The sequence below is a fragment of the Streptomyces pacificus genome (assembly GCF_011766325.1).
In the GTDB taxonomy this organism is placed as follows: Bacteria; Actinomycetota; Actinomycetes; order Streptomycetales; family Streptomycetaceae; genus Streptomyces; species Streptomyces pacificus.
In genome coordinates this window covers 112255-169925 of sequence record NZ_BLLG01000007.1, presented here as the reverse complement: position 1 = coordinate 169925, position 57671 = coordinate 112255, and the positions used below count along the sequence as shown (strand labels likewise).

Here is a 57671-nt window from a genome sequence, read left to right as displayed (position 1 = left end):
CGTGGTCGGGGCTTCATCGCTACTGCCGCCATGTGGCCGAACTAGGGCCGCGCGTACAGGGCTCCACAGCTCGGGTGTCCCCGGCGTGGGACCTTCCTCGGAAGGCTCGGCTACCAGGGACATGGTGGGGACGCGGAGCACCAGGGCGAGGGCCCGCAGCGTCTCCATTCGCGCCGTGTCCCGCTCCCCTTGCTCCAGCTTCCGAATGGTGGAGATAGAGACACCGGACGATTCGGCCAACTCGTTTTGCGTAAGCCCACTTAGCTTGCGGGCTTGCTTGACTTTCTTCCCCACGTCAGTCATGGAGCCAGGGTACGGCTACCGGCAGCGTGGCGTAACGGAGAGCGAAAACGGAACAAGCCCCGCCGTACCCCCGGATCGGGAAGCATCGCGGGGCTTTGGTCACGCTGCCCGGAGTCGGGGGCGCGGCGCACAGGGGTCGCGAACCGCAGGCCTTCGGGCCGGTCTTGGTCGGGGGTGCGATCCGTGCCCCCACACCTGACCCTGCCCCGTGACTCTGCACTCGGCCAGAGGGTGCCGCGCGCCACGTGTCCGGCTGACCTGCGACGACTCACGCTCCGCAACGTTGGTCCTGACGAAACTTGACATACGGCGTGTTCTGCGTATCAGCCCTGGTCAGCGACCCACGGAAGCGACAGGAGAGCCGATTTTCGCGAAGTCGGGCTGTGCCACCGTGCGCCAATGACGCTCCGTCACGGGTAGCGGCGTTGGAGGTGGGTCATGAGGACGACGCGGTGGTGCAGGAATGGAACGTCGGCGCCGGGCCGTGGAGCCAGCCTGCGCCGTCCGCCAGCAGGTGCGAGGACGCCATCGCTACCGGCCGCTCAGGGGCTGATGTTGTCGCGGCACGAGCGGGCCTCGATCTCCTCGTCGCTCGGCTTGTGCTTGCTGATCCAGGCTGTGTCTGCTGCGGTGAGAGCGGGCAGGGACGTCTCCACGTCCCTGATCCAGGTGCTGGTGCCGACATACTCCTTCAGCCAGTCCTTGAGCTTTCGGCAGTCCTCCCGGTGTCCCTTCGGCAGGCCGATCCCGTAATCCTGCGGTACCCCGATGGTCACGTCGGGGACGACGCGCAGCCCGTCGTCCTCGTACCGCTGGGCGAAGCCGTAGAGGATCGTCTGATCGGTGGAGACCGCCTGCACCCCGTGGTCGAGGAGTTGCTCGATGCAGTCCGAGGCGTCGGTGAGGACGACCGGTTCGGCGTGGACGGTGTTCTTGATGTCCTCTAGCGCTTCTTTCGAGGTGGTGCCTTCCCAGGTGCAGATTCTCGTGCCGCTGAGATCGGAGAGCTGTTGCACGTCGCCGCTGTCAGGACCGACGAGAAACCCCTGCCTGGTCTTGAGATAGGGCCCCACGAAGTCGATCAGCTTCATCTTCTCCGACGTGATGGAGAACGAGGCGATGACCATGTCGGCCTTTCCTTGCCGGAGTTGGGTGACCCTGCCGCCCGAGGTGACATCCATGGGTTCGCTGAAGGGGACGGGGTCGAGTTCCTCCTTGACGTGCTGGAAGACGAGGAAATCCAGTCCGGAGCGGTCGTAGTTCTTGGAGTACGACATGCCTGGCAGGTCGTTGTGTGTGGCGACCGTGATACGCGACCTGCCGAGGAACTCCGGTTCGGGTTCCTCAGAGGAGCACGAGGCAAGGCCCAGCAGCAGGGCCAGGACAGCGGCTGACCGGCCGATCCGGCCGGGCAGCCGGAGGGACGAGCGTGGCTTCGGGAACGTAGCGGGCACGGGATCCTCTCAGTCGTGCAGAGCGGCTTCGGCCACGGACACATTCATCTGGCACCCCTCGTTGGTCCGCAGGGCGATCTGCACTTCGATCTGGCCTTGGAGACCGCCGAGCGGGAAGTCGACCGTCCGGCCGCTGCGCACCTCCTCGACTCGGGTGCTGGCACGGTCACGGAGCTGAGCGGCGTAGCGGCTCTCAGGTTCGCAGAACCCCTGGTCCCCTTTGGCGTCGGAGATCGTAAGCTTCAGCCGCAGGTGGGCGCGATCGGTGGGGCCCGTGACGACGAGACTCAGTTCGGAACCCGACGTGACCTCGCCGCGCGGTGTGAGACTGGTGCGGCCGGTGATGTCTATCTCGCCGTGATCGGAGAGATAGTCCATGCCGACCGTGGCGGCGACCGCGAGCATCACGGCCGCGGCCGACATGAGCACGCGCCAGTGCCGGGCCAGCCTGTCGCTCTTGGGGTGGGCCAGCCGTCCGAGTGCCAGAACGAGCGAACCGGCGATCGCGAGATACACGTAGACGAACTGGTGCGGCGGACCGTCGGGGGCGCTGATCAGGGCGTAGCTTCCGAGCAGAAGGACGAGCAGGAACGGCGGCCAGTTCCAGCCGCCCCAGTGCTTCGCCCTGTCGGCGAACTCGACGACGTCACCGACGAAGATGCTGAGGAACAGCTTGCCGACGAAGCCGATCGCCTGTGAGCTGTCCCCGTGGGTCTGAGCGCTGTACTTTCCCGCCGGGTCGCCGCTCACCTTCCGTCGCTGTCCTTCTCCGACGTGGTGTTGAAGTTGAAGGTGGCCTCGGCCACCTCGCCGATCGCCTGCGAGTTGTTCCCGTAAGTTGCGACATGGAACTGGGCGCCTGCGGGGCGTGCCTTGATGATCCGGCTCATCAGGGATTGGGCGCTCAGATCGTTGTCGTCGCTCAGCCACTGGCCGATCACTCTTTCCAGGACCTCGCGTTCGTCCGGGGAGAGGGCCTCGATCGCCCGGACGGCGTCGCTGTCCTGCTCGGTGGGCAGTTCGTCGGCGCCTCGTTGTAGTGCCTTGTCCAGTAGCTGCCGCCCCCGCTCGACCACGCCGTCCGTGAGTCTGGTCTGTGCGGAATCGACCAGGGCGCCGGCCATAGATGCCGCGGCCGCGCTGATGAAAGGTGCGATCACAGCCGCGGTCGATAACAGATCGGACATGCGTTCCTCCAGTTTCTCCGCCGGGGTCGGGCCGGACGCCACCTGACCATGCCTTTATGAACAGTGTCAATGGCCTTGGAAGTGGCTCTGTCGCGAGTTCCGTGATCCCCGGGGTGTTGATCTTCAGCGGTAGAGGATTACCCGCTTGCGGAGGAGGTCGGTTTTGGCCCGACCGTACATCTGTCGCTTGAGCATTCTGACCCGGTTGACGTGGCCTTCGATCGGGACGGAGTTCCGGTGCAGGCGGAGGCCGGCCATGACGGCGTCCCAGTCCTTGCGCAGTCCGGTGGCGAATCCCCGCAGTTCAGGATGGGTGCTGTTCTCGGGGTCCGTTATCCACGTCTCGAGTTTCTCTGGGTGTGTTTCCGCTTGAGTGACGTGTCTTCAAGATCCGTCGCTTGATGCAGTTGCGGCTCGTTGCGGTTGCTGGCGATCAACTGGCGGGAAGAGGCTGCTCGATGAGTGGCGATGCCGTACTGCAGCAGCTGGATGAGCGATTGGCGGCGTACCGGGCCGAGGCAGAACCGCTGCTGCCGCCCTCCCGCGGCAAGCACCGCGCCACCCCTACCCCCACGCCGGAACCGGCGGCGCCCGCGGCGTCTTCGCGTCCCCGGCGGTCGCTGCCGGAGCACAAGAGCCCGTACGCCCGCGAGGCCGCCGAACAGCAACCGTTCACGGACACCATCAGCCCCGTACGCCCCTGCGTGCCCGCCGCGCCCCGCAAGCGGCCGGACGACCCGAAGCGGCGGGCGCAGGCCGAACGGCTCTGGGCGCTCGACATGGCCGCGCGCGGTATCGACGTGAGGCCGAATGTGATTCACGGCGTGCACGTCGGCGCCGGTACCCGCGCGGTCCGGGTGGCGGTGGGAGCGTGAGCGCCGTTGTCTGCTGCCTCTGCGAGCGGCTGACCCTCGCGCCGGTCGCGGTGCGCTACGTCGAGCGGGCGAGCGGCCCCGGGTGGACGCTGTACGCCTGCCCCGACTGCGCGCCCCACCTCGCCCCCCGGTCCCCTGTCCGCGGAGATTGCCCGCCGGCACGATGCCGGCGATCTTCCCGGCGGGCAGGGCCCGCCACCGGGAGCCGATCTTCTTGAAGTGGCCGCGTAGCAGGGCGGCGAGCCGGATCAGGGGGGCACTCGACAGCGGCAGGCGCGGCGGTGCAGACAAGGCCGTCAGGGCCCTCGACGGGATGGCTGTTCTTCTTCACACCAAACTCAACTCTCGACTTTCGCCGTTCTGATCGACTGGCAGTCGATCAGAACGGCGAAAGTCGGGCTCGCCACCAGGGCGAACGAGGCCTGACGCGGCACTAGCCGCATGAACCGCTGGCGCAGCAGGAGCAGCTTGTGACCTTGACGTCGTCGATGACCGGGCCGTAGGCCGTGGGCCCGGACGTGCTGGCGAACGTCAGCTTCGTGGACATGCCGTTGGCCACGAACGTGAACTGCCGTGTCACGTAGCCCATGTTCGCGAGTGTCTTGCCGGCCGTGTTGAAGGTGAAGTCCTGGAAGTTCTGCCCGTCGATGTGGACTTCGCCTGTCTTCACGGTCGGCAGCCCCGCTGGGTTGCCGGCCAGCGAGTACGTCACGGTGTACTTCGTCCCGGGCTCCGTCGTGAACGTCTGGGACAACGTGCCTGCGGTGCCACCGTTGAGGTCTACCGACTGGTCGCCCTCCGCGGCCTGCCAGAAGCCGTCGTCGACCAGGTCGACGCTCCCGCTCTCGACCTGCCACAGACCCATCGTCTGGCCTGCGACGAAGGTCGAGAAGGAGTTCAGCGGGACGGTGGGGGTTTCGAAGCTGCCGTTGGTGAAGGCTGTGGTGGCGGCCTGGGCTGCCATCGTGCGGGCCGAGTGGGCGCTGTGAGCGGGGGATGCCGCAGCGGTACCGACGCCTGCAAGCAGAGCGGCCGCGGCGAGTGCGGCGCAGAGACGCTTGGACAGCATGGGAGCCTTCCGATAGGGGGGCGAAGTGACTGGACGGACAGAAACTCCCACGGTCATCCGCATATGACACGGGCAGACACACGGGCATCCGGGTGAGTAGTCACCAGCCATCGAGCCATGCGTCCGATACGCGGCAGTTGCGGGAGCGTGCACGGTGATGCCGGTCTCCAGGGCGGGCGCCAAGCCGTTGAACCTTCCCGGTCGCAGCAGGCGCCATCCGCCCCACCGACGCACCCCACGCACCCCACGCACCCCACGCAGACACAGACGACCGGTCGGCCGGTGTCTCCGCACAGGCATGCGCAGGCGGGAGCCGGGGCGCCGCCGGGCCGCTATGCCGCCGCCGTCAGCCGCTCGCGCGGAACCATCCGCACATGCCGATGGCCGCGGCGGAGGTCCAGCTTCAGGCGCAAGCCGCCGGCCCGGAGCAGGATCAGGCCGATCACGACCGCCGCGATCACCGCCACCGCGCCGCCCGTCGCCATGCCGACCCGTACGCCGTAGTGGTCGGTGAGCCAGCCGACGACCGGCGCACCCAGCGGCGTACCGCCGACGAAGACCATCATGTAGAGGCTCATGACCCGGCCCCGCATCGCCGGGTCCGTGGCCAGCTGGACCGACGAGTTCGCCGTCACGTTCACCGTCAGGCCGACCATGCCGATGGCGACGAGCAGCGCCGCGAAGAGCCAGAAGGACGGCGAGAGCGCGGCGGCGATCTCCAGCACCCCGAGCAGCGCGGCCGCGCCGAGGAGCATCCGCAGCCGCGAGGAGCCGCGGCGGGCCGCGAGCAGGGCCCCGGCCAGGGATCCCGCCGCTATCAGCGTGTTGAGCAGCCCGTACGTACCCGCGCCTGCGTGGAAGACCTTGTCGGCGAAGGCCGTCAGCCAGATGGGGAAGTTGAAGGCGAAGGTGCCGACGAAGCCGACGAGCACGATCGGCCAGATCAGCTCGGGCCGGCCCGCGACGTACGTCAGGCCCTCCCTCAGCTGCCCCTTGCCGCGCGGCACCGGCTCGGTCCGATGCAGTTCGGCGGGGCGCATCAGCAGCAGCCCGATGATCGGCGCGAGGAACGACAGGCCGTTGAGCAGGAAGGCCCAGCCACTGCCCACGGCGGTGATCAGCACACCCGCGACCGCGGGCCCGACCAGCCGCGCGGACTGGAAGTTCGCGGAGTTCAGGCTGACGGCGTTGCGCAGCTGCCCCGGCCCGACCATCTCGGAGACGAAGGACTGGCGGGTCGGGTTGTCGACGACCGTGACCATCCCGAGCAGGAAGGCGACCAGGTAGACATGCCACACCCGGACCTCGCCGGAGAGCGTGAGGACGGCGAGCGTGAGTCCGCAGAGGCCGAGCGCGCCCTGGCTGAAGAGCAGCAGCAGGCGCTTGGGGCAGCGGTCGGCGATGACCCCGCCGTACAGGCCGAAGAGGAGCATCGGCAGGAACTGCAGGGCCGTGGTGATGCCGACGGCGGCGGCCGAGCCGGTGAGGGTGAGGACGAGCCAGTCCTGGGTGATGCGGGCCATCCAGGTGCCCGTGTTGGAGACGATCGCGCCGGTGAAGAAAAGCCGGTAGTTGCGGATCCTGAGCGAGGAGAACGTCCCCCGGCCCGCCGGCCCGTCTGCCGGGGCCGTGCCGCTCGTGTGGTCGTCGTCGTGGGGCTTCGGTGCGGGTGCGGAGTCTGCTCCGGGTCCCGGACTCAAGAAAGGTCGCCTCCTCGGGCTGGTCGTTACAGGTGCGCGAGCTTCTCCAGCACGGGAGCGGCCGCGCGCAGCTTGGCCCACTCCTCCTCGTCCAAACCCTCGGCGAGCGAGGACAGCCAGGCGTTCCGCTTGCGGCGGGACTCCTCGAGCATGGCCTCGGCCCGCTCGGTCTGGCTGACCACCTTCTGCCGGCGGTCCTCGGGATGCGGCTCGAGCCGGACCAGTCCCTTGGACTCCAGCAGTGCCACGATGCGGGTCATCGACGGCGGCTGGACGTGCTCCTTGCGGGCCAGCTCACCCGGGGTGGCCGAGCCGCAGCGGGCCAGGGTGCCGAGCACCGACATCTCGGTGGGGCTCAGCGATTCGTCGACGCGCTGGTGCTTCAGGCGCCGGCCCAGCCTCATGACGGCCGAGCGCAGTGAGTTCACGGCGGCGATGTCGTCGCCGTGGGACAGGTCAGGCATAGTCCTTAGCTTAACTCATTACCCATCCTAATAACCACCGCGTTACAGCCCTGCCGCATGTCTCACCCAAACGAGTGAGAAGACCTCGGAAAGTGACGCACCGATCAGTTCCGGCCAACCATGCTGGTTGACATGGCAACAACTGCAACGACCGAATCGAGCACATCGAACGCATCGGCAGTGCTGAGCCTGCGGATGGACGGCGAACTGCTCGACCGGCTCCGGGAGCATGCCGCCAGACGCGGAACGAGCGTCCAGGACTATGTGGTCCGGACCCTTGTACGGAACGACTTCGACGAGCGCTTCAAGGCGGCCGTCGACGAAACGGACGAGTTCTACGGCCAGGCATCGGACCGGCCCGGGCCGAGCGGGGACCCCGCCCGACCGGGACGCGGTGCTGCCCCCGGGCGGGCAGCAGCAGCGAGCACAGGCACGCGAGGACGCCCGCGATAAGGTCGGCCACGTTTCGTCAGCTCCTTGCAGCGGCGGCGCAGGAGCGCGGGGCGTGCTGGCCGCCGAGCTCTCCTGTGGTGTCAGGCGGGCAGGCGCCAGCTTGGGCCGTCGGGGGCGCCGAGCCAGACGTGTTGCGCGTCCGGGGTGACGGTGAGACCGAATTCGGTGGGGTCGGGGGAGCCGGCGGCGGGCCACGGGGCGAGTGCCTGCTCGACGGCGTCCCACAGCAGCACCGGGCCGCCCTGCCGTACGGTCCACCCCTCGCCGTCCGGGGCGAGAACGGCGAACGCGTCGTTGCCGGCGTCGAGCACGTACGTGTTCACCGTGCCGTCGTCGGTGGGCATGGAGAAATAGCGGGCGTGCGGCAACGCGAGCTGAGCGACGAACCCGCTGTCGGGCACGGTCAGAACCTCGGGGCCGTAACGGGTGTCGCGGGTGGTGCCTTCGTCCCGTGCCGGGAGCATTCCGAGGCTTTCCGGTGCGTCCTGCTGTCGAGCGATCATGAAACTCGGGTCCCTGGACAGGAACCGGCCGTGCGCGGTGTGCTCGTCCTCGACGGTCAGTCGTACGAGGCCGAGAGACCGCATCCAGCCGCGGAGCGTTGCGACGATCAGCCCGCCGGGGCGGGTCTGCCGCACCCATGCCGCGGGGATGCTGCGCACGCCCATGGTGGCGATGGTGCGCTCGGCCGACGGGCAGCCGGGGGCGCCGTTGAGTCCGTCGCCGATCAGCAGGCGGGGGCGGTAGCCGCAGCGGGCGAGGTTCGCACGGGCGCGTGCACCGACGTGCGGGTCGGTCTCGACTGAGGTGACGCGGTCGTCGCCGAGGTAGTGGCATGTGAGCGAGGTCGAGTAGCCGGTGCCCGTCCCGTACTCCGTCACCGTGTGGTCGTCCTCGATTCGCAGGTCTTCCAGCATTCGTACGACCAGTGAGGGAAGGGTCGAGGATGAGGTCGGGTGCGCGTTGCTGATGGGCTGCGGGTCGGCCCAGTCGATTTCGCGGCCGTCGAACTGCGTGATCAACGTCTCGTCGGCGTACGCCAGCCGTAGCCACTCGTCGAGGCCGACGAGTTCGGGCGTGATGGGCGCCCACGTGGTGAGCCCCGGCGCGTCGGTCTCGGCGTAGAACCGGGGGACCAGCTCATGCCGGGGGACGGCCTCGACGGCGGCACGCCAGCCGGGCGAGTGGAGCCAGCCTGCGGCGGCGAGCTGGTCGGCGAGTTGCTGCCGCAGCTTGGCCGCGACGCCGTCGACATCAGGTTCGGTCATGGGTACCTCGTTCCAGTAGGTCAGCGAGGGCCGCGGTCATGGGCAGGCCGGTCGGCGGTTCCAACCATGCCCACTGTCCCGACGGGTTGCATTCGATGAACGTCCACTCGCCGGATGCGGACAGGGTGAAGTCGAACGCGCCGAAGACGAGACCGAAATGCATCAGGTACGAGCGGATCGCGCGCGCAACGGCCGGTGGCGTCGTGATCGGCGTGTACGTGTGGGCGCTGTAGTCGGTGCGCCAGTCGAGCAGGTCGCAGTCAATGCGTACCGCGAATATCTGCTCGCCGATCACGGTCACGCGAACGTCGGCGGCCTTGTCCATGCGCGCCTGGAACAGGTGCATGGTGCCGGAGACGCTGTCGTCGATCTCATCGGCGGTGACCTCGGCGACGGGTAGGGTCTGCGCCTTGCCGTCGACGAGGTAAAGCGGCACGGACAGCGGTTTGAAGATGACCGGGCCCTGATCCTTGATGAATGCGCGGGCGTCGTCGGGCTGGTTCGTGATGAGCGAGGGCGGCAGGGTGAAGCCGGACGCTGCCGCGGCAGCGAGGCCGGCGGGCTTGTACTCGGCGTCGCCGATGCGGTTGGGGTGGTTGACGTACAGGCAGTCGGGCAAGGAGGCCAGTACTCCGCCGAGTCCGTAGCGGGCTTGCGCGACGGCGAAGCGGGCGTCTTGCGGGTCGAGGTGCGGGAAGGCGAACCCGGACGGGCGCCGGTAGTACAGCGCCCGTACCTCGCCCAGTTCAGCGATACGGGTCGGGGTTGCCACGCTTCCGCCCCACCGTGCCGTGTCGCCGCCGATGTAGGCGGAGCACGACAGGGTTGCGGGGAAGTCTCCGGAGTCGAGCCGCACGACCGGGACACCCCGGCCGTGCAACTCGGCGATCACGAGATCCGCGGTCGGGTCGTCAAGGTTGGTGACGACCAGTACCGGACGGGGATCGGTTGTCACTGGTCGGTGTCGTTCCCCGTGTCGCTGTCGGGCGAGTCGCTGTTGCGGTCACCTTGCCCGTCGTGCCGGTGGGCGGGTTGGTGCCCGACGAGGTGCCGTGCCCCGGCGCCATCACGACCGTGCCCGCGGCGTCGAGGTAACGGGCGGTCTGTGTGCGGGCGTGGTCCGGTCGCCGTCGGGTCGCGCTGCGGGCGTGGTGCGTCAGTTCGCTCACTGCGCTTGCCTCCTCTGGTGGTCGCTGGCGTACCGCAGGAGAAGCGCCACGGACTTGCCGAGCAGCCGGAGGTTCGCCTCCGGGTTGCCGCCCCGGTCGGCGGCGACCCGCTGCGCGTGCTCGACCGTGCTCTGCGCGATGCCCTTCGCCCGGCTGTCCGCCAGGGCTTCCGCGTACCGTCCGGCCGGCTCGGCCAGGAGGCCGATGTAGCCGCGGAGGCGCTTGCGCAGCTCATCGGCGGTGGGGCCGGTGGGAGTGCCGTAGTCGGCCAGGGTCACGGCGAGGTTGCTGTCGCGGGCCATGTCGACCGCGGTGGGAACCTTCCGGCCGGTGCTCACCGTTCGGCCTCGCCGTCCTGATTCGTTGCCGCTCCGCGCTCCTCCGGCGTCTCGCAGCGAGCGAGGAATGCCTCCCAGCCGTGGGAGGCGATCGCCAGAGTGCGGGCGGACAGCGAGTCACCGCCGGGGAAACGGGAGGGGAGCGCCGGAGGAGTCGGCGCGCCCTCGGCCTGGGGGCTGTTGTTCATCGTCATCTCGTGGCCTCGGTGATGGCGCCGCGCCCGTGGCTGTCGGGGGTGAAGGGCGCGGGCGCGGCTGCTGATGGTCGGCTGGAGTCGAGCCGGGGCCGCGGGTCGGTGGAGTCGCCTGCGGCTGACAGCCAGTCAACGCCCGGTGCCTGGCGGGAGGGCAGCGTTGATGCGGGACCCGCGTACGGGTATGCGCAGAGTGGGTACGGTCCCATGTCGATACCCGGCCAAACGCGTAGCGTGGGGGAGAAGCCGTTGAACTGGAAGGTACCGGCAGTCCGTGAGGCGTCCCGAAACGGTGACTACGGCAGGGTCATCGAGCTGGCTCGCAAACACGTCCGGATGTCGCAGAGGCAGTTGGGCGAGGCGTGCGGGCTGTCTCAGTCGGCGGTGTCACGGCTGGAGAAGAAGGGGCCCGGCTCCTACGGGACGGAAGTCCTGTCCGCGGTCGCGGCACACCTGGCGATCCCGCCCCATATGGTCGGCCTCGCAGGCCGGCAGCACGTATTTCGAGATGGACATGGACAGGTGGAGCGACGCGGATTCCTGGGCGGCGTGGCAGCGGCCGCGGCGGCTCCGTTCCTTGGCGCACTGCCCGACCCCGGATCAGCCGGTGGCCAGGCCGCTGCGCTCAGGCTCACCACATCGACGTTCCGCAGACTCGACAGCTCGACCCCGTCCCGGGACCTGAACGAATCTGTGCAGACCCACATCCGGCTCGTCCAGACCGTGAGTCGCGATGCCGGGTCGGGTGAGGCCCGGTCCCGGCTGGCATCGATCGGGAGCGAGGCTGCGAGCCTGGCCGGGTGGCTGGCCTGGGACATGGGTGACCACGGATCGGCACGCTCCTGGTACGGGTCGGCCATCCGGGCCGCACGGTCGGCCGGTGACCCGCTGCTGACCGCCTATCAGGCCGGGAGCCTCGCCCAGTTCGAGGCGCACGCGGGCAACGGTGCACAGGCTTTGAACCTCGCGCAGAACGCGCGCCGCTGCTTAGGGCATGATCGTCCGGTGGTCGCAGACGCGTGGCTGTCGTCGGTGGAAGCTCTCGCCCATGCCGCCGAAGGAGACCGACGAGGGGCCGACCGGGCTCTTATCCGCAGCCGTGCCATGGCCGAGAAGCTGTCTCCGTCCGATTCGCCGCCGTGGCCATGGGTGTTCCCCTTCGACTCGGCCAAGGTCGCGGCGGCCCGGGTCACCTGCGGGGCGCGGCTCGGGCTCGCCGACTGGGTACTCGCCGACGACACCCAGGCCCTCGGCACCGGCAGCGCGAAACAGCGCGCTCTCGTGGTCCTGGACGTGGCAGCCGGTCATCTGGCGGGGGGCCGGGTCGAAGCAGCCTTCGCCCTCGCCTCACGGGCGGTGGACACCGGGCTGCAATACCGGTCCGGGCGGATCATCGAGCGGGCCCGCAGGGTGCGCCGCTCCCTGTCGCTGACGTCTCCGCCCAAGGTGGTGCGGGACTTCGACGAACGGCTGCACGACGTCTACCTGTAGGAGGGGAACCATGCGCATCGGGATCACAGGACACCGGGGGCTGAACCACGAGGTGGGCGCGGCTGTACGCGGGCTGCTCGAAGCGGCCGTCCGCGAGCAGGACGCGGAGGACCTGATCGGGGTGTCCTGTATCGCGGACGGGCCCGATGCCTGGTTCGCCGAGCTGGTGCTCGCGCACGGGGGGCGTCTTGAAGTCGTCGTTCCCGCAGCCGAGTACCGGGAGAGCCTGCCGGAGGCTCATCGGCCTCTGTACGACGAGTTGATGTCCCGGGCCTCCGAGGTCCACGAGACCGGCATGACCGCCTCCGACCCGGCCGCGCACATGGCGGGCAGTGAGATCGTCGTCGGTCTCGTGGACCAGCTCTTCGCGGTGTGGGACGGCAAGCCCGCCCGGGGTTACGGCGGCACAGCCGATGTCGTCGCCCACGCTGAACGATCCGGCGTTGCCCTGCAGATCATGTGGCCGGAGGGGGCCAGTCGTTGAGGATCCCGAGGTCGGGAGTTCAACAGCTGTTTCCGCCCGGCACTCCGATGCATGCCAACCGGCACGGCGCGCCCGGCGACCGGCGACCGGCGACCGGGACCGGCCGGGCGAACCGGGTGGCCGGGCGGCGCCGGATGCGTCCGGATGGGGTCCGGCCGCCGGCCTCGCCGCTCGCTCCGGGACCGTGACCGTGACCGCCGCCGCCGAGGGCGGACCCTCAGGTGAGGCCCAGCGCCGGCATCGCGTAGGAGAAGACGAAGACCGCGGAGACCACGTACATCGGGATCGGCACCTCGCGGCCGCGGCCCGCGGCCAGCCGCAGCACGCTGAAGGCGATGAAGCCGATGCCGATGCCGTTGGTGATCGAGTAGGTGAACGGCATCATCACCATCGCCAGAAACGCCGGAACGGCGATGGTGAAGTCGCTCCAGTCGATGTCCTTGATCGACCCCGCGAGGATCAGGAAGCCGACCGCGAGCAGCGCGGGCGTCGCCGCCTGGGACGGGACCATCGTCGCCAGCGGCGTCAGGAACAGCGCCGCCGCGAAGAGACCGCCCGTGACGACCGACGCGAGGCCGGTGCGCGCGCCCTCGCCGACGCCCGCCGTGGACTCGACGAAACAGGTGTTGGCGGAGGAGGAGGTGGCACCGCCGGCGGCGACGGCGATGCCGTCGACGATCAGCACCCTGTTGATGCCGGGGAACTCGCCCTTGTCGTCCATCAGCTTCGCCTCGTCGCCGACGCCGAGGATGGTGCCCATCGCGTCGAAGAAGCACGACAGCAGCACGGTGAAGACGAACAGCGCGCCGGTGAGCAGGCCGACCTTCTCGAACCCGCCGAACAGGCTGACCTGCCCGACGAGCCCGAAGTCCGGCGTGGCGAGGGGGTTGCCCGGCCACTCCGGCACGGTCAGGCCCCACGCCCGGCCGGGGAGCCGGGCGATCAGCTGGATGACGACGGCCACCACGGTCATCGCGATGATGGAGAGCAGGATGGCGCCGGGCACCTTGCGGATGATCAGCGCCAGAGTGAGCAGCGTACCGAGGACGAACACCAGGACCGGCCAGCCGGAGAGGTGGCCGGTGAGCCCGAGCTGGAGGGGGACGACGGTGTTGGCGGCGTCCGGGATGCGGGAGACGAAGCCGGAGTCGACGAGGCCGATCAGCATGATGAACAGGCCGATACCGATCGCGATGCCCTTGCGGAGGCCGAGCGGCACCGCGTTCATGACCCGTTCGCGCAGGCCCGTCGCCACCAGCAGCATGACGACGAAGCCGGCGAGGACCACCATGCCCATGGCGTCGGGCCAGCTCATGCGCGGGGCGAGCTGGAGCGCGACGACCGTGTTCACGCCGAGCCCGGCCGCCAGGGCGATCGGGACATTGCCGATGACGCCCATGAGGAGCGTCGAGAAGGCGGCGGTGAGCACGGTGGCGGTGACCAGCTGGCCGCCGTCGAGCTGGTTCCCGTACATGTCCTGGGCGCTGCCGAGGATGATCGGGTTCAGTACGACGATGTACGCCATGGCGAAGAAGGTGGCGAAGCCGCCGCGGACCTCACGGGCGATCGTGGAGCCGCGTTCAGAGATCCTGAAGTAGCCGTCGAGCCGGCCGGGGGCACGGGAGTCCGAGTCGGGCCGCTGCGGCTGCCGGACGTCATCGGGCGCGGTGGCCGTGGGGGGCATACGAGTCCTCGTCGAGATGGTGCATGGCTCACTCCGACCGACCGGCCATCCGGAGCTTGGAGATTGCTACGAAGAAAACCGATCAGACACAAACCGCTTCAGTATGAACAGATAAAGCCAAGATCGGTATCTCCGCGCGTAGACCCTTCTGCGCGGAGACATCTCGGGGCGGAGACATCTCGGGGCGAAGGCCGGCTCCGCCGCCGAGAACGCACCCGGGGAACGTCGGGGAACGCCCGAGGAGCGTCCGGGAGCGTCCGGGGACGCGGATGGCCCCGGGACGTGGGGCCCGGGGCTTCGCCGGGGGAAGGGGAACGGGACGGGCGGCAGGGGACACAGCCAGGGCCCGGGACACCCGCCCGGCGCCCAGGGGCACGGCCGAGGGCCCACCAGGAGGGGTCCGCCAGGGCGCACCACCCGGGACACCGCCGGGGCGCACACCACCCGGGACACCGCCGGCCCGGGCACCGCCGGCCCGGGGCACCGCCGGCCCGGGGCACCGACGGGGTGCTGCCATGAGTGCCGCCTACACTGACCGCATGGCGAAGTGGACCCCCGAACACGAGGCACCCGAGCCCCTGGAGGGGCCGGTCGTCGCCACCATCACCGGCGGCACGGTCCTCTGGTTCGCCCTCTTCCTGGTCCAGGTCCCCTTCTACGGCTGGTTCGCCGAGCACCAGCTCGGCTGGTGGGTGTGGACCTGCCTGGCCGGCGGCGGGCTGGGCCTCATCGGCATCTGGTACGTGCGCAAGCGCGACGCGGCGATCAGGCGCACCGAGACCGCGTCGCACGGCCCCGGCTGAGGCGGGCCCCGGCTGACGCGGCCGCCGGCTCCCGACCGCCTCGCGCCCGGTCGGGGGCGGCGGGCCGTGAATCGGGGGGCCGGAGGGGTGGAGCGGCGCGCATCGCCGTACCGTCAAGGCATGACTCAGCGGTCGGAGATCAACAGCGACGGGGCCGAGCCGCGCGGCGGCCCGGTGATCGACGCGGGGGCGGAGCTCGACCCCGTACACCCCGTGCCGACGCCCGTGCGGCACCGGCCGGGAGGGCTGAGCGCGGACGAGGTCGCCGAGCGCATCGCACGCGGTGAGGTCAACGACGTCCCCGTACGCAGCAGCCGCTCCGCCGTCGACATCGTCCGGGGCAACGTCTTCACCCGCTTCAACGCGATCATCGGCGTCCTCTGGGTGATCATGTTCCTCGTCGCGCCGTTCCAGGACACTCTGTTCGGCTTCGTCATCCTCGCCAACACCGGTATCGGCATCGTCCAGGAGCTGCGCGCCAAGAAGACCCTCGACGGCCTCGCCGTGATCGGCGAGGCGAAGCCGACCGTGCGCCGCGACGGTGTCGCCGGCGAGGTGTCCACCTCCGAGATCGTGCTCGGCGACCTCATCGAACTCGGTCCCGGCGACAAGGTCGTGGTCGACGGCGAGGTCGCCGAGGCCGACGGTCTCGAGGTGGACGAGTCCCTGCTGACCGGTGAGGCCGACCCGGTCCTCAAGCGGCGCGGGGACCGGATGATGTCCGGCAGCTTCGTCGTCGCGGGCGGCGGCGCCTTCACCGCCACCAAGGTCGGCCGGGAGGCCTACGCGGCCCAGCTCGCCGAGGAGGCGTCCCGCTTCACCCTGGTCCACTCCGAGCTGCGCTCCGGCATCTCCACGATCCTCAAGTACGTCACGTGGATGATGGTCCCGACCGCCCTCGGGCTCATCGTCAGCCAGCTCGTCGCCAAGGGCGACAACGTCAAGGACTCGGTCGCCCGCACGGTCGGCGGCATCGTGCCGATGATCCCCGAGGGCCTCGTCCTGCTCACCTCCGTCGCCTTCGCCATCGGCGTCATCAGGCTCGGCCGCAAGCAGTGCCTCGTCCAGGAGCTTCCCGCGATCGAGGGCCTTGCCCGGGTCGACGTGGTGTGCCTGGACAAGACCGGCACGCTCACCGAGGGCGGCATGGACGTCGCCGAACTGCGCATGCTGGACGGCCGCGACGAGGACCGCGTACGCACCGTCCTCCGTGCGCTCGGCGAATCCGACCCGCGGCCCAACGCCTCCCTCCAGGCGATCATCGAGGCGTGTCCGGACCGGCAGGAGTGGCACTGCACCGAATCCCTGCCGTTCTCGTCGGCCCGGAAGTACAGCGGCGCCACGTTCGCCGAGGGGAGCGGGCGGAGCTCGACCTGGCTGCTCGGGGCCCCCGACGTGCTGCTGCCCCCGGGCGCGCCCGTGCTGCGCGAGGTCGACGGCCTCAACAGGCAGGGCCTGCGGGTCCTGCTGCTCGCCCGCGCCGCCGGCGCGCTCGACGGCCCCGACGCCACCGCGGGCGCCCGGCCCACCGCGCTGGTCGTCCTGCAGCAGCGGCTGCGGCCCGACGCGGCCGACACCCTGCGCTACTTCGAGGAGCAGGACGTCGCGGCGAAGGTCATCTCGGGCGACAACGCCGTCTCGGTGAGCGCCGTGGCCGGCAAGCTCGGCCTGCCGGGGGCGGCCACCGCCGTGGACGCGCGCACCCTTCCGGCCGAACGCGAGGCGATGGCGGCCGAGCTGGCCGCCAACGCCGTCTTCGGCCGGGTCACCCCGCAGCAGAAGCGGGACATGGTGGGCGCGCTCCAGTCACGCGGCCACACGGTCGCGATGACCGGCGACGGCGTCAACGACGTCCTCGCGCTCAAGGACGCCGACATCGGAGTGTCCATGGGTTCGGGTTCCGAGGCGACGAAGGCCGTGGCGCAGATCGTGCTCCTCAACAACAGCTTCGCCACCCTGCCGTCGGTGGTCGCCGAGGGCCGCCGCGTCATCGGCAACATCACCCGGGTCGCCACGCTCTTCCTGACCAAGACGGTGTACTCGGTGCTGCTGGCGGTCCTGGTGGTCTGCTCCCAGGTCGAGTACCCCTTCCTGCCCCGGCACCTGACCCTGCTGTCCACGCTGACGATCGGCGTCCCGGCGTTCTTCCTGGCCCTCGCGCCCAACAAGGAGCGCGCCAGGCCCCACTTCGTGCGCCGGGTCATGCGGTACGCGATCCCGGCCGGGATCGTCGCGGCGGGCGCGACCTTCACGACCTACCTCCTCGCCCGGCACCACTACAGCGGGCCCGGGTCCCTGGCCGCCGAGACCAGCGCGGCGACGCTGACCCTGTTCCTGGTCGCGCTGTGGGTCCTGGCGATCGTCGCCCGCCCCTACACCTGGTGGCGCGTGTGCCTGGTCGCCGCCATGGGGCTGGGCTTCCTGATCGTCCTCGCGGTGCCCTGGCTCCAGGACTTCTTCGCGCTGCGGCTGGTGGGTACGACGATGCCCTGGGCGGCGGTCGCCATCGCCGCGACGGCCGCGGCGGTGCTGGAGTTCGCCTGGCGGTGGGTGGACCGGCGCTTCCCGGCGTAGCGCCGCCGCGGGGACCTCCCGGCGCGCGCGCCGGGACAAGCCCGGCGTAGCGGACGGCGGTCCCGGCCCGCAGCGGACGGCGGTCCCGGGCGGCACCCCCAGGACGGCGCTCCCCAGCTGCGCTCCCGGGACGGCGCTCCCCAGCTGCGCTCCCGGGACGGCGCTCCCCAGCTGCGCTCCCGGGACGGCGCTCCGGGGCTGCGCTCCCGGGGCTGCGCAGATCTCCGGCCGGGCCCGGGGAAGGCCCGGCCCGGAAGGAGCCGGTCGCGAGAACAGCCCGGATACGGGAGAGCCCGGCCCGGCACAAGCCCGGCTGCGAGAACAGTCCGGTCCGGAAAGGCCCGGTCCGGAAAGGCTTCCCCAGCCGAACCGAAGGCGCCGTCAGCCGGCCCAGCGGGCTCCACGGCCGGCCCAGCGGCGCCCTCAGTCGAACCAACGGTCCCGCGCCAGCTCCTCCGTGCGCGACGGGTCCTCCAGCAGCGCCGCCACCTCGAAGCGGCGGGGCCACTGGCCCGCCGCCCAGGCGAGACCGGCGGCGACGCCCTCCAGTGTGGCTGCGTGGACGACCCCGTCGGAGCCTCGGCGCCAGTCGAGTTCGGCCCCTCCGGCGAGCAGTTCCCCGTGCTCGACGTACGACGCGGGCGTCGCCGGGCCCAGCAGCGCGTGCACCGACTCCGGTACCGCGTGCTCCTCGCCGTCCGATGTCACGTCCGCCTCGACCACCTCGCTGAGCCGCCCCACCTGGAACAGCTCGGCCAGATCGGCAGCCCGGTCCGGGGACACCGGCAGCAGCGGGCGCCCCGCGGTCAGCGGCAGCAGGTCGGGGGCGTCCGCGACGAGCGCCTCCGGAGCGTCCACCACCCGCACCTCGCCGTCCACGACCGCGCGCAGCTCGTCCGGCAGCGTCACCTGCTCCGGGTCCACATCCGCCAGGGCCGTGTAGAGCCCGTGCAGCTGGGACGCGGCCACCGGGCGCTCCGGGTCGGCGAGCCGCGCCAGCAACTCGGCCGCACCGCCCGGCTCGTCCAGCAGCGCGGCGACGGACGTCCGCACGCCGAGGGCGTGCAGCACCTGCTCGTCCTCGAAACCGGTCGCGCCCGCCGAGTCGTACAGGCCCACCAACAGCGGATCGCCGCCCGATGAGCGCAGACCCGCGGGGCGGCGGCCGCCCAGCACCGGGTGGCCGCGCAGCCACCAGGCCGTGTACGGCCGAACCGTCTCCGTCGTGCCGTCCGGCAGCAGCACCCGGACGGGCTGGGTCAGCGCGTCCCGCAGCGGCGGCCTGGCCAGCAGCGCGAGGGCGCGCGGCCACTGGTCGTCGTCCACGAGATCCAGGTCGCGCACGGCGGCGATCTCCGTCGCGACCGGAGGGACGGGGGTGTCGGGCAGCCGGTCCAGCACGTCCTCGCACCACACATCGACCGCGTCCAGCAGCCCGGCGTCGTCGGGTTCGGCGAAGTCGCCCTCGCGAGGTTCCAGTTCGTCCGGGTCCAGCACCACGTCCGTGGCGCGGACGAGCGCGAAGTCCGCCAGCACACCGCAGGCGGCGAGCGGCTGCTCGCCCCAGCGTCCGGCCAGCCCGGCGTCGACGAGGGCCAGTTCGCCCTCGCGCATCACGGACGCGAAGGGACTTCCGGGCAGTACCAGCTCTCCGGCCGGGGCGAGTTCACCGTCCTCGTCCGGCAGCGCCAGCGCGCCCAGCCACGGCTCGTCGCCCGGCTCCAGTCCCGCGTCCCGGACGAGGGCGAGGACGATCTCCGCCAGCTCCTCGCTGTCCGGGGCGTCCTCGTCCCACAGCCCGTCGCCGTCGTCCAGCGACGAGGCGACAGCCGCCCGCACCTGGGGCGTGGTGAGCACCGCGCGCGGTGTCGCGGGCAGCGCGCCCAGCTTCTCCAGCAGCGGATGGGCGGCGTCCTGATGGGCCACCTTCAGCCCGAACCGGGCCAGTCCCGCCGGGGTCTCGGCCGTCGGCAGCAGCACCTGGCGCGGGCCGACGGCGGTGCGGGGCGCACGGCGCGGACGCCGCTCCCCGGCCACGTCTGCGTCGCCGTCCCCGTACCCGTACCCGTACCCACCCGGGCCTCCGCCACCATCCCCGGCCCCGGCCCCGTCCCTGGCCCGGTCCCCGGCTCCCGGCCCGCCCCCTTCGCCGGCACCGGCGCCTTCAGCGTCCCGGGCCCCGTACCCGCCCCAGTCCCGGGAGCCGTCCCCGTCCCCCTCCCAGGTCGTCCCCCCGCCGTCGGCCGCGGCCGTACCGGCGAGCGGCACGGGCAGTCCGGACAGCCGCTCCGGATCGACACCCGCGAGGCTGTCGTACAGCCGCCACCACCACGACGGGTCGCGCTCGATCCCCGCCAGCCGGTCGACCGCCTCCGTCAGCGGGACTCGCGCCACCCCGAGCGTCCGCAGCTCCGCCCGACGCTCCAGACCGGCCGGCAGCAGGGTCGGCAGCACATCCGCCAGGACCTCCACGGTCTCGGCTCCGGCACCCTCCACGATCTCGGCCTCCAGCGGCCGCAGCACCACCATGTCCTCCGAGGGGACGGCGGGGGCGAGGAACGCGGTGCGCGGCAGCAGCTCCAGGATCGCCGCGCGCAGCGAACCGTCCAGCTCTCCCTTGCCCAGCGCCCCGGGGACGAGATCGATCAGCCCGGGGCCGGCCGGCCGCCACCCGCCGAGCAGTTCGGCGTACGCCTCGGCCGCGCGCCGCACCAGGAAGTCGGTGAGCGGGCCGGGAGCCGGGTGGCGGCGCGCGGTGTCCAGCGGAAGCGAGGCGATCAGCAGCGCGGGCACACCGAGGGGCTCGTCCGTCGGGGTCGGCGCGTGGACGACCGGCGCGGACGCCGGGTGCACGGGCATGCCCTCGGTGTCCACCGGCACCGCCCAGGTCACGGTCCAGTGCGGTCGCATCCGCTCCTCGACCGGCCGGTCCGCGAGCAGCGCGGGCTCGATGGCGCCGTGGTGGCTGACGACCCGCCAGCGGTTCATCCCGCGGGCGCTGTCCTCGACGTGGACGTGGTCGCCGCGCTGCGAGCGGCGCAGCGTCCGGGCGCCCTCCGGGGTCTCCACCACGACCTCGTCGAGACCCGGCAGGGTGAGCAGCAGCGCGTCGTCGATCCCGGCGAGCAGCCGTCCGACCAGGTCCTCGGCGGTCCCGTCGCGCAGCGGCAGGATCACGACCGTGTCGTACCCGTCGGGCGCGGTCCCCTCGGCGGGCAGCGGCAGCCTCAGCAGCGGGACATGGCCGTCGCGGCGGCGCAGCTCGTCCCCGAGCCCCGGGCCGGCCTGTGCCGCCTGTGCCGCGAGTTCCCGGGCCTCGGCCAGCGACCAGCGGACACCGCCGTGCCGGCCGACGACGGCGGGCTCGTCGCTCACGGCCAGTACGGCGGCGAAGCCGACACCGAAACGCCCCACAGCGGTCCGGTCGCCGTCGCGCTTGGCCGACGCCCGCAGCGTCGACAGCGACTCCACACCGGCGGCGTCCAGCGGCGCCCCGGTGTTGGCGGCGACGAGCGTGCCCCGGTCGAGGGTGAGCCGCAGGCGCCCGGGGACACCGGCGCGGGCGGCGGCGTCGGCGGCGTTCTGGGCCAGTTCGACGATCACGCGATCGCGGTAGCCGCCGAGGGCGAGGTCCTCCTCGGCGTTGGCGTCCTCGCGGAAGCGCGCGGGGCTCGCGGCCCAGGCGTCGAGCACCCCGCGCCGCAGCCGCACCGTCCCGAACGGGTCGGCCCCCTCGGTCGTCCTGACGCTCACGCCTGTCTCCGCTCTCTGACTGTGCCTGTCGGCCGTTTCGGCATTCCGCGGGTACCGGTGCGGTGTGGCGCCGGCACCCGGGGGTGCCGGCCGTCGCCGCCGTCCCGGCCGCGCGGACGCGGCCCGCCCCGGAGCCAGAAGGTACCGCGTCGCACACACCCCCGCGCGACCGCTCCACCGGGGCCCGCACCGCGCACCCGGGTGGCGTTGCGGTGCGACGGGGATTCGGGTGTCGAGGTCGCTCCCGATGCGGCCGCTCCCGAATCGGTTCCGCCGGCCCCGGCGCGGCGAATCCGCCCGGGGTCCGGGGAGGTCCGGACCGTGACGCGAGGCACCGGACCACCCTGGCGCGGGGCAGAGGAGGGAGGGCTTGGCAGGGCCGTGGCGCAGGGCAGGGGAGGGCTTGGCAGGGCCGGTCAGGACCCGGCGAGCTGGGACGGGCGCGGCGCCGCCGCCGTGCCCCGGGGTCTGCCCGCCTCCGCCCTCGGCCGCCTCTGCCGTGTCACCGGCGCGCTCGGCACCACGAGCGCACCAGCGCCACCAGCGCCACCAGCGCCGAGCGCAAGGCCGGCCCGGGCGCCCCGGGGACCCGAGCGCAAGGCCGACCGGGGCGTTCTGCAGACGCGGGCGCTCCGCAGCGCCGTCGTCCCGCGTATCGGCCGCCGGGTCCCTCCGGCTGGTCGCGGCGTCCCGGCCCGACCGCTACCGCGGGCCGGAGCCAGGCGGTGCCGGCTGCAGCGGGCCGTGCGAGATTCCCGAACGGAATTCCCGAAGGAGGTTCCCGAAGGAGGTTCCCGAACGGGGCCTTACGAGTGCCCCAGGTCCTCGTCCTGCGCGGTCGTCTCCGCATGGTCCGGGACCGAGCCGCTGTCGGGCGCCGGCCGGAGCGGGAACTCGTCCGCGCGCGTCGAGTCGTGCACCGGCGGCGCCGGTCGCGGCGGCTTCGGCATCACCGCCGCCTCGGAGTGCCCGCCGCACCCGTACGACAGCGACACGACCCGCCCGTCCGCGGGGGAGAACTCGTTCGCGCACACCCCGAACGCCTGCTTGAGCGATCCCGAGAGCGGCATCAGGAAGCCGCAGGACTGGCACGACGCCGGCGCGGACTGCGCCATCGTCGTCTTCGCCCCGAAGGAGTCCTCCCACCGGTCCGCGGCGACGTGCAGCCCGTAGCGGGAGAGGACGCGCGCGCGGCGCATGCCCAGTTCCTCCGCCACGGAGGCGATCCCGCCGCGGGCCGGGGTGCGGGTCACGATCTCCGCGTCCTCGGCGTCGACCCGGTCGGCCATCTCCTCGGAGACCGCCGAGTTCGGCGGCGGAGCGTCCTCACCCGAGTAGCCGGGTTCGAGCCGCAGATCATCGGCGTCCGTGGGGAGCAGATCGCCGGGGCCGAGGTCACCCGGCCGCAGCCGGTCGCTCCACGGCACCCACTCGGGCGCGAGCAGCGCGTCCGGTCCGGGCAGGAGCACGGCCTCGGCGACCGTGACGTTCTTCGCGCGGGAGGCGCGGGCGACCGTGACGGCCCAGCGCCAGCCCCGGTAGCCGGCCTCCCGGCACTCGAAGAAGTGGGTGACGACCCGGTCGCCCTCGGGCACCAGCGAGACATGCCCGCCGACCACCCCCGGCGCGGCAGCCTCGTCCGCGGCCGTCCTGGCCAGGTCTACCGCCTCGGCGCACAGGCGGTCGGGGGTACGGCTTCGCGTCGTCGCAGCACTCACAGGTCTCGCTTCTCTCCTACGCCGTCTCACGGGTGCGCCTGGCCGATTCGTGAGGTACGGGCGGCGGGCGGAGCGGACCAGGGGACCGCATCGACGTCCGCGCCCGGGCACTCCGTCTCGGGCACACCTACCGTCACCCATTCTGCGGGATGGCGAAAAGGCGTGCGGCCGGGAACTACCGCCGGTGGCGCGCTACGCACGCTACCCCCTCCGTGGCGCGCCGCCCACCTGCCGGTCCGAATCCCGGTTCGGGTCGGGGTCCGGTAGGGCACTATGACGACGTGACAGCCGCGAGGTCGTCCGGCGCTCCCGGGCCGCTGAGCAGGGCGTGCCGAGCCGTCGGCCGCGCCCTGCAGCTGCCGTTCACCCGTACGGCCAGGGGCATCCGCCGGGCCACCCACGCGCACGGCGCGGGCGAGTCCGGGCTGGGCAGGCTGATCGAACTGCACGCCGTCAACGGCGCGGGCGATGTCATGATCACCGTGGCACTGGCCTCGACGGTCTTCTTCTCGGTACCCACCGACGAGGCCCGCGGGCGGGTCGCGCTCTACCTGGCGATCACCATGGCGCCGTTCACTCTCCTCGCCCCGGTGATCGGCCCGCTGCTCGACCACATCCCGCACGGCCGCCGCGCGGCGATGGCGGGCACGATGACAGCCCGCGCCGTATTGGCGCTGACCATGTCGGGAGCGGTCGCCACGGGTGGCATCGAGCTGTATCCGGCGGCCCTCGGCGTACTGGTGTGCTCGAAGGCGTACGGGGTGATCCGGAGCGCTGCCGTGCCGCGTCTGCTGCCGACGGGGTTCGCCCTGGTGAAGGCGAACTCGCGGGTGACGCTGGCCGGGTTGCTCGCCACGGGCATCGCCGCGCCGATCGGCGTCGGCCTCCAGCGGATCGGCCCCGCCTGGCCGTTGTACGGCGCGTGCGTGATCTTCGCCCTGGGCACGTTCCTCTCGCTGAGCATGCCGCACAAGGTCGACTCGGCGAGGGGCGAACGCAAGGCCCACATGCTGGCGTACGGCGAGCGCAAGCCCGGCCTGCGGACGGTCGGCCCCCCGGTGCTGCACGGACTGCAGGCGAACGTGGCGCACCGGGTGCTGTCGGGTTTCCTGATCTTCTTCCTGGCGTTTCTGCTGCGCGTCCATCCACTGGCCGGGCAGAGCGCGGCCGCGTCGCTGTTCATGGTCGGTGTCGCCGCCGGGGTCGGCAACGCGTGCGGCACGGCGGTCGGGGCGTGGGTACGCAACCGCCCACCGGAACTGATCGTCGCCACCGGGCTGACGCTGGTGCTGACCATGGCGTCGCTCACGGCGGTGTTCCTCGGTCCGCTGATGCTCGCGGTGCTCGGCGCGGTGGCCGGGCTGTCCCAGGCGCTGTCGAAGCTGTCGCTGGACGCGATGATCCAGCGGGACGTGCCCGAGTCGGTGCGGACGTCGGCCTTCGCCCGCTCGGAGACGCTGCTGCAGATGTCGTGGGTGGTCGGCGGGGCGATCGGGATCTCGCTGCCGCTGAACGGCGTGCTGGGCCTGACCGTGGCGGTCGGCATCCTGGCCGCGGGCGCCGCGCTGGCGCTGCGCGGGCTGCTTGCGGCGTCCCGGCGCGGCACGATCGCGCCGAAGGAGGTCACCCTGGCGTCCCGGGTGCGATGAGACCGGACCGGGCGGCGCCCCCGCCCGGACGCCGCCCGCGGTCTGCCGGACGGTGCCGGCGGGGCCGCGCACGCCACCCGCGCGGTGCCGGCGGGGCCGTCCAGGGCGCCACGCCGCACCCCCGCGCTGCGGGACACCGGGCGCCCGATAGCCTTCGGACCATGACCGTTGCGTTCCTCTCCGGCAAGCGCCGCCGGGCCGCCGCCGCCCTCGGCGCCGTGTCCGCCGGCCTCCTCGTACTCTCCGCCTGCGACAAGCCGACGCCGCTCGCGACCGTGACGGTCGGGACGACCTCGGTCAACACCGAGGCCGCCTGCTACAACGACGGCAACGCCGTCAAGGAGTCCGAGGTCCAGGACTGCCTCAACGAGAAGGCCGACAAGTCCATCACGGTCGCACCGGACGACAAGGTGCGCTTCGGTGTCGACCCCGAGATCGCCGAGAACGGCTGGACGATCTTCATCGGCGGCGAGCGCGCCGAGCAGGAGCCGTACCACAAGACGTACCGGAGCATCCCGGCCAGCGCCTTCTTCACCAGCCCGACGACCGGGGAGCCCTCCCGTTCGGCCCAGGTGTCCATCGTGGAGACGACAGGCAAGAAGCTGACCGGCATCTGGCACTTCAAGCTGGCCCAGGACTGAGCTGGGGCCGTGCCCGGGACCGGGCCGGACCGGGCGATCAGGGCCGGACCGTGATGCGGCAGGCCCGGGACGCGGCAGGCCCGGGACGCGGCAGGCCCGGGACTGAGCGGCCCGGGAGCCGGTGGCCGGGACCCGGCGGGCACCGGGCAGAGCCCGAGCCAGGGCCGGGCAGGAACCGGGCAGGAACCGGGCAGGAACCGGGCAGGACCCCGCCGGGGCAGCGGAGGAAGCGGGCAGCGAACGGGTCAGAGCCATGCACGGACCGAGCAGCGTCCGAGCCCCGAGGGCAACCCCGCGGCCGGAGGTCCGGCAGCCGGGTGCCCCGGGCCCCGCAGTCCGGGAACGCACAGCCGGCTGCCCGGGAGAACCCACCCGGCAGTCCGGGAACGCAGCGACCGACACCGAAGGGACCGGGCCGGACGGCACCCCCCGAAGGCCATGCCATGCGCGTACTCGTCGTCACCGCGGTGCCGGCGGAGGCCGACTCCGTCACCGCCGGGCTCTCCCCCAACGGCCCCGTGACCAGCCACCGCGTTCCGGGCGGTCACACCCTGCTCCGCTGCCACGCGGGCCGGGGAACGGGCCGCCACTCGACATCCACAGCCACAGCCACAGCCACAGCCACAGCGACGGTGGACGTCCTGGTCGGAGGCGCCGGTCCCGCCGCGGCTGCCGCGGCGGCGGCCACCGCGCTGACGGCCGCAGCCGCCGCGGCCGCAGCGGCCTCCGCACCCGGCACTCCCGGGTACGACCTGGTCTTCTCCGCCGGGATCGGCGGCGGTTTCGCGGACATCGCCCCGCTCGGCTCGATCGTCGTCGCCGATGCGATCGTCGCGGCCGACCTGGGCGCACAGACACCGGACGGCCATCTGACGGTGGAGGAACTCGGGTTCGGCCGTTCCGCGCACCGGCCCGCCGCGCTGTCGAAGCGGATCGCGGAGGCCCTGGACGCGGTACACGCGCCCGTCCTCACCGTCTCGACCGTCACCGGCACCGCCGACCGGGCAGCCGAGTTGACCGCACGCCACCCCCGGGCCGCCGCCGAGGCGATGGAGGGCTTCGGGGTCGCCGAAGCCGCGGTGCGGCACGGCGTTCCCGTGGCCGAGATCCGCGCCGTGTCCAACACCGTCGGCCCCCGCGACCGGCCCTCCTGGCGCATCGGCGAAGCCCTGGAGGCACTGCGGGACGCGTTCCGCCTGCTGAGCCCCGTCCTTGAGGAAGAGGTCCGATGAGCAACATCACGATCGCCTACTCCCCCTGCCCGAACGACACCTTCGTCTTCGACGCCTGGGCACACGGGCGGATCCCGGGCGCCCCGCGCCTCGACGTCACGCTCGCGGACATCGACGTCACCAACGGCATGGCGGAGCGGGGCGAGTGCGACGTGCTGAAGGTCTCGTACGCGGTGCTCCCGTATGTGCTCGACGAGTACGCGCTGCTGCCCTGCGGCGGTGCGCTGGGCCGGGGGTGCGGCCCGCTCGTGCTCACGCGTGGGCCGGGCACGGACCTGAGCCGCGCGACGGTCGCCGTGCCCGGTGAGAGGTCGACGGCGTATCTGCTGTTCCGGCTGTGGGCGGCGGACGTGCTGCCGGACGGGGTCGGCAGGGTCGTCGTGCTGCCGTTCCACGAGATCATGCCGGCCGTGCGGGACGGCAGGGTGGACGCCGGACTCGTGATCCACGAGGCACGGTTCACCTATCCGAAGTACGGCCTGCACTGCCTCGCTGACATGGGTGAGCACTGGGAGGCCACGACCGGGCTGCCGATCCCGCTCGGCGCGATCATCGCCAGGCGGGCACTGGGCCCGGAGCTGCTGCGCGTGCTGGCCGACTCCGCCCGCACATCCGTCCGTATGGCCTGGGACGACCCGGAGGTGTCCCGTCCGTATGTGCGGGAACACGCCCAGGAGATGGACCCGGCGGTCGCCGACCAGCACATCGGGCTCTACGTCAACGAGTTCACGGCCGACCTCGGCGAGGCGGGCTACTCGGCCGTCCGCGGCCTGCTCACACGAGCCGCGGCCGAGGGGCTTGTACCTCCCCTCGGCCGCGAGGCGCTGTCCTTCGTCTGCCCGTCCGGCCGGCCGGACGGCCGGACGGCCGGACGGGCAGACAGCCGGACGGGCAGACAGCCGGACGGGCAGACAGCCGGACGGGCAGACGGGCAAGGCGCCTGAGTGCCCGAGGTCCCGCCTGCACCGCGCCACCGCCGCCACCGCGCACACCGCGCACACCGCGCAGTTCCGTCCGCGGCCGCGCCGACGCGCGATCGGCGCCGGAGGAACAGCACCGCAGGCCGTTCCGGACGGCCCTTCCGGCCGGTGGGGTCCTTCCGGCCGGAGCGACGACGCCTCCGGCCGGAGCCGCGACCCGGTCGGGCAGCCTCGCCGCAAGGCCCGCGGGGCGGCGCGCCCCGGCAGTTCAGACGTCGAGCTGGTCGGCGACCGCGCGCAGCAGACCCGCGATCTTCTTGCCGTGGGCCTTGTCCGGGTAGCGGCCGCGCTCCAGCTGCGGCGTGACGTTCTCCAGCAGGGTCGTCAGGTCCTGCACGATCGACGCCAGCTCGTCCGGCTTACGGCGCTGCGCCGCGGCCACGGACGGGGTCGGGTCGAGGACCGTGACCGAGAGTGCCTGGTCACCGCGCTGTCCTGCGACGACGCCGAACTCGACCCGCTGACCGGGCTTCAGGGAGTCGACTCCGTCGGGGAGTACCGAAGAGTGGACGAAGACGTCACCGCCGTCGTCACGGGAGAGAAAGCCGAAGCCCTTCTCACTGTTGAACCACTTGACCTTGCCAGTCGGCAAAGCACACACTCCCTCGATCACTCGCCGGACTGACCCGGGCGCCCTTGAACTAGCCGTCATGCCACCTTACCGGGGGTCTCTCCAGCCGAACACGCCTTAAAACGGGACTGCGCCGCTACGCCCCTGGAGTGGCGCGATAGAGGCTCGGACGCGTGAGGGAAGTGTGTGGGTTCAGCTCTGCGCCTCCTTGGCTTCCCCGGAGCTTCTGCCGCGCCGTGGAGGGCCGTTGAACGGCTGATTCCCTGTTTCGCCGCAACCTTCACGACACTCGAGCCTTCGTTGGAAAGCCTCCGGGAAGGCGGCACGGTCAACCTTTCCGCCGATTCCACCGGGGCCCGAGGGCGGTTCTTCCGCGCAGTCGCGCCATGCACCGCGGGAAGCCTCAGGCACTCGAAAAACCGGGCCGCCCCGAAAGGGAATCCTTCCTCTCCCCCTGCTTCTCGCCCGTAGCCTCGAGTTCAGAGGATGAGCGCACGGGACGTGAGCCGGCGTCCAAGCCCGGGTCGCATGAAGGGACTCAGGGGCCTGAGACGTACGCACCCTCCGCCTCCCCCGCCAGAAGGCCGGACGGGTACGGAGAGCCTCAGGTCTGTCCCGCCATCCCCGGCGGGCGCACGACGACAGCCACGGCTACCTCGCCGCGCTGCCGAATCGCCCGAGTGCACCCGGTACGAGGACGACCCTCCGCCGGGCGATGCACCGCATCTGACGCCGCGCGCCGAGTCACCGGGGGAACGCGGGGCAGCCCTTGTACGGCGCCGCATCACGCCGCGCTGCCACTCGACGGCCATCCGAGGCGTCGGACGCGGGGGCGGTGGCCTCGCAGGGCTCATGGTCCGGGGGCCGCTGACAGGGCGTCCCCGGTGGTTCCCACGCGCCGGGAACTACCCTGGTCGAGTGACTCATGAAACCCTTGCGGATTCGGCCGGCCCCGGCGACGGGCTCGTCCGGGTCGGTGCGATCGTCTTCATCATCGGCACGGTGGCCACTCTCGTCACCGTGGCCCCGCTGTTCCTCGGAACCGAGCCGTTCCCGACTGCCGCGTACCTGGTGAGCATGCTGATGGGCGTCGGCTTCCTGATCGCCGGAATCGGTGTGCTCCGGTCGATCGCGGCGCAGCGCCGCCAGGCACGCCAGCCCGCGCCGCCCGCACCGCCCGCGCCATCGGTCTAGCTCTCGGTCTCGCTCCTTCCGGCTCTGGCTCTGCGGCGGGGCACCCGGCCGCAGGCCCGCGATCGCGCGGCCCTGGCCCGTTGGCAGCGGAGCGGCGGCACGGGGTCGGCCGCGCGCGGCGCCCTCCCGGAGGAGTCGCCGCGGGCTCGGTGCCGGCCGGCGCGGCGAGGGCGCATGCCGGCGCGGGGAGCGCCGGGCACCGGCCGGCACGGCGGGGACGCGCGCCGGCGGCCGAGGCAGAACGAACCAGAGCGAACCAGGCGGAACCGGTCCGCACCGGGCCAAGAGGTCAGCGGCGCCGGGCGCGCCAGAGAAGGAAGAGGGCGGACGCCACCGCCGCGCCCCGGACGACCCACGGCCAGGCACCGGTCAGGGCCTCTCCCATCGCCTCGCTGCCCGGGGCCACCGGGTCTCCCCAGCGGCCCTCGATACGGCCCCAGATCCACACCGCCGCGCTCGTGGCCACGAGGCCCGGGATACCGAGGACCGCCCATTTCGCCTCGGCACGGGACAGGGTGCGGGTGGCGTACGCGAGGAACCAGCCGCCGGCCAGCGCCACCAGCGACCCCAGGACCGCGCCCACGGCGAGCAGCGTCGCGGCGAACAGCAGCATGGGGTTGCCGAGCGCCCAGCGGACGGCTCCGCTCGCCGGTGCGGCCGGGGGCGCCGCAGCAGCACCCTCCGTACCTCCCGCCCCTGCCGGACCTCCCGCACCTCCCGCGCCTCCCGCACCTCCGGCAGCGCCCGCCCCCCTACCGCGCCGCAGACGCGGACGCGACCCGCGCCGCGGTACCCCGTCCTTGCGGGGCTCTTCTGCGGTGCTGTCCCGCCCTCGCCCGCCTTCCTCGTCCGTGCGGCGATGGCGCAGCAGCTCCGGGATCTCCACCCCGCCGACGAACGCGCCGAAGCCCGCGCCCTGCGGCCGCCCGCTGTCGATCCGCCACCAGTCGGGTTCCCCGGCGCCCGGACCCGCTGGGGATGCGGCGGGACCGAAGGACATCCACCGGGTGTCGGCATCCGGCACGGCGGACCGCGGTTCCGGCACCGACGCGGGGGCCGTCTCGGCGGCGCGCGCCGGGGCCTCCGTCCCGGCTTCCGGGAGGCGGCGCCGGTCGCGTGGTTCCGTTCCGGAGTCCGCGCCGTTCACCACCTCGTCCGGCGTACCCAGGCGTCCGATGATGCGCTGGACGGCCGCCGGACTGTCGGTGCCGTACGCGGCCCGCTGGCGGTCGATCTCGCTACGCAGCGACGACACGAGCCGCATTCTGGTGCCGGACGGCAACTGGCGTTGCTGCGCCACATCGCCGACCCGGCTCAGGTAGTCGAAGACAAGCTGATCGCTCTCGATCCCCACGGTGTCCCTCCACAGCGCGCCCGTCCCGGCGTCCGGTCCTGACGTTAGTGCCTGGGCAGGGGCTAACGTGGGGCGGATGGGGACCGGTGAGCTCGATCGGGAGGCGCACGTGCCCGCAGGAACGTCCGAAGGGACACCGGCAGGACAGCCCGCGCATGAGGCGGAGGGGGCCGCGGCGGCTGCGCCGGGGCACCCGCACGGCGGCGGGGACGCGCACGCGCACGCCCAGGGCGACCGGGACGCCCGCACCGCAGCCGAAGCCCAGAGCGGCTCGGACACCCCCGACGGCTCCGCCGGACCACCCCGTACCCTCGCCCAGGCGCTGCGCGGACGCGGCGACGGGGCTCTGGCCGCACTGCTCCGCGCCCGCCCGGATCTGCTGAACCCCCTGCCGGGCGATCTGACGCAGCTCGCCACCCGCGCCGGCACCAGGGCTTCCGTCGTCAGGGCGCTGGAGCGGCTCGACCGGTTCGCCCAGCAGACCGCCCAGGCCCTGGCCGTGGCCGTGGAACCCACCTCGTATGGGACGCTGCTCGCGCTGCTGAGCGGCGACGGCAACGGCAACGGCAACGGCAACGACCCGGCGGTCGAGGCCGCGCTCCCGCGGGCACTCGGCCGGCTGCGAGAGCAGGCCCTGGTCTGGGGTGGCGACGACCGGCTGCGGCTGGTGCGGACCGCGCGCGAACTGCTCGCCCCTTCCCCCCAGCACCCCTCCCCCACCGGTCTCGGCCCGACGGTCGCCGAGGCCACCGCGGGAATGTCACCGGGCAGACTGCAGGAGATCCTCGCCGCGGCGGGACTGCCGACGACCCATGACCCGGTGTCGGCCGTGGAGTCGCTGACCGCGCTGTTCACCGACCGGGAGCGGATGGCGGCGCTGCTGGACACGGCTCCGGCGGGGGCCCTCGCGGTGCTCGACCGGCTGGTGTGGGGGCCGCCGTACGGGACGGTGGGCCCACCGGGCGGCTCCTCGGGCACGGCGGACCCGACCCCGGTGCAGTGGCTGCGGGACCGGGGACTGCTGCTGCCCTCCTCACCGCGTACGGTCGTGCTGCCGCGCGAGGTGGCGCTGTATCTGCGCGGCGGGCGGGTGCACCGCGAGCCCGAGCCGCTGGCACCGGAGATCCGGATCGCGGCCGAACACCGCCCGCACACGGTGGACAGCACGGCCGCGGGACAGGCACACACCGCGCTCGCCACCGTCGAGGAGCTGCTGAAGGGCTGGCGGACGGGCGGGCCGGCGGTGCTGAGAGCCGGCGGTCTGAGCGTCCGGGACCTCAGGAGAACCGCAGCGGCCCTCGACGTCTCCGAGCAGATCGCCGCCTTCTGGCTGGAACTGGCCTACGTGGCCGGACTGCTGGCCTCCGACGCGGAAGCCGATGAGCGGTTCGCGCCGACGCCCGCCTACGACGAGTGGCTGGACCTGCCCGCCGCCTCGCGGTGGACGGCCCTCGCGACCGCCTGGCTCACCGCCACCCGGACGCCGGGACTGGTCGGCGAGCAGGACGCCAAGGGCCGGACGGTCGCGGCGCTCGGCCCGGACCTGGACCGGGGCGCCGCCGCCGAGGTGCGTCACCGAGTGCTGGCCCTGCTGGCCGAGCTGCCCGCGGGCGCGGCCCCGGACCCCGGCACGGTCCTCGCCCGGCTCCGCTGGGAGCGCCCGGTCCGCACCCCGGCGTCCGGTCCGGGCACTCGTGAGCACTCCGATCCACGCTCCCGTCTCGCCGGCTGGACCCTGAGGGAGGCGGAGCTGCTGGGGCTGACCGGGCGAGGAGCGCTCGCCACCGCGGCCCGCGCCCTCCTGACCGGCCCGGCCGTTCCCGAGACGGCTTCCGGTGCGGCCGCCGGGGCCGCCGGCCGCGATCCCGCCGCGCCGCCGGCCGTCCAGAGTCTCGCCGCGCCGCCGTCCGTCCAGAGCACCTCCGCCGCGCCGCCGTCCGTCCAGAGTCTCGCCGCGCGGGCCGCGCTCGCCGCCGAGGTGATCGCGCCGCTGCTGCCCGAACCGCTCGACCACGTCCTCCTCCAGGCCGATCTCACCGCCGTCGCACCGGGCCCGCTGGAGCGCCCGCTCGCGGAGGCGCTCGGCGTCCTCGCGGACGTGGAGTCGAAGGGTGGCGCGACGGTCTACCGGTTTACCCCGGCGTCCGTACGGCGCGCCCTGGACGCCGGGCAGACCGCGGCGGACCTGCACGCCTTCCTCGCCGGGCACAGCCGCACCCCGGTGCCCCAGCCGCTCAGCTACCTCATCGACGACGTGGCACGCAAGCACGGGCATCTGCGCATCGGGGCCGCCTCCGCCTACGTCCGCTGCGACGACATCGCGCTGCTCGACGAGATCCTGGCCGACCGGCGCTCGCAGGGCCTGAGGATGCGCCGGCTCGCCCCCACCGTGGTCGCCGCCCAGGCGGACCCCGCCGCGCTGCTCGAAGGGCTGCGGTCCCTGGGGTATGCACCGGCCGCGGAGTCCGCCGAGGGGGATGTGCTGATCACCCGCGCCGGCTCCCACCGCACCCCGCGCCGCACCCCGCCGGCTCCCGTTCCGGACGGGCCGCCGGTACCGGACGACACCCTGCTCGCCGCAGCGGTGCGGGCGATCCGGGCGGGCGACCAGGCCGCGACGGCCGTACGCAAGCCCGCGGCGCACACCACCGGCACCGGTGAACTGCCCCGCACCCCCGCGGCCGAGACCCTCGCGACCGTGCAGGCGGCCGCGCTCACCGGCTCCGCCCTCTGGATCGGATACGTCAACGCCGAGGGCGCCGCGAGCCAGCGGGTCATCGCGCCGGTCCGCGTCGAGGGCGGGTTCGTCACCGCGTACGACCACACCGCCGACGAGGTGCGCACCTACCCCCTGCACCGGATCACCGGCGCCGCCGAGCTGGCGGACGACCCGGCCTGAACGCCCTTGCCGGGCACGGCTCACCGGGGGTGCGCGCCAGGCCCCGCGGCGACCGCGTGCATCAGGCGGGCAGCCGGCGCGATTCCCGCCCCAGGGTCATGCCTGACCCACCGGGGGGGGCGACCTTCGGCGGTCCGGCGCGCGGCCTTCGCAGCGCCCGATCTCCAGGGGCGGCGGTCCGAGAGGGCTACGCGCGTGTCGCGTGGTCGGGTGGGACCAGCCACTCGCGTCCATCCCATTCGGGCCACGGGAACGCCGTGGGACGCTCCGGCGATCGCCCGGCGGGTCGACGGGTCGACGGGTCGACGGGGTCCTCATAGCCCGGACCATGTCACGCAGGATGCCGACCCGTCCCGCACCGTCCGCCACACGTCGTCCGATGTCCTCTGCGGTCACCATCAGTGCCCCTCGGGGTGCCGCCGCATGAACACATTGCAGTCGGACCCCGTGGTCATGTCGCCCCCGGCACGGGCGCGGGAGCGCACGGCGGCCAACTCGGCGCAACCGGCGCCCCCTTCCACGGGGGCGGGGTCCGGCTCCCACTGCCGTAGGGGGAGTTCGATCGGGGTGGTGTGAAAGTTCGTCGGCTCGCTCATACAGGGATCGTCCTGTTGGCCACGCGAGATCCACAGGGACGGAACGTCCTACTCTCACGCCCTTAGACGGTGACCCCCAGGAACTCAGCCAGCTTGCGCAGTCCCGGCGGGCGCGACGGCCCGTTCCACAGGTCGGTGACGATCGCCACGGCCAAGGTGTGGTGACGCACCCACCCCGGGGCCACCTGCCGCAGCCTCTCCAAAGCCCGCACAGCCCCGGCAGCATCCCCTACGTCGGTATGAGCACGAGCTACGTCCAGGAGCAGCCACGTCCGCCACGAGGGCGGGGTGTCCTTGCTCAGCCTTATACCCTTGGCCAGCGTCAACGCTTCCTCGGGCCGCTCATGCTGGACCGCGAGGCGCACTCGTTCGATACGCACCGACGACCGGCTGAACACCGAAACCAGCTTTCCGTCAGCGGGGGGCGGGAGCGTCGCCAGACGACCGGCTGCCTTTTCGGCCGTCACCATCATGTCGTTGGCGGTCTCGTAGTCGTCGCTGCGGGCATACGACGTGGCCGCAGACATCAGCAAGCCTCCCCACACGCGTACTCCCTCGGACGTATCCGCGTGTTCCCGCTCCACCCCGTCCGCAGCGTGCACGGCGAGATTCCGGGCGTCGTCCAGGCGGGCTTGCCTCTGGTAGGCCCAGGCGACGGAGTTCGAGACCATCGGGGCGAGCAACGGGTCCGAAGAATCTTCGGCGGCGGCGAAAGCACGCTCCAGCGCGGACAGAGCGAGATCGGTCTTGCCGAGCCGGATCGCAAGGTGCCCGCCGAGTTGCAGCGCCTTGCCGAGCGCCGCTTGACCGGCTGCCCGTTGCTCGGGGCTGCCCACCCCGGCGAGTAGGCGCGCGTCAGCGACAATGCCCGGCAGTACGTCCATGAGACGGCCGAACTCCGCTGCGTGGTACAGGGTCCATCCTTCGGAGAGTTCGGCCCGGAGAACGGGCAGCGACAGCCGTTCCACGCCCGCCGGTTCAACGGGCGGAGCGAACAACGGCGGCATGATCGCCCGCCGGACTGCCACGAGTTGCGGCGGATCGGCCTCACCGCTTGAGGGGACGCCCGGAGGATCGCCCAGAAGGGCCGTCAGCTCCACGCCGAGCCCCTTGGCCAGTGAGTGGAGTGTGGGGAGGCGGGCGCTGTGCTTCCGGTGCTGTTCCAGCTTCCGGATCACGTCCACGGAGACGCCGGAGCGCTCGGACAGTCCCTCCTGTGTGAGATCCGCCAGCCTGCGCAGTCCGGCCATGCGGTCGCCCAGGTGCTCGGTAGCCATGCCTCAGAAGCTACGCCGGAGCGGCGGCTTCGTGGGGCCGACGCCATAACCCGTACAGGGAGCGCGGCCATGACGTGTGTGTCTCTGATCAGGCGTTCCGAGGCTCTTCCCCACCCTTTCGCCGGGTCGTTCTCCGGTGCCGTCCAGCACGTCCCCGCTGATCAGGTCGCCCCCACCACCCGCCTGGCACGGGCCGTGCACGGCTCCTCACGGGCCGCACGCAGACGCTCCGGCGAGGTAGAGTTCTCTGTTTGCCGCGAAAGGCGGACTCGAACGGCCGCGCGCCTTCCCGGCGCGCCCGCCGAGGCGCCCTTCGGGCGACGGACGGGGCAAGGCCCAGAACGTGGCAGCTGTGGTGCCTGTCACACCGACGATCCCATCCACGGAGGTATGTGTGTCCTGCCTGATCGTCCAGAGCGACAAGACCCTCCTGCTCGAGGTCGACCACGAGCAGGCCGACGCGTGCCGCCGTGCCATCGCCCCCTTCGCCGAGCTGGAGCGCGCCCCCGAGCACATCCACACCTACCGGGTCACCCCGCTCGGCCTGTGGAACGCGCGGGCGGCCGGACACGACGCCGAGCAGGTCGTGGACGCGCTGGTCGAGTTCTCCCGCTACCCCGTCCCGCACGCGCTGCTCGTCGACGTGGCCGAGACGATGGCCCGCTACGGCCGTCTCACGCTCGTGAAGCACCCCACCCACGGCCTGGTGCTGTCCACGACCGACCGCCCCGTGCTGGAGGAGGTCCTGCGCTCCAAGCGGATCCAGCCGCTGGTCGGCGCCCGGCTCGACCCGGACACGGTCGCCGTGCACCCCTCCGAGCGCGGCCAGATCAAGCAGACGCTGCTGAAGCTCGGCTGGCCCGCCGAGGACCTCGCCGGTTACGTGGACGGCGAGGCCCACCGCATCGATCTGGACGAGTCCGGCTGGGCCCTGCGCCCGTACCAGAAGCAGGCCGTCGAGGGCTTCTGGCACGGCGGCTCGGGTGTCGTCGTGCTCCCCTGCGGCGCGGGCAAGACCCTCGTCGGTGCCGGGGCGATGGCCCAGGCGAAGGCGACCACGCTGATCCTCGTCACCAACACCGTCTCCGCCCGCCAGTGGAAGCACGAGCTGGTCAGGCGCACCTCGCTGACCGAGGAGGAGGTCGGCGAGTACAGCGGCGCGAAGAAGGAGATCCGGCCGGTCACCATCGCCACGTACCAGGTGCTCACGACCAGGCGGAAGGGCGTCTACCCGCATCTGGAGCTGTTCGACTCCCGCGACTGGGGACTGATCGTCTACGACGAGGTGCACCTGCTGCCCGCACCGGTCTTCAAGTTCACCGCGGACCTGCAGGCCCGCAGGCGGCTCGGTCTGACGGCGACGCTCGTGCGCGAGGACGGCCGCGAGTCGGACGTCTTCTCGCTCATCGGCCCGAAGCGGTTCGACGCGCCCTGGAAGGAGATCGAGGCTCAGGGGTACATCGCGCCCGCCGACTGCGTCGAGGTCCGGGTCAATCTGACGGACTCCGAGCGGCTCGCGTACGCGACCGCGGAGACCGAGGAGAAGTACCGCTTCTGCGCCACGACGGACACCAAGCGGAAGGTCGCCGAAGCGCTCGTCCGCAGGCATGCCGGCCAGCAGATCCTGGTCATCGGCCAGTACATCGACCAGCTCGACGAACTCGGCGAACACCTGGACGCGCCCGTCATCAAGGGCGAGACGCCCAACTCCCAGCGGGAGAAGCTCTTCGACGCGTTCCGGAACGGCGAGATCTCCGTGCTCGTCGTCTCCAAGGTCGCCAACTTCTCGATCGACCTCCCGGAGGCGACGATCGCCATCCAGGTGTCGGGCACCTTCGGCTCCCGCCAGGAGGAGGCCCAGCGCCTCGGTCGCGTGCTGCGCCCGAAGGCGGACGGCCACAAGGCGCACTTCTACTCCGTGGTGGCCCGCGACACGATCGACCAGGACTTCGCGGCGCACCGCCAGCGCTTCCTCGCGGAACAGGGGTACGCATACCGGATCGTGGACGCGGACGACCTGTCGGCCGAGGGCTGAGGCAGGCCCGGGGCGGTGCGCGACGGCACCGTCCCGCACCGCGCCGTCCCGCGCCGTCCCGCGCCGTCCCGCACCGGCCCCTCAACCGCGCGCACCAGCGCTCTCCCGTCCTCACCGGCGCTCTCCGGCGCACACCGGCAGCCGGCAGCCGGCAGGCAGGAGAACGCGACGGGCCGAGTGCCGCGGGCGGCGCTCAGCGCCGCCCGCGGACGCCGGCCTCCTCGCTGTACTCGCCGAGGACCGCGACCTTGAAGGCCGTGACGATGAAGACCCTGACCACGCGCAGCGCGTCGCCGAGACGGTGGGAGCGGTGCTCCGGGGCCCCGGTGGCGGTGGCTCCGCGACCGGGGAGGGACTTCGGGGTGAGGGTGGCTGCACTCATATGACCAGCATGGTTTCCGGGTGTGCGCACCACATCGGCCTGCGGGCTGAACGCCGGTCGGGAGCGCGTACGACTCCAGGCAGGGCCTCCCCTACGGGGCGGGCCTGCCCCTGGAAATCCACTCGCCCCGGCACGGCGGGCTGAGTAGGATCGCCCGCCTTGCCCGCCTCCCTCGCGGGAGTGCTGCCTCCCGGACGGAAACCGGGTGCGCTGCCATGTCTTCTCCACCACCAACGTACTCCCGGAGGCAGCACCGTGCCCAGGCCCGCCACACCCGCCACACCCGCCACACCCCCCGCGCAGGAAGCGCCCGCAGCAGCTCCCGCACCCCCGGCGCAGGCGCATCCCGCAGCACCACCCGCACCGGCAGGACCGCCGGCACCCCCCGCACCGCCGACACCGACGGCACCCGCGGCACCGGCTCACGACCCGCTGCGCCGTGAGCGGGCCCATCTGGCCGCCTCGCGCGCCGCCCTGCGCGAGATGCGCGAGGACGTCGAAGCCCTGGACATCCGCGACGTCACGGCGAACTGGGTGAACGCCGCCGTCCTGGAGTCGCAGATCAGCGAGCGGATCAAGGCGCTCGCCGACCTCGCCCACACCCCGCTCTTCTTCGGACGGCTCGACTACCAGCGGACCACTCAGCAGGGGCAGCGCTTCTACATCGGCCGACGCCATGTACACGACGGCGGCGGCGACCCCATGGTGATCGACTGGCGCGCGCCGGTCTCCCAGCCGTTCTACCGGGCTTCCCGCAAGGATCCGATGGGCGTGCGGCTGCGCCGCCGATTCGGCTACACGGGCGGCGAACTGACGGCATATGAGGACGAGCACCTCACCGACCCGGCCGCGGCGGACCTCACCGGCACGCTGCTCCGGGCCGAGATCGAGCGCCCGCGCGTGGGCCCGATGCGGGACATCGTGGCCACGATCCAGCCCGAACAGGACGAGATCGTGCGGTCGGGCCTGACGGGCACGGTGTGTGTGCAGGGCGGGCCAGGCACCGGGAAGACCGCGGTGGGGCTGCACCGGGTGGCGTACCTGCTGTACGCGCACCGGGAGCGACTGGCCCGTACCGGAACGCTGGTCGTCGGGCCCAACCGGTCCTTCCTGCACTACATCGAGCAAGTACTGCCCGCCCTCGGCGAGTTGGAGGTCAAGCAGACGACCGTCACGGATCTCGTGGCCCATGTCGAGGTGCGGGGCACGGACGAGCCCCCGGCGGCGCTGGTCAAGGGCGACGCCCGGATGGCGAGAGTGCTGCGGCGTGCGATCCGTTCGCATGTGACGACGCCCACCGAGCCGGTGGTGGTGGTCCGCGGCTCCCGGCGGTGGCGGGTTCCCACGTACGAACTGCAGCACATCGTCGCGGAGTTGCTGGACCGCGACATCCGCTACGGCGCGGCCCGCGATGCGCTGCCGCAGCGCATCGCGCACGCGGTGCTGCTCCGGATGGAAGCGGCCGGTGAGGCTCCCGACGACCGGGTGCAGGACGCGGTGGCGCGCGGCGCGGCGGTGAAGGCGGCGGTGAAGGCGATCTGGCCGCAGGTGGACCCGGCGAAGCTGGTGCTGCGCCTGCTGTCGCAGCCGGAGTTCCTGGCGGAGCACGCCGAAGGGGTGCTGAGTGCGGACGAGCAGCGGGCGGTGCTGTGGACCCGGCCGCCGCGCTCGGTCCGCTCGGCGCGCTGGAGCGCGGCGGACGCGGTGCTGATCGACGAGGCGAACGACCTCGTCGAACGCACACCGTCCCTCGGCCATGTCGTCCTCGACGAGGCGCAGGACCTGTCGCCGATGCAGTACCGGGCGGTGGGGCGCAGATGCACGACGGGCTCGGCCACGGTCCTCGGCGACCTGGCACAGGGCACCACCCCGTGGGCGACGGCGAGTTGGTCCGAGGCGCTGACCCATCTGGGCAAGCCCGACGCGGTGGTGGAGGAGCTGACGGCGGGTTTCCGGGTGCCGCGCGAGGTGATCGCGTACGCGTCCCGGCTGCTGCCCCATATGTCGCCCGGTCTGACGGAGGTGCGGTCGGTGCGCGAGTCCCCCGGCTCGCTGCGGATCCGCCCTTCGCGGGGTGACGGGGACGTGGTCACCGCGTGCCTGTCGGCGCTGCGGCACGAGGGCTCGACCGGCCTGATCGCCGCCGACGCCCGGGTGCCGGCGCTGGCGTCCGCGCTGACCGGCGCCGGTGTCCCGTTCCTCGCCCCCGGAGAGGAGACCACCCGGGACACCCGCCTCACCCTGGTACCGGCGTCCCTCGCGAAGGGCCTCGAGTACGACCACGTGGTACTCGACGACCCCGCGGCCGTGGTCGCGGCCGAGCCCGACGAGCGCACGGGGCTGCGGCGGCTGTACGTGGCCCTGACCCGGGCGGTCTCGGGCCTGACGGTGCTGCACTCGTCGCCTCTGCCGTGGCAACTGGGGGGGAACGGGGCTGATCAGCCCAGAGGCTGACGCCGTGCCCGGGCCCGCACTCCCCGGCGGGCCGCCCGCAGGACCGGGGGCAGGACCGGGAGCAGGACCTACCCGTCGACCGCCTCGCGCCACTCGCGCACCGCGGCCCTGACCACCGGCGCCTCCCATCCGCCGGGCCTCGCCGCACCGCCGATGTGGAACGCGTCGAGACCGGCCGCGCGGAGAGGCGGAACGTGGTCGAGGCGAAGGCCGCCGCCGACCAGTAGCCGCGGCTCGTACCCGGGCTCGCCGCGTCGCGCGGCCTCCGCCAGCAGCACCGGCAGGCCGTCGCCGACGCCCGACGCACTCCCCGCGGTGAGGTAGGTGTCGAGGCCGGGCAGGTCGGCGAGCTGCCTGCGCAGGGACTCGCGGTCGGCCGCGCGGTCGATGGCCCGGTGGAACGTCCAGCGGCAGCCCTCGATCTCGGCGACCAGCCGCTCGACCGCCACGAGGTCGAGGGCGCCGTGCGCGTCGAGGAAGCCGAGCACGAACTCGTCCGCCCCTTCCCTCCGGAGTCCACCCGCCACCCCGGCGAGCATGTCGACGTCACCCGCCCCGAAACCGTCCGCGAGCCGGAGCATCACCCGCAGCGGGATGTCCACCGCCGCGCGGACGCGGCCGAAGACCTCCCGGGACGGGCTGAGCCCATCCGCCGCCATGTCGCTGACCAGCTCGACGCGGTCCGCTCCCCCGGCCTGCGCGGCGGCCGCGTCCGCTGCGTCGAGGGCGATCACCTCCAGGAGCGCACGCGTGCTCACGGCTCGTCCTCCACCGGTCGACACCACAACAGGTCCCGTCCCCTATCGGAGCCGGCCTCGTCCGCACCCCATACGTCTGCACCCCACCCATACCCATCCCGCAAGCCATCCGCCCCGCATCCGCCCCGCATCCACCCGAGCGAGCGCCGACCCCGGATCCCCTGGGCACCGGCCCCGGCACACACCGACCGCCCGGGCGCCGGCTCGCGCGCACCCCACCGCTCCCGTGCGCATGCCACAACCCCCGCACCACACCGCATCCGCGCGCCCCTCGGCAGGCACGCGCCGGTACCGCCGGCGGAGCCGCGGGCTCAACCGCCCAGGCTGCCGCTTCCGAAGGCCCCGCCACTGCGGCTGCCGTGCTTCGGCCGGGCCTCGGGCCCCTTGCCGGTGGTGTGCGAGGTGTGGGTCTTCAGGTTGTAGGGGAGGAGCCGGCTGCCGTCGTCGGGGAAGGCGTCGTCATCGGCCTCCCTGACCTCCTCGATGTGCTCCCGGCGGTCGGCCCGCTTCGGCTGCTCCTCGGGGCTCGGGACACGCAGCCGGGACCGCCGCCGCCCGTCCCACCACATCGCGCCGCCGAGCAGGACGATGAGCACGACCCCGAGGGTGAGCGGACCGATCGCGGCCAGGATCTGGGCCGCAAGCTCGGTGGTGGGCACATGCGAGGCCATGACCGCTGCGTTCATGGTGTGAGCCTCCACGCAAGGGGTGAGACGCAGGCGCTATCCATTATCACCCGTTATGCCCATTCCGCCAGCATGCCCGCGACGGCGCCCCACCGGAGCGGAAGCCGACGGGCGGCACTCTGTGCGGAGCGGGACCGGAAGCCGTCCTGCGCAGCACCGGACGGAGCGGGGCGGGGAAACCGCAGGCCGGGGCGCACCCGACCGCCTGCGGCTGCGCCCCGCAGGCCGCCGGGTGCGCCCCGCGGAAAGGCCACCGCCGGCTGCGCCCAGGACTGGGAGGGCGCCGCCGACGGGACGGCCGGGCCGGCCGTCCCGGGAGACCGGGTGCCGGCCCGGTCGGCAGCCGGTCTCCCGGCGGCCGGACAATGTGCCCATGCCCGCGCTTCCGCCCCACCCCGCCCACGACGACCTCCGCCGGCGCTGGGCCGCCACCGTGGCCGCGGCCACCGGCCGCACACCGGACGCCTCCTCGCCCGCACCGGACCGCTACGCCGACGAACTGCTCAGGCGCTGGACCGAGCCGCAGCGGAGGTACCACACCACGGATCACCTGGCCGCGGTGCTGGACCGGGTAGACGCGCTCGCCGAGTACGCGGACGACGTCCACCTCGTACGCCTGGCGGCATGGTTCCACGACGCTGTGTACCTGCCGCAGCGCTCCACCAACGAGGAGCGCAGCGCCCGTCTCGCCGAACGCACCCTCACCGAGCTCGGCGTCGACCGGGAGCGCACCGAGGAGGTGTCCCGGCTGGTACTCCTCACCCGGGACCACACGGCCCGGGACGACGACGCCAACGGCACGGTCCTCTGCGACGCCGACCTGGCGATCCTCGCTTCGCCGGCGGACGCGTACGCGAGGTATGCCGCCGCCGTGCGCGAGGAGTACGGATTCGTCCCCGACGACGTCTACCGCGCGGGCCGGTCCGATGTCCTGCGCCGTCTGCTCGGCCTGCCGAGACTGTTCCGCACTCCGTACGGGCAGCGGCACTGGGAGGGCGCTTCGCGGCGCAACATGGCGGGAGAGCTGGAGCGCCTCCAGAGAGCCTGAGCCCACGACGCGGCGGGGCGCACCGCACGGCCGGCGCCGCCACCGGGCCCGGCGGGGACGGGACCGGCGGGCGGCGGGGACGGGACCGGCGGGCAGGGAGACGGGACCGGTGTCCGGTACGGAACGCCGCGCCCGCCGTGTGGACGCTCCCGGCTCCGGGAATGACAGGCGCCATCCGGCTGTTGGGCACTGTCATGTCCGCCGCCACCGCCGACGCGCCGTCCCCCCTGCCGTCGGCCGTCTATATCCTCGGCCTCTCGGTCTTCGCTCTCGGCACCAGCGAGTTCATGCTGTCCGGGCTGCTGCCGCCCATCGCCGAGGACATGGGCGTCTCGATCCCCCAAGCGGGGCTGCTGATCTCCGCGTTCGCCATCGGGATGGTCGTCGGCGCCCCGCTGCTCGCCGTGGCGACACTGCGGCTACCGCGCCGCGCCACACTCGTCACCCTGCTCACCGTCTTCGGGTTGGGCCAGGTCGCCGGGGCGCTTGCGCCGACGTACGAGGTGCTGTTCGCGTCCCGGGTGGTCAGCGCCCTCGCCTGTGCCGGGTTCTGGGCGGTCGGCGCCGCGGTGGCCGTGGCGATGGTGCCCTTCGGCTCGCGCGCCCGTGCGATCGCCGTGATGATCGGCGGTCTGTCGATCGCCAACGTCCTGGGCGTCCCGGCCGGTGCGTTCCTGGGCGAGCACCTCGGCTGGCGCTCGGCGTTCTGGGCGGTCGGCGCCGCGTCGGCGGTGGCCCTGGCGGGCGTGCTGACCAGGATCCCGTCCATCCCGGTGCCCGAGGAGAAGCCGCGGCTCCGTCGCGAGCTGACCATCTACCGGGACCGCCAGGTCTGGCTCGCCGTCGCGGTCACCGCGCTGTCGGCGGGCGGCGTCTTCTGCGTGTTCTCGTACCTGGCACCGCTGCTCACCGATGTCGCGGGGCTCGGCGGAGGCTGGGTGCCCACCGTCCTCGGCCTCTTCGGCATCGGCGCCCTGCTCGGCACGGCGATCGGCGGCCGCATCGCCGACGCCCACCTCTTCGGTGTGATGCTCGGCGGAATCACCGCCTCCACGGTGCTGCTGGCTGTTCTGGCCGTGACCGCCGAGTCGCCGGTGGCGGCGGTGGGCCTGTCGTTCCTGATCGGCGTGGCGTCGTTCTTCACCGCCCCCGCCCTGAACGCCCGGATGTTCAACGTCGCGGGCGCGGCCCCCACGCTGGCCGCCGCGACGACCACCGCCGCGTTCAACCTCGGCAACACCAGCGGGCCCTGGCTCGGCGGCACGGTCATCGACGCGGGCCTCGGCTTCGCCGCCACGGCGTGGGCGGGCGCGGCGATGACCACCGGCGCCCTCGGACTGGTCGCGCTGGCCCTGCTGTTCGAGCGCAGGGGGAAGGCCCCGGCGCCCAGGGCCGGCCTGGTGGCCGTCCCTGCCCGCGGCGGACGGGACGGCCACCAGGCCGGCCCGACGCGCTGCGAGACGGTCTGACGCACCCGGCACCCGGCACCCTTCACCGGCCGCGCCGACCGCCGGAGCCCACCGACCACGGGACCGCGCCGACCGCCGGACGCCGGACCGCCGGAGCGCCGGAGCGCCGGCAGACGGCGCGGCCATGGAGCGAGCATCCCCGGCGACCGCGGGAGTGAGTGCGAGCGGGCGGCCCGGCCCGGGGGCGGACGAACGGCCGCCCGGCCACAGGGCGAGGACGCGGCCCGGCCGGCCTTACCGGCCTCCCCCGCCGCCCCCGTACCTACGCCGCCGCAGCCCCGCTTCGGTGAGGCGCCCCACCAGTTCCTTCGACCCGATCTCCACCGCGCCCGCGCGCACGGCGTCCCCGTAGCGGTGGGCCGGCACGTCGTAGTGGTCACGCTCGAAGGCGCGGGCGGGGCAGCCGATCGACCCGGCGAAGAGGTGGAGTTCCTCGAACGACACGTCGCTGACCAGGTGGGACCAGAGCATCCCGTGCCCCGGCCAGGTCGGCGGGTCGATGTAGAGGGTCACCGCAGCCCGCCGACCGGCGCGACCGCGACGCCCGCCTTGCCGCACACCCACTGCGGGTCAGGGCCCAACTCGGGTTCCACGTCGAGCGCGTGCGGCTCCCCCGAGGTGCACACCGGGCACAGCGGCCACCTCCCGTACCGCTCCAGCAGCGCGTCCTGCACGTCCTGGGCGATCAGCCCGGCCACGTACTCCGCGCCCTGCGGCCACTGCCCGACCCACCAGCGGCGCTGCCCGACCGCCTCCTCGACGAGGGAGACGACCTCGGCGTCCGCCACGTCACTGGCGGTGAGGTCCGCGAGGACGAGGGCGCGGGCGGCATGCAGCGCCTGTTCAAGTGGTTCTCCGTCCATACCGTCATTGTCACCCGTGCGGGTGGGTGGCCTTCACGCCGATCCGACGGTCCGCAGGGCGACCAGCCCTGGGGCCCTGCGCGGCACAAGCGCCAGGGGTTGACCGCCCCCAGAGGCGAAAATATCTTTCATATGTGAGCAATGAGATGAAGAATTTTTTCAACGCCCGGGAGGCCGGCACCCGCCCCGGCTCGACCGCTCCGGGCGGGTCAGGCGCCACGGGCCGGTCCGGCACCTCCACACGGTCCGACCACCCCACCCCGTCCAGCACCTCCGCACGGTCCGACCACCCCACCCCGTCCAGCACCTCCGCACGGTCCGACCACCCCACCCCGTCCAGCACCTCCGCACGGTCCGACCACCCCACCCCGTCCAGCACCTCGGGGACGGCCGCGCAGCCCGCCGGCGGCACAGCGACGGGAGGTCCCGGAACCGGCGGAGGCGGAGCCCCGCCCGTACCCGCTGCTCTCGCCTCGAAGGTCCGCACGCTCGCCCCGTCCATGACCCGCTCCATGCAGCGGGTCGCCGAAGCCGTCGCCGGCGACCCGGCCGGCTGCGCGGCGCTCACGGTCACCGGCCTCGCCAGGCTGACCGGCACCAGCGAGGCCACGGTCGTCAGGACCGCGCGGCTGCTCGGCTACCCCGGCTACCGCGATCTGCGTCTGGCACTCGCCGGCCTCGCCGTACACCAGCAGTCGGGCCGCGCACCGGCGGTCACCGCGGACATCGCGGTGGACGACCCGATAGCCGACGTCGTGACGAAGCTCGCCCACGACGAGCAGCAGACCCTGGCGGACACCGCCGCGGGCCTGGACACCGTCCAGCTCGGTGCCGCCGTCGCGGCCCTCGCCGGCGCGGGCCGTATCGACGTCTACGGCGTGGGAGCGTCCGGCCTGGTCGCCCAGGACCTCGCCCAGAAGCTCCTGCGCATCGGGCTGGTCGCCCACGCGCACGGCGACCCCCATCTCGCGGTCACCAACGCGGTCCAGCTCCACTCCGGCGACGCGGCCGTGGCGATCAGCCACTCCGGGTCGACCGGCGACGTCATCGAACCGCTGCGCGTCGCGTTCGGCCGCGGAGCGACGACCGTCGCGATCACCGGACGGCCGGACGGGCCGGTGTCCCAGTACGCAGACCACGTGCTGACGACCTCCACCGCACGCGAGACCGACCTGCGCCCGGCCGCCATGTCCTCGCGGACGGGCCAGCTCCTGGTCGTCGACTGCCTGTTCATCGGCGTCATGCAGCGCACCTACGAGACGGCGGCGCCGGCCCTCGCCGCTTCGTACGAGGCCCTCGCCCACCGCCGCACCCCCCGCACCCGCTGAACCTCCCGGGAGAGCCGCCCCATGACCTCCGCCCCTGGACCGGCCGAACTGCGCGCACAGCTGGACAACCTCACGACCGAGGCGTTCCGCCCCGAGCTGGCCGGCATCGACCGGCTCCCGACCGCCGAGATCGCCCGCGTCATGAACGGCGAGGACCGGACCGTCCCCGACGCCGTGGCCGCACAGCTTCCGGGGATCGCCGCCGCGATCGACGCGATCGCCGGGCGCATGGCCCGAGGGGGGCGGCTGGTGTACGCGGGCGCGGGTACCGCGGGCCGCCTCGGCGTCCTGGACGCGAGCGAGTGCCCGCCGACGTTCAGCACCGGCCCGGACGAGGTCGTCGGCCTGATCGCGGGCGGTCCGCCGGCGATGGTGGAGGCCGTGGAGGGCGCGGAGGACTCCAGGGAGCTGGCCGCCGCCGATCTGGACGGTCTCACCCTGACCGCGCTCGACAGCGTGGTCGGCATCTCCGCCTCGGGCCGAACCCCCTACGCGATCGGCGCCGTCGAGCACGCCCGTGCGGTCGGCGCGCTCACCGTCGGCCTCTCCTGCAACGCGGGCAGCGCGCTGGCCGCGGCCGCCGAGCACGGCATCGAGGTGGTCGTCGGTCCCGAACTCCTCACCGGATCGACCCGGCTGAAGGCGGGCACCGCCCAGAAGCTGGTCCTCAACATGATCTCGACCATCACCATGATCCGCCTGGGCAAGACCTACGGGAACCTGATGGTGGACGTGCGCGCCTCGAACGAGAAGCTCCGCGCCCGGTCGCGCCGGATCGTGGCGCTGGCGACCGGCGCCCCGGACGAGGCCGTCGAGAACTCCCTGACAGCGGCGGACGGCGAGGTGAAGACGGCGATCCTGATGCTCCTCGCCGACGTCGACGCCGCGACGGCCGCGGACCTCCTGAAGCACGCAGGCGGTCACCTCCGCGAGGCGCTCCGCCGCTGACCCGGCGGCCGGCGGCGCATCCCCTTCCTCCGTACCGGGCCGGTCCGCTCCCCGCAAAGAACATGGCGCGAAAGCCATGGAGGCGGTGTGAGGGCGAGTTGAGGCCCCGATGAGACCGGCATGAGAAGCGGCCCGCCGTCGGCGCCCGGGCACGCCCCGGCCGGCCCGGCCGACCCGCCTCGCCCTTCTCCTGCCCCCGCAGCAAGGCACAGGCTCACCAGCGCAACCATCCCCCGAGCGCGGCCGGCCTCAGCGGGTGGTCCTCGTCCCCACGACGACGGTCGCATACCGCTCGTCGCACCTGTCCGCCCCCGGCGCGAGTCCACCGTCCGCGACCGCCGACAGCGCACCGGCGGTCTGGCGCTCACTCGTCTCGAACAGCAGGATCCCGCCCGGCGCCAGCCACTCCCCCGCCTCCGCCGTCACCCGCCGCAGCACGTCGAGTCCGTCCCTGCCGCCGTCGAGCGCGACGAGCGGCTCGTGCTCCCGGGCCTCGGCCGGCAGCAGAGCGACTTCCCCGGTCGGCACGTACGGAACGTTCGCGGCGAGGATGTCGACGCGCCCGCGCAGTACCTCCGGCAGCGGCTCGAACAGGTCGCCCTCGAAAACCCTTGCGCCTTCCGGCAGATTACGCAGGGCGCACCGCACCGCGGCGGGCTCGATGTCGGATGCGTACAGCTCGACCCCGCAGCCGGGCAACGAGGCTGCCAGCGCCGCCCCGACGGCGCCCGAACCGCAGCACAGATCGACGACCACTTCGGCGTCCGGCCGGGTGCGGACCGCCTGGCGCACGAGGAACTCCGTCCGCCGCCGGGGCACGAACACCCCCGGCTCCACGGCGACCCGCAGTCCGCAGAACTCCGCCCAGCCGAGGACGTGTTCCAGGGGATGGCCGCAGGCCCGCCGCTCCACCAGGGCGGCGAGTTCGGCGGGCGTCCGGGCGGCGGACAGCAGCAGTCCGGCCTCGTCCTCGGCGAAGACACAGCCCGCGGCGCGCAGTCTGCCGACGACGGCGGCGATGTCGGCGGCGAGGGGAAGAGAACGGGAAGCAGGGAGGGAAGAGAGGGAAGAGACTGAAGAGAGGGAAGGGAGGGACGGAGGAGAAGAAAGAGGAGAAGGAGGAGGAGATGCGGAGCGAGATGCGGCGGGATCATCGAAGGAGAACGACAAGGGAGAGCCTTTCGGAGGTTCCGAACGGGGCTCCCTCACACACCCTCGGTGACACGGAGGCGAGCACCCGGTCCTGCGGCAGCGGTAATGGGTCTCACCTCCTGGCGTCGTGGTCTCGGCGTCCCGGTTCCGTCGCGGTCCCGGTATCGGCAAGCCTATCGCGGCGCGGCGCGGCCGGGCTTGCCCGCCGATGACCGCCGGCGCCGTAGGCGGCCCCTTCTCACCACCGGCGTCCGGCTGATGTCAGTGCCCCCTGGCAGGATCGCCGGCATGACACCACTGCTTCTCACCGACATCGAACGTGCCGTTCGCAGCAGTTGGAGTGCCGAGAGGTCCACTCCCGAGTTCCGAGCCCGCTGGACCGAGGACAATCCCGCCCGGGACCAGTGCGGGGTGACCGCCCTGGTGCTCCACGATCTGCTCGGCGGCGATCTGCTCCGGGGGGAGGTCCACGTCGCTGGAGAGCGTGTGGATTACCACTGGTGGAACCGCCTGGGCCAGGGCATCGAGATAGACCTCACCCGCGAGCAGTTCGGGCCGGAGGAGATCGTCACCGAAGGCGTCGTGATTCCACGCCCTCCCGTGACCGAATTGCGCAGGCTCCGTGAGGAGTACGAGCTGCTGCGCGACCTCGTCCTGGACAGGCTCGACCGCCGGCGGACGACCGCTGCCGGGGCCATGTCCGGCCCGCCGGCTTGAACTCGTTCAGCGGGTGCATGCTGGGCCGGCAGGCGGGAGACGGACGGTCGGCGGGTCCTGCTCGGCCGGCGGACGGGCGACGCGTACCCGGCCGGCGTCAGGCCCTGCTCCCGGCCCGGCGGACGGGGGAGGCCGGCGAGCGGTTTCAGCGTGCGGTGCGGGGTGGGGCGCTGTCCGCCGTCGTGCCCCGCTGGGACCGCCGAGAAGCGATCCGGCCCAGCAGCGGGGCCAGCGGAACCAGCAGCGCCGTAGCGGCGACGAGCGCACCCAGCAAGGTGAACGCCGCGGCGTACCCCTCCTGCAGCGCCCGCACCTGTGACAGACCGGGATCCGCCGTTTCCGTCACCGCCGCCGCGAGGCTGCCGAGCGCGGTGAGACCGAACACGCCCCCGCACTTCTTCACGGTGGTGGTCAGTCCGCTCGCCACACCGGCGTTCTGCTGGTCGGCACCCGCCGTGGCGGCCTTGACCATGTGGACGAGCGCCACCCCCAGCCCCGCGCCCATCAGCAGCGACGGAAGCAGGGCCTCCTCCCCGAAGCTGCGCTCCCCCTTCAGCCGGCCCATCCACAGCAGTCCGGCGGCCAGTACCGTCTGGCCGAGCGCCAGGGCCGTTCGGGATCCGAGCCGACGGCCGAGACGGGCGGCGAACACGGACCCCAGGCTTGACGCCACGGTGAGAGGGACCTGCCACAGCGCGGCCGTTCCAGGGCTGTCGCCGAGAACCCGCTGCTGGTAGAGGGGCAGCAGGAAGAACATTCCGGTGGCCGCCATCCCGAGGACCGCCACGCCGACCTGGGCCGCACGCACGGAAGCGCCGGCGAAGACCCGCAGCGGAATCAGCGGGTTCGGCCGGCCTCGCTCGAGCGCGATCAGGAGTGCGAGAAGGGCGAGTCCACCACCGGCCGGGACCAGTGCCTGGGGGCGAGACCCCCAGCGCCCCGCCTCGGCCGTACCGAAGGCCAGCAGGACCAGTCCGGACGCCAACACGACGAGGCTCACAAGGTCGCGGCGGGGCACCCTGTCACCAGTGACCCCGTCCGACGGGGCGGTGACGGCGCACAGCGGCGCCAGCAGTGCCGCGAACGCGGCGATGGCGAAGAACACGTACCGCCACCCGGCGACTTCGGTGAGCAGTCCGCTGAAGAGGACCCCGACGCCGCCCCCGGCCAAGGTCGCCATGCCCCAGAGGCCGAGGGGCCTGGCGCGCTCGCCCTCCGGGGCGCGCAACAGGAACAGGGCGAGCAGGGCGGCCTGCACCAGGGCGATCCCGGCGCCCTGGAACGCCCGTGCCGCGATCAGCGTCGTGGCGTCGCCGGAGAGGGCGACCAGGCAGGAAGCGAACGACGACACCGCGAGGCCGACCAGCAGCAGGCGGCGGCGCCCGAAGCGGTCGGCGGCGCGACCTGCCGGCAGCAGGAGCGCCGCGGTGGCCAGGACGTACGCACCGACCACCTGGGGCAGAAGGGTCGGAGCGAGCCCCAGGTCCTCGCCCATGACGGGCAGCGTGATGTTGACGACCGTGCCGGTGAGCATCACATAGAACTGGGTCGCGACCAGGATCGCGAGGGAGACGCGCGACGCGGTCCGGCTCGGACCCACCGGGTCCCCCGCGCCCCCGCCGGCCCCGTTCCACGGCCGGAGCACGCGCATCAGGGCCCGATCACGGCCGCCCCGCACGGGTGCCTCCCGGCGGGGCCGGCCGCGGAGCGGCGGCGGAGCAGGTCACGGCTGCCTCTCGGCTCCCGCTGTCACCGAACTCGGACCAACTCGCCCCACCGCCCCTCCTTCGCCATGTGCTCGAGTTCGTCCAGAGCGGCCTCGGCCCTGCTCGCCGAGTCGGGATCACGCCCGCGCAGACCGCCCGAAGCGAACGTCTCCTCGTCCAGCCGCAGCACAGTGGCCGTGTCCGCGGACACCCACAGGTTCAGCCCCATCTCCTCGACGCGGAGTTCACCGTCGTCGAGGGTGCTCGGCCGGGTGACGTTGGCATACCAGCCCTTCAGAGCGCCGTCCCCCGCGCGCACCTCCTTGACCGCATGCCAGCGGTCGCGCCAGTAGCGCTCCACGAAGGAGTCACCCGGTTCGAAGCGGACGAAGCCGAGATCCCTCACGTGCGAAGCCGCCCAGGTCGCCTGGACCGTGATCCGCGCCCCGTCGTCGTCGAGCAGTTCAGCCGGGTACCGGATCTTGGTGCGGCCCGCGTGGACCAGAGCGACCTCCACGGTGCGCCGCCCCCGTGAGTCGGCAGGGTTCTCAGCCATAGCGGACCTTTCCGTGAGATCGGAAATATCAGCTCATTCTCGCCAGCGTATCCGCGGCCCACATGCGGTGCCATGCGAGTTCGACACCGCCGGCGGGCTCGGCCACGCTCGGCACGAGGCTCCCCCGGCCCTGCCCCGCGGGGTGCGCGAGGTGCGCGAGGTGCGCGAGGCTTATCGCAGCCTAAAATAGATCCACAAAGCCATAAAGCAGCAGGAAGGGTTGACCATGACCTCATACCGGGTCACGAACCCGCTGCACAGCCGCCGGGCCGCCGAGGCCCGGCTGTCCGCCGGGACCTCGGGCCGCGTCGGCTGCCGGGAGGGGGCCCACCCGGCCGTTTCCCCGGGACCATCGCCCGCGTCATCGGCCTTCAGCCACGGGGGACCGCTCGCCCCGTCCGCTTCCCCACCGGCACATCGAACCGGTACCGCACTCTGCGCACCGCCTGACACCGGGGGCTGATACCCATGGCCGGCGGCAATGCCGATCTTGCCGATCACCCGCGGGATCTCTTCGACCGGCCGCTGGGTGACCTCCGGCTGTCGGTGACCGACCAGTGCAATCTGCGCTGCCAGTACTGCATGCCGGAGGAGCACTACACCTGGCTTCCCCGACGGGATCTGCTGTCGACTTCCGAGATCGGCCGTCTGACGGACGTGTTCATGTCGCTGGGTGTCCACAAGGTGCGCCTGACCGGAGGCGAGCCCCTGATACGGCCCGAGCTTCCCGACATCGTCAAGACCCTGGCGTCCAGGTCCGACCGAGGCCTGCGGGATCTCGCCCTCACGACGAACGGCGTGCTTCTGGGCAAGCACGCCGGCGCGTTGAAGGAAGCGGGGCTGGGCCGGGTGACGGTGAGCCTCGACACCCTGCGCCCCGAGCGCTTCAAGGCCATGAGCCAGCGCTCGTCCCACGGCGCCGTGATGGCCGGGATCCGCTCGGTCCCCGAGGCGGGATTCACCGGCACGAAGATCGACACCGTCGTGATGCGGGACTTCAACGAGGACGAGCTGGCCGATCTGATCGAGTACGGACGGGCCGTCCCCGCCGAGGTGCGGTTCATCGAGTACATGGACGTCGGCGGGGCCACCCACTGGAGCGCGTCGAAGGTCGTGTCCCGGCTGGAGATCCTCGACCGGCTCGCGCGGCACTACGGATCCCAGCCCACCCCCCTGGACGAGGGCGGTCCCGCCCCGGCCGACCGGTACGCGCTACCGGACGGCGCCGTCTTCGGCGTCGTCTCCTCGACCACCCAGCCCTTCTGCCGTAGCTGCAACCGCACCCGCCTCACGGCCGACGGCATCCTGCTCACCTGCCTGTACTCGCTGAGCGGCCTGAACCTGCGCGAACCCCTGCGGGAGGGGGCGAGCGACGAGGAACTGCGGGACCAGGTGGCCACGGTGTGGCGCGAGCGAGCGGACCGGGGCGCGGAGAACCGGCTGAACCGGCGCGAGAGAGGGGTGTTCGTCTCCGTGGACAGCCTGCGCGACGACCCGCATCTGGAGATGCACACGCGAGGCGGCTGAGAGAGGACCGCCCTGCCCGGACCTGTACAGAGCAACGACGAGTCCCCCGGGAGAACCCCGTGACCGCGAACGAGTCCCGCACCGACGACGGCTTCCCCCCGACCGATCACCGTGCCTGCCAGGGCAGCGCCGTCACCCTGGACACCGCGGCGGTGCAGCGGCGCCTGGGCCGGGTCCCGGAGTGGGAACTCCGGCAAGGGCACCTCTGCCGGACCTTCCACTGCGTGACGTTCCGCCAGTCGTTGGCCCTCGTCGAGGCCATCGCCGACATCGCGGAGAAGCTCAACCACCACCCCAATCTGTCCTGGGAGAACAAGCGGGAGGTGACGGTGGTGCTGTGGACACACAAGATGGACGGGTTGACCGGGCTGGACTTCGACCTCGCGGCAGACATCGACACGGCCTACTCGGCCCTGCAGGTACCGGTATGAGCGCCGCGGGGGCTCCGCAGCCCTGACGCGCCCGAACGGCCGGGCGTCGGCCGGGGGGACGGCCGGGGGGACGGCCGGGAGATGCCGATGCCTCCGGCGGCGCGGACGACCGCGCCGGTGATCGTGCCGACGACCGTGCGGGAGACCGTCGTTGCACCGTGTTCGTGGTCACGCTCCGGCCGGCCCGCCGGCGGCAACCAGGAGGAATGATCATGGGAACCGACGTCCAGGTGCTGTACTTCGGCATCCTGCGGGAGATGTACGTCCAGGCCCGCGAGGAGCACTTCTCGCTCGCCTCCGGCGCCACCGTGGCCGACCTGGTGGAGCGGATCGGCGAACGCCACCCGCCGTTCGTACCGATCCGGGAGCGCATCAGGATCGCCGTGAACGAGGAGTTCGCCGCCTCCGGGCATGTGCTGAGTTCGGGGGACACCGTGGCACTGATCCCCCCGATCGCCGGAGGATCGGACCGCTACTGCGTCGTGACGGACGAGCCGCTGCGCATCGACCCCCTGGTCGACGCGGTAGCCGGCCCAGGGCAGGGGGCCGTGGTGGCCTTCGTCGGCACCGTACGCGACGAGAACGAGGGCCACGAAGTGACCGAACTGCGCTACGAGGCGTACTCCGCCATGGCGCTGCGAGCGCTGAACTCCGTCATCGACCGCTGCGAGCAGTCGGCTCGGGGGGCCAGGGTCGCCGTCTCGCACCGGATCGGGGAGTTGCAGGTCGGCGATGCGGCGGTGGTACTGGCCGCGTCCGCACCACATCGCGCGGAAGCGTTCGCCGCCGCCCGTATGTGCATCGAACTGCTCAAGCAGGAGGTACCGATCTGGAAGAGGGAGACCTCGCCGGACGGAGCCGAATGGCTGGGGATGCGCCCTTGACCGGGGATCGGGCCGGCCGGTCGCCGGCAGAGGCCCAGGGGGCCCGGGCGGCCGCTCCGGCGACCCGTCCGCCGCCCCGTCCGCCATCTCGTCCGTCATGTCGTCCGTCATGTCGTCCGTCATCTCGTCCGTCATCTCGTCCGTCATCTCGTCCGTCATCTCGTCCGTCATCTCGTCCCCCATCGCCTCTTCGAGCGGGACGATCAGCGGGACCGAACCCGCCATCGGTCGTCCGGGAACCGAGCGACTCGGGGATCACGTAGGCCACAGAATTCACAGAGGTCACACCACCCCGTACGGAAGATCGAGTTCCGAGCAGGCGTCCCCGACCAGCATGGCTGCGAACTCCGGGCCCGACCGTTGATGCCACTCCACACCCGCCGCACTCCTTTCGTTTCTCTCCGCGCAAGCGCCATCACCGGTCAGAATCGGACTCCCCCGTGTATGGCGTCAGGCATTGCGGTGAGATGTCCGGATACCGCTGCCGCGGTCACGGCAAAGGGCAGAATCCGTCCGGGAGGCAAGCATGAATGGCATCATCACGGCGGTCTCATCGGAGTCCGATCCAGACACCGGCACCGCCGGGGCCTGCCGCTGCCGCACGAGCCCGCGCCCAGGGGCCCCCGCGGGGTCCGCAGAAGAGCGGTTCCGGGGGCTGCTGGAGGCGGCGCCGGACGCCATGGTCATCGTCGACGACGGCGGAACCATTCGCCTCGTCAACGCGCAGACGGAAGCCCTGTTCGGCTACCGGCGCGAAGAACTCCTCGGCCACCCCGTCGAGATCCTCGTCCCCGGCCGCTTTCGCGACCACCACTCCGCACACCGCGACGGCTACACCCACAACGGCCAGGTCCGCCCCATGGGTGCCGGGCTCGAACTGCACGGCCTCCGCAAGGACGGCACCGAGTTCCCCGTGGAGATCAGTCTCAGCCCCCTCGAGACCACCGACGGGCTCCTCGTCTCCGCTGCCGTACGCGACGTCAGCGAACGCAAAGCCGCCGAGGAGCGGTTCCAGGCCCTGTACGAGCAGCAGCGTCACGTCGCGCTGACTCTGCAGCGCAGTCTGATGGGCACCCCGCCGGCCGTGCCCGGGCTGGAGACCGCGAGCCGCTATCTGCCCGCCACCCAGGGCGCGGGTGTCGGCGGTGACTGGTTCGACCTCGTGCCGCTGGGCGCCGGGCGGGTCGGCATCCTCATCGGTGACGTGATGGGCCGCGGCCTGGAGGCCGCCGCCATCATGGGGCAACTGCGGTCCGCGGCCCACGCCCTCGCCAAGACCGGTATGCGGCCGCGGGAGCTGATGCACGCGCTCGACTCGATCGTCGCCGAACTCGACGGACCGGACCAGCTGGTGACCTGCTGCTATCTGGTCGTGGCGCCGGACGCGGGCGAGGTGACCGTCTGCTCGGCCGGGCATCTGCCGGCTCTCGTCGCGGAGCCGGGCGACGGCGTGCGGTCCCTGGAGGCACCGGTCAGCGTGCCCCTGGGGGTGGGGGAGCATCCCCACCAGGAGGCGACGGTGGCCATCGCCCCGGGGTCGAGCCTGGTCCTCTTCACCGATGGCCTGATAGAGACACCGGCGGGAGACATCGAAGAGCAGCTCGACGCGCTCATCGACGCACTCGATCTCGCGTTCGCCTCGGCACACGACCTGGAGACGGTGGTGGACGACGTGCTGGAGTCGGTCCTGCCCGCCACCGAGCACCACCACGACGATGTGACGCTGCTTCTGGCCCAGTTGCCGGCGGCCCCGCTGGCCACGGCGACGACGGTACTGCCGGCGGCCCCGGCTTCGGTGTCACGTGCGCGGGCGTTCCTCGCCGAGTCCCTGGTCGCCTGGGACTGCGCCCAGGTCGCCGACGACGCCGGGCTGCTGGTGTCCGAGGTGGTCACCAACGCCGTCCGGCACGGGCAGGGCCCGGTACGCCTGCAGGTGCGGCGCAACAGCACGGAGCTGACCGTCGAGGTGAGCGACCACAGCCACCTTCCACCCCGGATCCGGCCGGCGGGCGCCGACGACGAGTCGGGGCGGGGCCTGATCCTCGTCGAGTCGCTGGCGGGCGGCTGGGGTGTGCGACCGGCGGACGACGGCAAGACGACGTGGTTCACGCTGCGTCTGGCGCCGGCCTGAGGACGGCCTGAGGACGGCCCGGGGACGATCCCGCACGGCCCGCCCCGGCCCCGCAACGCCAGGCCCCGGCAACCACCCCGCGCGCCGGACCCGACCAGCACCCCAAGACCACCCCACACGACCACCCCGCACCCACGCCCCGGACCCGCACGCGCCTGCGCGCCCGGCCGGGCGCGCAGGCGCAAAGGCCGAGGGCGGCACCCCCGGGAGTGGGGGTGCCGCCCTCGGTACAGGACGGTCGATCAACCACAGGGTCGATCAGAAGTCCATGTCACCGCCCGGCATGCCGCCCGGAGCGGCCGCGGCGGCCTTCTCCGGCTTGTCGGCGATGACGGCCTCGGTGGTGAGGAACAGCGCGGCGATCGACGCGGCGTTCTGCAGCGCGGAACGGGTGACCTTGGCCGGGTCGATGATGCCCTCGGCGACGAGGTCGACGTACTCGCCGGTCGCGGCGTTCAGGCCGTGGCCCGGGGTCAGGTTGCGCACCTTCTCCACCACGACGCCGCCCTCGAGGCCGGCGTTGACGGCGATCTGCTTCAGCGGGGCCTCCAGGGCCAGCTTCACAGCGGCGGCACCGGTGGCCTCGTCACCGTCGAGCTCGAGCTTCTCGAAGACCTGGGAGGCCTGGAGCAGGGCCACGCCACCACCGGCGACGATGCCCTCCTCGACGGCCGCCTTCGCGTTGCGGACGGCGTCCTCGATGCGGTGCTTGCGCTCCTTGAGCTCGACCTCGGTCGCGGCACCGGCCTTGATGACGGCCACGCCGCCGGCCAGCTTCGCGAGGCGCTCCTGGAGCTTCTCGCGGTCGTAGTCCGAGTCGGAGTTCTCGATCTCGGCGCGGATCTGGTTGACCCGGCCCTGGACCTGGTCGCTCTCGCCGGCACCGTCGACGATGGTGGTCTCGTCCTTGGTGATGACGACCTTGCGGGCGCGGCCCAGCAGGTCCAGGCCCGCGTTCTCGAGCTTGAGGCCGACCTCCTCGGAGACGACCGTGCCACCGGTGAGGATGGCGATGTCGCCGAGCATGGCCTTGCGGCGGTCGCCGAAGCCCGGAGCCTTGACGGCGACGGACTTGAAGGTACCGCGGATCTTGTTGACGACCAGGGTCGACAGGGCCTCGCCCTCGACGTCCTCGGCGATGATCAGCAGCGGCTTGCCCGACTGCATGACCTTCTCCAGCAGCGGGAGCAGGTCCTTCACCGAGGAGACCTTGCCGTTGAAG

Annotated in this window: 49 protein-coding genes and 2 pseudogenes (2 of these 51 only partly in view); 23 read left to right on the top strand and 28 right to left on the bottom strand. The window is 72.6% G+C overall.

Annotated elements, in window-relative coordinates; translation table 11 throughout:
* The 5 genes and pseudogenes from SCWH03_RS14645 to SCWH03_RS14625 form a co-directional block, all read right to left on the bottom strand.
* Window positions 1–303, bottom strand: partial view of a helix-turn-helix domain-containing protein gene (locus SCWH03_RS14645; RefSeq protein WP_173264669.1) — the beginning only. It extends 873 nt beyond the left edge of the window; 303 of the gene's 1176 nt are visible here — the first part of the coding sequence; the start codon lies at window positions 301–303; its stop codon lies off the left edge, out of view.
* 542 nt (window positions 304–845) lie between these two features.
* Entirely contained in the window at window positions 846–1757 is a 912-nt protein-coding gene (locus tag SCWH03_RS14640) for a transporter substrate-binding domain-containing protein (RefSeq protein WP_254076763.1), read from the bottom strand.
* A gap of 9 nt (window positions 1758–1766) precedes the next feature.
* Window positions 1767–2507, bottom strand: a complete 741-nt coding sequence (locus SCWH03_RS14635) for a hypothetical protein (protein WP_173264668.1) — start codon at window positions 2505–2507, stop codon at window positions 1767–1769.
* Window positions 2504–2944, bottom strand: a complete 441-nt coding sequence (locus SCWH03_RS14630; RefSeq protein WP_173264667.1) for a hypothetical protein — start codon at window positions 2942–2944, stop codon at window positions 2504–2506. Before SCWH03_RS14630 ends, SCWH03_RS14635 begins: the two co-directional genes overlap by 4 nt.
* A gap of 123 nt (window positions 2945–3067) precedes the next feature.
* A pseudogene (locus SCWH03_RS14625) lies at window positions 3068–3298 on the bottom strand (transposase); the annotation flags it as partial.
* A 44-nt stretch (window positions 3299–3342) separates the two neighbouring features.
* Here SCWH03_RS14625 and SCWH03_RS14620 point away from each other — a divergent pair.
* Complete coding sequence (locus SCWH03_RS14620; RefSeq protein ID WP_173264666.1) at window positions 3343–3819, top strand: hypothetical protein; 477 nt, start codon at window positions 3343–3345, stop codon at window positions 3817–3819.
* A 433-nt stretch (window positions 3820–4252) separates the two neighbouring features.
* Here SCWH03_RS14620 and SCWH03_RS14615 read toward each other — a convergent pair whose 3' ends face one another.
* From SCWH03_RS14615 to SCWH03_RS14605, 3 genes are all read right to left on the bottom strand, one after another.
* Window positions 4253–4888 (bottom strand): choice-of-anchor C family protein, encoded by a 636-nt coding sequence (locus SCWH03_RS14615; RefSeq protein ID WP_173264665.1) that lies wholly within the window; start codon window positions 4886–4888, stop codon window positions 4253–4255.
* A gap of 332 nt (window positions 4889–5220) precedes the next feature.
* Window positions 5221–6588, bottom strand: a complete 1368-nt coding sequence (locus SCWH03_RS14610) for an MFS transporter (RefSeq protein WP_173264664.1) — start codon at window positions 6586–6588, stop codon at window positions 5221–5223.
* 26 nt (window positions 6589–6614) lie between these two features.
* A complete protein-coding gene (locus tag SCWH03_RS14605) occupies window positions 6615–7052 on the bottom strand; it encodes a MarR family winged helix-turn-helix transcriptional regulator (RefSeq protein WP_173264663.1) in 438 nt (145 codons plus the stop codon).
* 132 nt (window positions 7053–7184) lie between these two features.
* On the opposite strand from SCWH03_RS14605, the gene SCWH03_RS14600 reads away from it, so the two are divergent.
* Window positions 7185–7505 carry a hypothetical protein gene (locus SCWH03_RS14600; protein WP_254076761.1) on the top strand — a complete coding sequence of 107 codons (321 nt, stop codon included), beginning with the start codon at window positions 7185–7187 and terminating at the stop codon, window positions 7503–7505.
* 80 nt (window positions 7506–7585) lie between these two features.
* On the opposite strand, the gene tgmC is transcribed toward SCWH03_RS14600, so the two are convergent.
* The 4 genes from tgmC to SCWH03_RS14580 all read right to left on the bottom strand — a co-directional run bounded on the left by tgmC (window position 7586) and on the right by SCWH03_RS14580 (window position 10468).
* Window positions 7586–8773, bottom strand: a complete 1188-nt coding sequence (gene tgmC / locus SCWH03_RS14595) for an ATP-grasp peptide maturase system methyltransferase (protein WP_173264662.1) — start codon at window positions 8771–8773, stop codon at window positions 7586–7588.
* Window positions 8760–9728, bottom strand: a complete 969-nt coding sequence (tgmB, locus tag SCWH03_RS14590) for an ATP-grasp ribosomal peptide maturase (protein WP_173264661.1) — start codon at window positions 9726–9728, stop codon at window positions 8760–8762. Before tgmB ends, tgmC begins: the two co-directional genes overlap by 14 nt.
* A 210-nt stretch (window positions 9729–9938) precedes the next feature.
* The gene (locus SCWH03_RS14585) at window positions 9939–10280 is read right to left on the bottom strand and encodes a DUF6415 family natural product biosynthesis protein (protein ID WP_173264660.1); all 342 of its coding nucleotides are present in this window, start codon (window positions 10278–10280) and stop codon (window positions 9939–9941) included.
* Entirely contained in the window at window positions 10277–10468 is a 192-nt protein-coding gene (locus SCWH03_RS14580; RefSeq protein ID WP_173264659.1) for a hypothetical protein, read from the bottom strand. Before SCWH03_RS14580 ends, SCWH03_RS14585 begins: the two co-directional genes overlap by 4 nt.
* A 255-nt stretch (window positions 10469–10723) precedes the next feature.
* On the opposite strand from SCWH03_RS14580, the gene SCWH03_RS14575 reads away from it, so the two are divergent.
* Both SCWH03_RS14575 and SCWH03_RS14570 read left to right on the top strand, forming a co-directional pair.
* Complete coding sequence (locus SCWH03_RS14575; protein ID WP_173264658.1) at window positions 10724–11965, top strand: helix-turn-helix domain-containing protein; 1242 nt, start codon at window positions 10724–10726, stop codon at window positions 11963–11965.
* Between the two features lie 10 nt (window positions 11966–11975).
* Window positions 11976–12449: a hypothetical protein gene (locus SCWH03_RS14570; protein ID WP_173264657.1), complete on the top strand. Its 474-nt coding sequence runs from the start codon at window positions 11976–11978 to the stop codon at window positions 12447–12449.
* 217 nt (window positions 12450–12666) lie between these two features.
* Here SCWH03_RS14570 and SCWH03_RS14565 read toward each other — a convergent pair whose 3' ends face one another.
* Complete coding sequence (locus SCWH03_RS14565) at window positions 12667–14133, bottom strand: NCS2 family permease (protein WP_173264656.1); 1467 nt, start codon at window positions 14131–14133, stop codon at window positions 12667–12669.
* A gap of 539 nt (window positions 14134–14672) precedes the next feature.
* Between SCWH03_RS14565 and SCWH03_RS14560 the strand changes: the two genes are divergently transcribed.
* Together SCWH03_RS14560 and SCWH03_RS14555 are read left to right on the top strand one after the other, a co-directional pair.
* A complete protein-coding gene (locus SCWH03_RS14560; RefSeq protein ID WP_173264655.1) occupies window positions 14673–14936 on the top strand; it encodes a DUF2530 domain-containing protein in 264 nt (87 codons plus the stop codon).
* 120 nt (window positions 14937–15056) lie between these two features.
* A complete protein-coding gene (locus tag SCWH03_RS14555) occupies window positions 15057–17510 on the top strand; it encodes an HAD-IC family P-type ATPase (RefSeq protein WP_173264654.1) in 2454 nt (817 codons plus the stop codon).
* Window positions 17511–17933: 423 nt separating this feature from the next.
* Here SCWH03_RS14555 and SCWH03_RS29055 read toward each other — a convergent pair whose 3' ends face one another.
* Window positions 17934–21263 (bottom strand): sacsin N-terminal ATP-binding-like domain-containing protein, encoded by a 3330-nt coding sequence (locus SCWH03_RS29055; protein ID WP_254076760.1) that lies wholly within the window; start codon window positions 21261–21263, stop codon window positions 17934–17936.
* Window positions 21264–22069: 806 nt separating this feature from the next.
* Complete coding sequence (locus tag SCWH03_RS14535) at window positions 22070–22981, bottom strand: DUF3027 domain-containing protein (RefSeq protein WP_173264653.1); 912 nt, start codon at window positions 22979–22981, stop codon at window positions 22070–22072.
* Between the two features lie 281 nt (window positions 22982–23262).
* On the opposite strand from SCWH03_RS14535, the gene SCWH03_RS14530 reads away from it, so the two are divergent.
* The 4 genes from SCWH03_RS14530 to SCWH03_RS14515 all read left to right on the top strand — a co-directional run bounded on the left by SCWH03_RS14530 (window position 23263) and on the right by SCWH03_RS14515 (window position 27447).
* Window positions 23263–24630, top strand: a complete 1368-nt coding sequence (locus tag SCWH03_RS14530; RefSeq protein ID WP_173264652.1) for an MFS transporter — start codon at window positions 23263–23265, stop codon at window positions 24628–24630.
* 161 nt (window positions 24631–24791) lie between these two features.
* Window positions 24792–25271: a DUF2771 domain-containing protein gene (locus SCWH03_RS14525; RefSeq protein WP_173264651.1), complete on the top strand. Its 480-nt coding sequence runs from the start codon at window positions 24792–24794 to the stop codon at window positions 25269–25271.
* A gap of 443 nt (window positions 25272–25714) precedes the next feature.
* On the top strand, window positions 25715–26503 hold the full coding sequence (locus tag SCWH03_RS14520; RefSeq protein WP_173264650.1) for a futalosine hydrolase: 789 nt from the start codon (window positions 25715–25717) through the stop codon (window positions 26501–26503).
* The gene (locus SCWH03_RS14515; protein WP_254076759.1) at window positions 26500–27447 is read left to right on the top strand and encodes a 1,4-dihydroxy-6-naphtoate synthase; all 948 of its coding nucleotides are present in this window, start codon (window positions 26500–26502) and stop codon (window positions 27445–27447) included. Before SCWH03_RS14520 ends, SCWH03_RS14515 begins: the two co-directional genes overlap by 4 nt.
* A gap of 244 nt (window positions 27448–27691) precedes the next feature.
* On the opposite strand, the gene SCWH03_RS29625 is transcribed toward SCWH03_RS14515, so the two are convergent.
* Window positions 27692–28075 carry a cold-shock protein gene (locus SCWH03_RS29625; RefSeq protein WP_173264649.1) on the bottom strand — a complete coding sequence of 128 codons (384 nt, stop codon included), beginning with the start codon at window positions 28073–28075 and terminating at the stop codon, window positions 27692–27694.
* 897 nt (window positions 28076–28972) lie between these two features.
* Between SCWH03_RS29625 and SCWH03_RS14505 the strand changes: the two genes are divergently transcribed.
* Entirely contained in the window at window positions 28973–29248 is a 276-nt protein-coding gene (locus tag SCWH03_RS14505) for a hypothetical protein (RefSeq protein WP_173264648.1), read from the top strand.
* Window positions 29249–29537: 289 nt separating this feature from the next.
* Here SCWH03_RS14505 and SCWH03_RS14500 read toward each other — a convergent pair whose 3' ends face one another.
* Entirely contained in the window at window positions 29538–30602 is a 1065-nt protein-coding gene (locus tag SCWH03_RS14500) for a hypothetical protein (RefSeq protein ID WP_173264647.1), read from the bottom strand.
* A 76-nt stretch (window positions 30603–30678) separates the two neighbouring features.
* Between SCWH03_RS14500 and SCWH03_RS14495 the strand changes: the two genes are divergently transcribed.
* Complete coding sequence (locus SCWH03_RS14495; protein WP_173264646.1) at window positions 30679–33501, top strand: helicase-associated domain-containing protein; 2823 nt, start codon at window positions 30679–30681, stop codon at window positions 33499–33501.
* A gap of 398 nt (window positions 33502–33899) precedes the next feature.
* Here the strand turns inward: SCWH03_RS14495 and SCWH03_RS14490 are convergent, their stop codons facing one another.
* Together SCWH03_RS14490 and SCWH03_RS14485 are read right to left on the bottom strand one after the other, a co-directional pair.
* A complete protein-coding gene (locus SCWH03_RS14490) occupies window positions 33900–34097 on the bottom strand; it encodes a hypothetical protein (RefSeq protein ID WP_173264645.1) in 198 nt (65 codons plus the stop codon).
* A gap of 62 nt (window positions 34098–34159) precedes the next feature.
* Window positions 34160–35374, bottom strand: coding sequence for a helix-turn-helix domain-containing protein (locus tag SCWH03_RS14485; protein ID WP_173264644.1), 1215 nt, complete (start codon window positions 35372–35374; stop codon window positions 34160–34162).
* 394 nt (window positions 35375–35768) lie between these two features.
* On the opposite strand from SCWH03_RS14485, the gene SCWH03_RS14480 reads away from it, so the two are divergent.
* The gene (locus SCWH03_RS14480) at window positions 35769–37409 is read left to right on the top strand and encodes a DNA repair helicase XPB (protein ID WP_173264643.1); all 1641 of its coding nucleotides are present in this window, start codon (window positions 35769–35771) and stop codon (window positions 37407–37409) included.
* 193 nt (window positions 37410–37602) lie between these two features.
* Here SCWH03_RS14480 and SCWH03_RS14475 read toward each other — a convergent pair whose 3' ends face one another.
* Window positions 37603–37791 carry a hypothetical protein gene (locus SCWH03_RS14475; RefSeq protein ID WP_173264642.1) on the bottom strand — a complete coding sequence of 63 codons (189 nt, stop codon included), beginning with the start codon at window positions 37789–37791 and terminating at the stop codon, window positions 37603–37605.
* 432 nt (window positions 37792–38223) lie between these two features.
* Between SCWH03_RS14475 and SCWH03_RS14470 the strand changes: the two genes are divergently transcribed.
* Entirely contained in the window at window positions 38224–40245 is a 2022-nt protein-coding gene (locus tag SCWH03_RS14470; protein ID WP_173264743.1) for a HelD family protein, read from the top strand.
* A 68-nt stretch (window positions 40246–40313) separates the two neighbouring features.
* Here SCWH03_RS14470 and SCWH03_RS14465 read toward each other — a convergent pair whose 3' ends face one another.
* Both SCWH03_RS14465 and SCWH03_RS14460 read right to left on the bottom strand, forming a co-directional pair.
* Entirely contained in the window at window positions 40314–41003 is a 690-nt protein-coding gene (locus tag SCWH03_RS14465; RefSeq protein ID WP_173264641.1) for a copper homeostasis protein CutC, read from the bottom strand.
* A gap of 311 nt (window positions 41004–41314) precedes the next feature.
* Window positions 41315–41689, bottom strand: coding sequence for a DUF6479 family protein (locus SCWH03_RS14460; RefSeq protein ID WP_173264640.1), 375 nt, complete (start codon window positions 41687–41689; stop codon window positions 41315–41317).
* Window positions 41690–42062: 373 nt separating this feature from the next.
* On the opposite strand from SCWH03_RS14460, the gene SCWH03_RS14455 reads away from it, so the two are divergent.
* Both SCWH03_RS14455 and SCWH03_RS14450 read left to right on the top strand, forming a co-directional pair.
* On the top strand, window positions 42063–42737 hold the full coding sequence (locus tag SCWH03_RS14455; RefSeq protein ID WP_173264639.1) for an HD domain-containing protein: 675 nt from the start codon (window positions 42063–42065) through the stop codon (window positions 42735–42737).
* 227 nt (window positions 42738–42964) lie between these two features.
* A complete protein-coding gene (locus tag SCWH03_RS14450) occupies window positions 42965–44206 on the top strand; it encodes a Cmx/CmrA family chloramphenicol efflux MFS transporter (protein WP_254076768.1) in 1242 nt (413 codons plus the stop codon).
* 234 nt (window positions 44207–44440) lie between these two features.
* Here SCWH03_RS14450 and SCWH03_RS14445 read toward each other — a convergent pair whose 3' ends face one another.
* Window positions 44441–44719 carry a DUF4031 domain-containing protein gene (locus tag SCWH03_RS14445; protein WP_173264638.1) on the bottom strand — a complete coding sequence of 93 codons (279 nt, stop codon included), beginning with the start codon at window positions 44717–44719 and terminating at the stop codon, window positions 44441–44443.
* Entirely contained in the window at window positions 44716–45069 is a 354-nt protein-coding gene (locus tag SCWH03_RS14440; protein WP_173264637.1) for a DUF8819 family protein, read from the bottom strand. Before SCWH03_RS14440 ends, SCWH03_RS14445 begins: the two co-directional genes overlap by 4 nt.
* Before the next feature lie 440 nt (window positions 45070–45509).
* Here SCWH03_RS14440 and SCWH03_RS14435 point away from each other — a divergent pair.
* Window positions 45510–46397: pseudogene (locus SCWH03_RS14435) on the top strand (MurR/RpiR family transcriptional regulator); the annotation flags it as partial.
* A 21-nt stretch (window positions 46398–46418) separates the two neighbouring features.
* A complete protein-coding gene (gene murQ, locus SCWH03_RS14430) occupies window positions 46419–47345 on the top strand; it encodes an N-acetylmuramic acid 6-phosphate etherase (RefSeq protein ID WP_173264636.1) in 927 nt (308 codons plus the stop codon).
* Window positions 47346–47594: 249 nt separating this feature from the next.
* On the opposite strand, the gene SCWH03_RS14425 is transcribed toward murQ, so the two are convergent.
* Window positions 47595–48365, bottom strand: coding sequence for a putative protein N(5)-glutamine methyltransferase (locus SCWH03_RS14425; RefSeq protein ID WP_216854750.1), 771 nt, complete (start codon window positions 48363–48365; stop codon window positions 47595–47597).
* A 420-nt stretch (window positions 48366–48785) separates the two neighbouring features.
* Between SCWH03_RS14425 and SCWH03_RS14420 the strand changes: the two genes are divergently transcribed.
* Window positions 48786–49214 carry a YunG family protein gene (locus SCWH03_RS14420; protein WP_173264634.1) on the top strand — a complete coding sequence of 143 codons (429 nt, stop codon included), beginning with the start codon at window positions 48786–48788 and terminating at the stop codon, window positions 49212–49214.
* Window positions 49215–49359: 145 nt separating this feature from the next.
* Here the strand turns inward: SCWH03_RS14420 and SCWH03_RS14415 are convergent, their stop codons facing one another.
* Entirely contained in the window at window positions 49360–50814 is a 1455-nt protein-coding gene (locus tag SCWH03_RS14415; protein ID WP_173264633.1) for an MFS transporter, read from the bottom strand.
* A gap of 149 nt (window positions 50815–50963) precedes the next feature.
* A complete protein-coding gene (locus tag SCWH03_RS14410; RefSeq protein WP_173264632.1) occupies window positions 50964–51476 on the bottom strand; it encodes a ribonuclease FAU-1 family protein in 513 nt (170 codons plus the stop codon).
* A 468-nt stretch (window positions 51477–51944) separates the two neighbouring features.
* Between SCWH03_RS14410 and moaA the strand changes: the two genes are divergently transcribed.
* The 4 genes from moaA to SCWH03_RS14390 all read left to right on the top strand — a co-directional run bounded on the left by moaA (window position 51945) and on the right by SCWH03_RS14390 (window position 56449).
* Window positions 51945–53003, top strand: coding sequence for a GTP 3',8-cyclase MoaA (moaA, locus tag SCWH03_RS14405; RefSeq protein WP_173264631.1), 1059 nt, complete (start codon window positions 51945–51947; stop codon window positions 53001–53003).
* A gap of 59 nt (window positions 53004–53062) precedes the next feature.
* The gene (locus SCWH03_RS14400) at window positions 53063–53434 is read left to right on the top strand and encodes a 4a-hydroxytetrahydrobiopterin dehydratase (protein WP_216854748.1); all 372 of its coding nucleotides are present in this window, start codon (window positions 53063–53065) and stop codon (window positions 53432–53434) included.
* Window positions 53435–53646: 212 nt separating this feature from the next.
* The gene (locus tag SCWH03_RS14395) at window positions 53647–54318 is read left to right on the top strand and encodes a molybdenum cofactor biosynthesis protein MoaE (RefSeq protein WP_173264630.1); all 672 of its coding nucleotides are present in this window, start codon (window positions 53647–53649) and stop codon (window positions 54316–54318) included.
* A gap of 526 nt (window positions 54319–54844) precedes the next feature.
* Window positions 54845–56449, top strand: a complete 1605-nt coding sequence (locus SCWH03_RS14390) for an ATP-binding SpoIIE family protein phosphatase (protein WP_173264629.1) — start codon at window positions 54845–54847, stop codon at window positions 56447–56449.
* A 258-nt stretch (window positions 56450–56707) separates the two neighbouring features.
* Here the strand turns inward: SCWH03_RS14390 and groL are convergent, their stop codons facing one another.
* Window positions 56708–57671, bottom strand: partial view of a chaperonin GroEL gene (groL, locus tag SCWH03_RS14385; RefSeq protein WP_017946010.1) — the 3' portion only. Its footprint extends 659 nt past the window's final position; only the last 964 of its 1623 coding nucleotides appear in the window; the start codon falls outside the window, past its right edge — the gene reads right to left on this strand; it ends in the stop codon at window positions 56708–56710.

Coding starts and splice junctions, on each gene's coding strand:
- SCWH03_RS14600 (WP_254076761.1), top strand. CDS start 7,185: ATGGCAACAACTGCAACGACCGAATCGAGCACATCGAACGCATCGGCA.
- SCWH03_RS14605 (WP_173264663.1), bottom strand. CDS start 7,052: ATGCCTGACCTGTCCCACGGCGACGACATCGCCGCCGTGAACTCACTG.
- murQ (WP_173264636.1), top strand. CDS start 46,419: ATGACCTCCGCCCCTGGACCGGCCGAACTGCGCGCACAGCTGGACAAC.
- SCWH03_RS14570 (WP_173264657.1), top strand. CDS start 11,976: ATGCGCATCGGGATCACAGGACACCGGGGGCTGAACCACGAGGTGGGC.
- SCWH03_RS14580 (WP_173264659.1), bottom strand. CDS start 10,468: ATGAACAACAGCCCCCAGGCCGAGGGCGCGCCGACTCCTCCGGCGCTC.
- moaA (WP_173264631.1), top strand. CDS start 51,945: ATGGCCGGCGGCAATGCCGATCTTGCCGATCACCCGCGGGATCTCTTC.
- SCWH03_RS14565 (WP_173264656.1), bottom strand. CDS start 14,133: ATGCCCCCCACGGCCACCGCGCCCGATGACGTCCGGCAGCCGCAGCGG.
- SCWH03_RS14520 (WP_173264650.1), top strand. CDS start 25,715: ATGCGCGTACTCGTCGTCACCGCGGTGCCGGCGGAGGCCGACTCCGTC.
- SCWH03_RS14420 (WP_173264634.1), top strand. CDS start 48,786: ATGACACCACTGCTTCTCACCGACATCGAACGTGCCGTTCGCAGCAGT.
- SCWH03_RS14555 (WP_173264654.1), top strand. CDS start 15,057: ATGACTCAGCGGTCGGAGATCAACAGCGACGGGGCCGAGCCGCGCGGC.
- SCWH03_RS14515 (WP_254076759.1), top strand. CDS start 26,500: ATGAGCAACATCACGATCGCCTACTCCCCCTGCCCGAACGACACCTTC.
- SCWH03_RS14615 (WP_173264665.1), bottom strand. CDS start 4,888: ATGCTGTCCAAGCGTCTCTGCGCCGCACTCGCCGCGGCCGCTCTGCTT.
- SCWH03_RS14525 (WP_173264651.1), top strand. CDS start 24,792: ATGACCGTTGCGTTCCTCTCCGGCAAGCGCCGCCGGGCCGCCGCCGCC.
- SCWH03_RS14460 (WP_173264640.1), bottom strand. CDS start 41,689: ATGAACGCAGCGGTCATGGCCTCGCATGTGCCCACCACCGAGCTTGCG.
- SCWH03_RS14475 (WP_173264642.1), bottom strand. CDS start 37,791: ATGAGTGCAGCCACCCTCACCCCGAAGTCCCTCCCCGGTCGCGGAGCC.
- SCWH03_RS14490 (WP_173264645.1), bottom strand. CDS start 34,097: ATGAGCGAGCCGACGAACTTTCACACCACCCCGATCGAACTCCCCCTA.
- SCWH03_RS14630 (WP_173264667.1), bottom strand. CDS start 2,944: ATGTCCGATCTGTTATCGACCGCGGCTGTGATCGCACCTTTCATCAGC.
- SCWH03_RS14395 (WP_173264630.1), top strand. CDS start 53,647: ATGGGAACCGACGTCCAGGTGCTGTACTTCGGCATCCTGCGGGAGATG.
- SCWH03_RS14440 (WP_173264637.1), bottom strand. CDS start 45,069: ATGGACGGAGAACCACTTGAACAGGCGCTGCATGCCGCCCGCGCCCTC.
- SCWH03_RS14455 (WP_173264639.1), top strand. CDS start 42,063: ATGCCCGCGCTTCCGCCCCACCCCGCCCACGACGACCTCCGCCGGCGC.
- SCWH03_RS14410 (WP_173264632.1), bottom strand. CDS start 51,476: ATGGCTGAGAACCCTGCCGACTCACGGGGGCGGCGCACCGTGGAGGTC.
- SCWH03_RS14390 (WP_173264629.1), top strand. CDS start 54,845: ATGAATGGCATCATCACGGCGGTCTCATCGGAGTCCGATCCAGACACC.
- SCWH03_RS14560 (WP_173264655.1), top strand. CDS start 14,673: ATGGCGAAGTGGACCCCCGAACACGAGGCACCCGAGCCCCTGGAGGGG.
- SCWH03_RS14495 (WP_173264646.1), top strand. CDS start 30,679: ATGGGGACCGGTGAGCTCGATCGGGAGGCGCACGTGCCCGCAGGAACG.
- tgmC (WP_173264662.1), bottom strand. CDS start 8,773: ATGACCGAACCTGATGTCGACGGCGTCGCGGCCAAGCTGCGGCAGCAA.
- SCWH03_RS14485 (WP_173264644.1), bottom strand. CDS start 35,374: ATGGCTACCGAGCACCTGGGCGACCGCATGGCCGGACTGCGCAGGCTG.